The 55571-nt window shown below is 68.8% G+C and carries 57 protein-coding genes, 1 tRNA gene and 3 pseudogenes (2 of these 61 only partly in view); 32 read left to right on the top strand and 29 right to left on the bottom strand.

All coding sequences use genetic code 11. From position 1 onward, the window contains the following. Positions 1 to 191, bottom strand: the beginning of a protein-coding gene (locus tag GA0074696_RS30000) for an ATP-binding protein (protein ID WP_088964187.1). The gene continues 238 nt to the left of window position 1, outside the view; only the first 191 of its 429 coding nucleotides appear in the window; its start codon is at positions 189 to 191; the stop codon falls past the left edge of the window. A 172-nt stretch (positions 192 to 363) separates the two neighbouring features. Here GA0074696_RS30000 and GA0074696_RS29995 point away from each other — a divergent pair, with 172 nt between their 5' ends. Then, a complete protein-coding gene (locus GA0074696_RS29995) occupies positions 364 to 1032 on the top strand; it encodes a DUF1707 SHOCT-like domain-containing protein (RefSeq protein ID WP_231925200.1) in 669 nt (222 codons plus the stop codon). A 148-nt stretch (positions 1033 to 1180) separates the two neighbouring features. Beyond that, positions 1181 to 1399, top strand: coding sequence for a hypothetical protein (locus GA0074696_RS29990; protein ID WP_088964186.1), 219 nt, complete (start codon positions 1181 to 1183; stop codon positions 1397 to 1399). Positions 1400 to 1507: 108 nt separating this feature from the next. Here GA0074696_RS29990 and GA0074696_RS29985 read toward each other — a convergent pair whose 3' ends face one another. Next, the gene (locus tag GA0074696_RS29985; protein WP_088964185.1) at positions 1508 to 2605 is read right to left on the bottom strand and encodes an FUSC family protein; all 1098 of its coding nucleotides are present in this window, start codon (positions 2603 to 2605) and stop codon (positions 1508 to 1510) included. Between the two features lie 284 nt (positions 2606 to 2889). Between GA0074696_RS29985 and GA0074696_RS29980 the strand changes: the two genes are divergently transcribed. Continuing rightward, positions 2890 to 3213, top strand: coding sequence for a nuclear transport factor 2 family protein (locus tag GA0074696_RS29980; RefSeq protein WP_088964184.1), 324 nt, complete (start codon positions 2890 to 2892; stop codon positions 3211 to 3213). 449 nt (positions 3214 to 3662) lie between these two features. Continuing rightward, on the top strand, positions 3663 to 3836 hold the full coding sequence (locus tag GA0074696_RS31295; RefSeq protein WP_172894511.1) for a hypothetical protein: 174 nt from the start codon (positions 3663 to 3665) through the stop codon (positions 3834 to 3836). A 283-nt stretch (positions 3837 to 4119) separates the two neighbouring features. Here the strand turns inward: GA0074696_RS31295 and GA0074696_RS29975 are convergent, their stop codons facing one another. Then, a complete protein-coding gene (locus GA0074696_RS29975) occupies positions 4120 to 4839 on the bottom strand; it encodes a SigB/SigF/SigG family RNA polymerase sigma factor (protein WP_231925510.1) in 720 nt (239 codons plus the stop codon). Positions 4840 to 5268: 429 nt separating this feature from the next. Between GA0074696_RS29975 and GA0074696_RS31060 the strand changes: the two genes are divergently transcribed. Further along, complete coding sequence (locus GA0074696_RS31060; RefSeq protein WP_157746150.1) at positions 5269 to 5433, top strand: hypothetical protein; 165 nt, start codon at positions 5269 to 5271, stop codon at positions 5431 to 5433. Positions 5434 to 5465: 32 nt separating this feature from the next. Then, positions 5466 to 6512, top strand: a complete 1047-nt coding sequence (locus GA0074696_RS29970) for a fatty acid desaturase family protein (protein WP_088964182.1) — start codon at positions 5466 to 5468, stop codon at positions 6510 to 6512. Positions 6513 to 6628: 116 nt separating this feature from the next. On the opposite strand, the gene GA0074696_RS31055 is transcribed toward GA0074696_RS29970, so the two are convergent. From GA0074696_RS31055 to GA0074696_RS29945, 6 genes are all read right to left on the bottom strand, one after another. Beyond that, on the bottom strand, positions 6629 to 6826 hold the full coding sequence (locus GA0074696_RS31055) for a hypothetical protein (protein ID WP_157746149.1): 198 nt from the start codon (positions 6824 to 6826) through the stop codon (positions 6629 to 6631). Positions 6827 to 7108: 282 nt separating this feature from the next. After that, positions 7109 to 8272, bottom strand: coding sequence for a CapA family protein (locus GA0074696_RS29965; protein ID WP_231925199.1), 1164 nt, complete (start codon positions 8270 to 8272; stop codon positions 7109 to 7111). 9 nt (positions 8273 to 8281) lie between these two features. Beyond that, entirely contained in the window at positions 8282 to 9334 is a 1053-nt protein-coding gene (locus GA0074696_RS29960) for an NlpC/P60 family protein (RefSeq protein ID WP_088964181.1), read from the bottom strand. Further along, positions 9334 to 9798, bottom strand: a complete 465-nt coding sequence (locus tag GA0074696_RS29955) for a poly-gamma-glutamate biosynthesis protein PgsC/CapC (RefSeq protein WP_088964180.1) — start codon at positions 9796 to 9798, stop codon at positions 9334 to 9336. Before GA0074696_RS29955 ends, GA0074696_RS29960 begins: the two co-directional genes overlap by 1 nt. Then, positions 9798 to 11225, bottom strand: coding sequence for a poly-gamma-glutamate synthase PgsB (gene pgsB / locus GA0074696_RS29950; protein WP_088964179.1), 1428 nt, complete (start codon positions 11223 to 11225; stop codon positions 9798 to 9800). Before pgsB ends, GA0074696_RS29955 begins: the two co-directional genes overlap by 1 nt. A 760-nt stretch (positions 11226 to 11985) precedes the next feature. After that, positions 11986 to 14673: a choice-of-anchor D domain-containing protein gene (locus tag GA0074696_RS29945; RefSeq protein ID WP_157746148.1), complete on the bottom strand. Its 2688-nt coding sequence runs from the start codon at positions 14671 to 14673 to the stop codon at positions 11986 to 11988. Between the two features lie 77 nt (positions 14674 to 14750). Here GA0074696_RS29945 and GA0074696_RS29940 point away from each other — a divergent pair, with 77 nt between their 5' ends. From GA0074696_RS29940 to GA0074696_RS32175, 3 genes are all read left to right on the top strand, one after another. Continuing rightward, positions 14751 to 15140: a hypothetical protein gene (locus GA0074696_RS29940; RefSeq protein ID WP_088964177.1), complete on the top strand. Its 390-nt coding sequence runs from the start codon at positions 14751 to 14753 to the stop codon at positions 15138 to 15140. 131 nt (positions 15141 to 15271) lie between these two features. After that, positions 15272 to 15931 carry a polysaccharide deacetylase family protein gene (locus GA0074696_RS32180; RefSeq protein ID WP_231925198.1) on the top strand — a complete coding sequence of 220 codons (660 nt, stop codon included), beginning with the start codon at positions 15272 to 15274 and terminating at the stop codon, positions 15929 to 15931. Next, positions 15931 to 17352, top strand: a complete 1422-nt coding sequence (locus GA0074696_RS32175) for a glycosyltransferase (RefSeq protein ID WP_231925197.1) — start codon at positions 15931 to 15933, stop codon at positions 17350 to 17352. Before GA0074696_RS32180 ends, GA0074696_RS32175 begins: the two co-directional genes overlap by 1 nt. Here GA0074696_RS32175 and GA0074696_RS29930 read toward each other — a convergent pair. The 3 genes from GA0074696_RS29930 to GA0074696_RS29920 form a co-directional block, all read right to left on the bottom strand. After that, positions 17345 to 18325 carry a glycoside hydrolase family 6 protein gene (locus tag GA0074696_RS29930; RefSeq protein ID WP_088964176.1) on the bottom strand — a complete coding sequence of 327 codons (981 nt, stop codon included), beginning with the start codon at positions 18323 to 18325 and terminating at the stop codon, positions 17345 to 17347. The genes GA0074696_RS32175 and GA0074696_RS29930 overlap by 8 nt on opposite strands. A 156-nt stretch (positions 18326 to 18481) precedes the next feature. Further along, positions 18482 to 19261, bottom strand: a complete 780-nt coding sequence (locus tag GA0074696_RS29925) for a TIGR03943 family putative permease subunit (protein WP_088964175.1) — start codon at positions 19259 to 19261, stop codon at positions 18482 to 18484. Continuing rightward, positions 19258 to 20331 carry a permease gene (locus tag GA0074696_RS29920; RefSeq protein ID WP_407940520.1) on the bottom strand — a complete coding sequence of 358 codons (1074 nt, stop codon included), beginning with the start codon at positions 20329 to 20331 and terminating at the stop codon, positions 19258 to 19260. The genes GA0074696_RS29925 and GA0074696_RS29920 overlap by 4 nt, the downstream gene beginning before the upstream one ends. 675 nt (positions 20332 to 21006) lie before the next feature. Between GA0074696_RS29920 and GA0074696_RS29915 the strand changes: the two genes are divergently transcribed. After that, entirely contained in the window at positions 21007 to 21561 is a 555-nt protein-coding gene (locus GA0074696_RS29915) for an SMI1/KNR4 family protein (RefSeq protein ID WP_088964174.1), read from the top strand. Between the two features lie 225 nt (positions 21562 to 21786). Here GA0074696_RS29915 and GA0074696_RS29910 read toward each other — a convergent pair whose 3' ends face one another. Further along, positions 21787 to 22158, bottom strand: a complete 372-nt coding sequence (locus GA0074696_RS29910; RefSeq protein WP_088964173.1) for an ankyrin repeat domain-containing protein — start codon at positions 22156 to 22158, stop codon at positions 21787 to 21789. Positions 22159 to 22794: 636 nt separating this feature from the next. On the opposite strand from GA0074696_RS29910, the gene GA0074696_RS29905 reads away from it, so the two are divergent. The 3 genes from GA0074696_RS29905 to GA0074696_RS29890 all read left to right on the top strand — a co-directional run bounded on the left by GA0074696_RS29905 (position 22795) and on the right by GA0074696_RS29890 (position 25582). Continuing rightward, the gene (locus tag GA0074696_RS29905) at positions 22795 to 23943 is read left to right on the top strand and encodes an ankyrin repeat domain-containing protein (RefSeq protein WP_088964172.1); all 1149 of its coding nucleotides are present in this window, start codon (positions 22795 to 22797) and stop codon (positions 23941 to 23943) included. Positions 23944 to 24110: 167 nt separating this feature from the next. Continuing rightward, complete coding sequence (locus tag GA0074696_RS29895; RefSeq protein ID WP_088961400.1) at positions 24111 to 24893, top strand: transposase family protein; 783 nt, start codon at positions 24111 to 24113, stop codon at positions 24891 to 24893. Positions 24894 to 25243: 350 nt separating this feature from the next. Next, entirely contained in the window at positions 25244 to 25582 is a 339-nt protein-coding gene (locus tag GA0074696_RS29890; RefSeq protein ID WP_157746147.1) for a DUF7668 domain-containing protein, read from the top strand. 49 nt (positions 25583 to 25631) lie between these two features. Here GA0074696_RS29890 and GA0074696_RS29885 read toward each other — a convergent pair whose 3' ends face one another. After that, on the bottom strand, positions 25632 to 26411 hold the full coding sequence (locus GA0074696_RS29885; protein WP_088964169.1) for a transposase family protein: 780 nt from the start codon (positions 26409 to 26411) through the stop codon (positions 25632 to 25634). A gap of 299 nt (positions 26412 to 26710) precedes the next feature. On the opposite strand from GA0074696_RS29885, the gene GA0074696_RS29880 reads away from it, so the two are divergent. From GA0074696_RS29880 to GA0074696_RS29855, 6 genes and pseudogenes are all read left to right on the top strand, one after another. Then, the gene (locus tag GA0074696_RS29880) at positions 26711 to 27013 is read left to right on the top strand and encodes a transposase (RefSeq protein ID WP_088964168.1); all 303 of its coding nucleotides are present in this window, start codon (positions 26711 to 26713) and stop codon (positions 27011 to 27013) included. Next, positions 26961 to 27308, top strand: a pseudogene (locus GA0074696_RS32700) (IS3 family transposase); the annotation flags it as partial. The gene GA0074696_RS29880 and the pseudogene GA0074696_RS32700, both read left to right, overlap by 53 nt. A gap of 98 nt (positions 27309 to 27406) precedes the next feature. Then, complete coding sequence (locus tag GA0074696_RS29870) at positions 27407 to 27796, top strand: DDE-type integrase/transposase/recombinase (RefSeq protein ID WP_157746145.1); 390 nt, start codon at positions 27407 to 27409, stop codon at positions 27794 to 27796. Between the two features lie 407 nt (positions 27797 to 28203). Further along, positions 28204 to 28365: a hypothetical protein gene (locus GA0074696_RS29865; protein ID WP_157746144.1), complete on the top strand. Its 162-nt coding sequence runs from the start codon at positions 28204 to 28206 to the stop codon at positions 28363 to 28365. A 70-nt stretch (positions 28366 to 28435) separates the two neighbouring features. Further along, positions 28436 to 28813, top strand: a complete 378-nt coding sequence (locus GA0074696_RS29860; protein ID WP_088964164.1) for an SCP2 sterol-binding domain-containing protein — start codon at positions 28436 to 28438, stop codon at positions 28811 to 28813. Further along, positions 28810 to 30843, top strand: coding sequence for an amylo-alpha-1,6-glucosidase (locus GA0074696_RS29855; RefSeq protein WP_088964163.1), 2034 nt, complete (start codon positions 28810 to 28812; stop codon positions 30841 to 30843). The genes GA0074696_RS29860 and GA0074696_RS29855 overlap by 4 nt, the downstream gene beginning before the upstream one ends. Positions 30844 to 31109: 266 nt before the next feature. On the opposite strand, the gene GA0074696_RS29850 is transcribed toward GA0074696_RS29855, so the two are convergent. The 3 genes from GA0074696_RS29850 to GA0074696_RS29840 form a co-directional block, all read right to left on the bottom strand. After that, positions 31110 to 31457, bottom strand: a complete 348-nt coding sequence (locus GA0074696_RS29850; RefSeq protein WP_088964162.1) for a nuclear transport factor 2 family protein — start codon at positions 31455 to 31457, stop codon at positions 31110 to 31112. A gap of 263 nt (positions 31458 to 31720) precedes the next feature. After that, positions 31721 to 32197 carry an IS3 family transposase gene (locus GA0074696_RS29845; RefSeq protein WP_269458699.1) on the bottom strand — a complete coding sequence of 159 codons (477 nt, stop codon included), beginning with the start codon at positions 32195 to 32197 and terminating at the stop codon, positions 31721 to 31723. Positions 32198 to 33288: 1091 nt separating this feature from the next. Beyond that, a complete protein-coding gene (locus GA0074696_RS29840) occupies positions 33289 to 34680 on the bottom strand; it encodes a hypothetical protein (RefSeq protein WP_088964895.1) in 1392 nt (463 codons plus the stop codon). 195 nt (positions 34681 to 34875) lie between these two features. On the opposite strand from GA0074696_RS29840, the gene GA0074696_RS29835 reads away from it, so the two are divergent. Together GA0074696_RS29835 and GA0074696_RS29825 are read left to right on the top strand one after the other, a co-directional pair. Continuing rightward, a complete protein-coding gene (locus GA0074696_RS29835) occupies positions 34876 to 35541 on the top strand; it encodes an alpha/beta fold hydrolase (RefSeq protein ID WP_197700794.1) in 666 nt (221 codons plus the stop codon). 455 nt (positions 35542 to 35996) lie between these two features. Beyond that, positions 35997 to 36218 (top strand): hypothetical protein, encoded by a 222-nt coding sequence (locus GA0074696_RS29825; protein WP_088964158.1) that lies wholly within the window; start codon positions 35997 to 35999, stop codon positions 36216 to 36218. Between the two features lie 228 nt (positions 36219 to 36446). Here GA0074696_RS29825 and GA0074696_RS29820 read toward each other — a convergent pair. Further along, a pseudogene (locus GA0074696_RS29820) lies at positions 36447 to 36749 on the bottom strand (phosphotransferase); the annotation flags it as partial. A 490-nt stretch (positions 36750 to 37239) separates the two neighbouring features. Between GA0074696_RS29820 and GA0074696_RS29815 the strand changes: the two are divergent. Both GA0074696_RS29815 and GA0074696_RS29810 read left to right on the top strand, forming a co-directional pair. Next, positions 37240 to 38022 (top strand): transposase family protein, encoded by a 783-nt coding sequence (locus GA0074696_RS29815; RefSeq protein ID WP_088964157.1) that lies wholly within the window; start codon positions 37240 to 37242, stop codon positions 38020 to 38022. 873 nt (positions 38023 to 38895) lie between these two features. Next, positions 38896 to 39192: a helix-turn-helix domain-containing protein gene (locus GA0074696_RS29810; RefSeq protein WP_088964156.1), complete on the top strand. Its 297-nt coding sequence runs from the start codon at positions 38896 to 38898 to the stop codon at positions 39190 to 39192. A gap of 257 nt (positions 39193 to 39449) precedes the next feature. Here GA0074696_RS29810 and GA0074696_RS29805 read toward each other — a convergent pair whose 3' ends face one another. From GA0074696_RS29805 to GA0074696_RS29790, 5 genes are all read right to left on the bottom strand, one after another. Next, a complete protein-coding gene (locus GA0074696_RS29805) occupies positions 39450 to 40031 on the bottom strand; it encodes a hypothetical protein (RefSeq protein WP_088964155.1) in 582 nt (193 codons plus the stop codon). A 12-nt stretch (positions 40032 to 40043) separates the two neighbouring features. Then, positions 40044 to 40826, bottom strand: a complete 783-nt coding sequence (locus tag GA0074696_RS29800; protein WP_088961400.1) for a transposase family protein — start codon at positions 40824 to 40826, stop codon at positions 40044 to 40046. 107 nt (positions 40827 to 40933) lie between these two features. Continuing rightward, positions 40934 to 41128, bottom strand: coding sequence for a hypothetical protein (locus GA0074696_RS31045; RefSeq protein ID WP_157746142.1), 195 nt, complete (start codon positions 41126 to 41128; stop codon positions 40934 to 40936). Between the two features lie 504 nt (positions 41129 to 41632). Beyond that, positions 41633 to 42295, bottom strand: a complete 663-nt coding sequence (locus tag GA0074696_RS29795) for a hypothetical protein (protein WP_088964154.1) — start codon at positions 42293 to 42295, stop codon at positions 41633 to 41635. Positions 42296 to 42417: 122 nt separating this feature from the next. Then, on the bottom strand, positions 42418 to 43260 hold the full coding sequence (locus tag GA0074696_RS29790) for an IS5 family transposase (RefSeq protein ID WP_157745753.1): 843 nt from the start codon (positions 43258 to 43260) through the stop codon (positions 42418 to 42420). 517 nt (positions 43261 to 43777) lie between these two features. Here GA0074696_RS29790 and GA0074696_RS29785 point away from each other — a divergent pair. Continuing rightward, on the top strand, positions 43778 to 44206 hold the full coding sequence (locus GA0074696_RS29785; protein WP_088964153.1) for a carboxymuconolactone decarboxylase family protein: 429 nt from the start codon (positions 43778 to 43780) through the stop codon (positions 44204 to 44206). A 650-nt stretch (positions 44207 to 44856) separates the two neighbouring features. Then, positions 44857 to 46000, top strand: a pseudogene (locus GA0074696_RS29770) (IS3 family transposase). Positions 46001 to 46093: 93 nt separating this feature from the next. Here the strand turns inward: GA0074696_RS29770 and GA0074696_RS32170 are convergent. Beyond that, positions 46094 to 46573, bottom strand: a complete 480-nt coding sequence (locus GA0074696_RS32170) for a hypothetical protein (protein WP_231925195.1) — start codon at positions 46571 to 46573, stop codon at positions 46094 to 46096. Between the two features lie 174 nt (positions 46574 to 46747). Between GA0074696_RS32170 and GA0074696_RS29760 the strand changes: the two genes are divergently transcribed. From GA0074696_RS29760 to GA0074696_RS29750, 3 genes are all read left to right on the top strand, one after another. Further along, the gene (locus GA0074696_RS29760; protein WP_088964151.1) at positions 46748 to 47275 is read left to right on the top strand and encodes a DUF6244 family protein; all 528 of its coding nucleotides are present in this window, start codon (positions 46748 to 46750) and stop codon (positions 47273 to 47275) included. Positions 47276 to 47484: 209 nt separating this feature from the next. After that, positions 47485 to 47871: a CdiA C-terminal domain-containing protein gene (locus GA0074696_RS29755; protein WP_231925508.1), complete on the top strand. Its 387-nt coding sequence runs from the start codon at positions 47485 to 47487 to the stop codon at positions 47869 to 47871. A 13-nt stretch (positions 47872 to 47884) separates the two neighbouring features. After that, positions 47885 to 48334, top strand: a complete 450-nt coding sequence (locus GA0074696_RS29750; protein WP_088964894.1) for a SitI3 family protein — start codon at positions 47885 to 47887, stop codon at positions 48332 to 48334. A 13-nt stretch (positions 48335 to 48347) separates the two neighbouring features. Here GA0074696_RS29750 and GA0074696_RS29745 read toward each other — a convergent pair whose 3' ends face one another. Continuing rightward, complete coding sequence (locus GA0074696_RS29745) at positions 48348 to 48938, bottom strand: hypothetical protein (RefSeq protein WP_157746141.1); 591 nt, start codon at positions 48936 to 48938, stop codon at positions 48348 to 48350. A 387-nt stretch (positions 48939 to 49325) separates the two neighbouring features. Here GA0074696_RS29745 and GA0074696_RS29740 point away from each other — a divergent pair, with 387 nt between their 5' ends. Then, complete coding sequence (locus tag GA0074696_RS29740) at positions 49326 to 50060, top strand: serine/threonine-protein kinase (protein WP_088964148.1); 735 nt, start codon at positions 49326 to 49328, stop codon at positions 50058 to 50060. A gap of 485 nt (positions 50061 to 50545) precedes the next feature. Continuing rightward, positions 50546 to 50621: transfer RNA gene (locus GA0074696_RS29735), tRNA-Arg, on the top strand. 14 nt (positions 50622 to 50635) lie between these two features. Here the strand turns inward: GA0074696_RS29735 and GA0074696_RS29730 are convergent. From GA0074696_RS29730 to GA0074696_RS29715, 4 genes are all read right to left on the bottom strand, one after another. Beyond that, a complete protein-coding gene (locus GA0074696_RS29730; RefSeq protein WP_157746140.1) occupies positions 50636 to 51337 on the bottom strand; it encodes a hypothetical protein in 702 nt (233 codons plus the stop codon). A 124-nt stretch (positions 51338 to 51461) separates the two neighbouring features. Then, positions 51462 to 51788, bottom strand: a complete 327-nt coding sequence (locus tag GA0074696_RS32165) for a GNAT family N-acetyltransferase (protein ID WP_231925194.1) — start codon at positions 51786 to 51788, stop codon at positions 51462 to 51464. Positions 51789 to 52064: 276 nt separating this feature from the next. Then, on the bottom strand, positions 52065 to 52532 hold the full coding sequence (locus GA0074696_RS29720; protein WP_088964146.1) for an SRPBCC family protein: 468 nt from the start codon (positions 52530 to 52532) through the stop codon (positions 52065 to 52067). Continuing rightward, positions 52529 to 52849, bottom strand: coding sequence for an ArsR/SmtB family transcription factor (locus tag GA0074696_RS29715; RefSeq protein ID WP_088964145.1), 321 nt, complete (start codon positions 52847 to 52849; stop codon positions 52529 to 52531). The genes GA0074696_RS29720 and GA0074696_RS29715 overlap by 4 nt, the downstream gene beginning before the upstream one ends. A 176-nt stretch (positions 52850 to 53025) precedes the next feature. Between GA0074696_RS29715 and GA0074696_RS29710 the strand changes: the two genes are divergently transcribed. Further along, positions 53026 to 54804 (top strand): adenylyl cyclase, encoded by a 1779-nt coding sequence (locus GA0074696_RS29710; protein ID WP_088964144.1) that lies wholly within the window; start codon positions 53026 to 53028, stop codon positions 54802 to 54804. A 250-nt stretch (positions 54805 to 55054) separates the two neighbouring features. Next, positions 55055 to 55571, top strand: partial view of a trypsin-like serine protease gene (locus GA0074696_RS29705; RefSeq protein ID WP_197700793.1) — the 5' portion only. Its footprint extends 365 nt past the window's final position; only the first 517 of its 882 coding nucleotides appear in the window; the start codon lies at positions 55055 to 55057; its stop codon lies beyond the right edge, outside the window.

The following is a 55571-nucleotide window of genomic DNA, read 5'->3' as shown; positions in this document are numbered from 1 at the left end:
GCCAGCTCCGTGGCGACCAGGACCATCAGCTCGGGGACCTCGTCCAGATCCTCCCCGGCGGCCAGTTCCTCGCCGGTCAGCGCCTGGTGCAGGGACGCCCGCAGGCCGCGCAGGTCGGCGGCACTGGACAGCTGCCAGCGCCGCAGCTCGGTAGCCGGCGGCGACGGGGGTGAGGTGCGCAGCTGTGCCATGATCCCGGTTTACCCTCCGTAGCCGCGTCCTAAGCGATTTCCGCCGGTGTCGTGACCCGGACAGTGCCCCGCCGCAGGCTGCGGTCCCGTGCCTGCGGAGACCGGCCGCGGACCGCCGTCGGGCGGGTGGCGCGGGCCCGGCCGGGTGCGTGGTTGTTCTACGCTCCTCTATGTGAGTGAGCTCATTCCGGAACCGGTGCACCCGGGACAGATCCGTACCTCCGACGCCGACCGGGAGCGGGTCGCGGCCGTGCTGCGGGAGGCGGCCGCCGAGGGCCGGCTCGACCTGGGCGAGTTGGACGACCGGCTGGGCCGCGTCTACGCCGCCCGCACCTACGCCGAACTCGAACCCCTGACCCACGACCTCCCCGCCGTGGGGTCGTCGCTGTTCCCGCACCCGCCACCGGCGTACGTCGCCGGGGCGCCGGTGTCGCGCAGCGGCTTCGCCCTGGCCGGCAAGTTCGAACGGTCCGGCCCGTGGAGCGTCGGCCCCGAGTTCACCTGCCTGGCGTTCTGGGGCGGCGGGCTGGTCGACCTGCGCGACGCGATCTTCACCGTGGGGGCGGTGCGGATCAATGCCTACGCCCTGATGGGGGGCCTGGAGATCTGGGTGCCCGAGCAGGCCACCGTGCACGTCACCGGGATCGGGGTGATGGGCGGCTTCGACCACCGGGCCACCGGGCCGGGCGCGCCCGGTGCCCCGACGGTCACCGTCGGCGGGTTCGCCCTCTGGGGCGGGGTGGCGATCAAGCGCAAGCCCTCCGAGCGGGAGCTGCGGATGCGCAAGCAGGAGAAGAAGCGCAGGAAGCTGGAGAACTGGTCGCCCGACTCCGACGACTGACGACCGGCCGGTCCGGTCGCCCGACTGCGACGGTGGGACCGAAAGCGGTCCGTTTCGCCGAGTTCCGGCCGCCCGGCCAGCCGATCGAGCTGCGGTAGTGGGCCACCGGGCGGTGCCGATCTGACCCCGGTTGAGATACCGTCGCGAGGTGATCGTCGAGGAGCATTGGTGGAACGGGGACGCGACGGCACGCGGCCGTCGCGACGTGTACATCCGCAGCGACGGGCTGCGCTGGGAGGTACAGGCACAGATCGGCGGCGCCTACGGCCGGTCGAAGGTGCAGGAGTGTCCGAGTCGTACCTCGGCGAGCATTCTCGCCGGGGCCTGGCGCGGGGGTAATCCCGCGTGGCGCGAGCTGCCCCGCTGAGCGCGGGCGCGTTCGCGCGAAACTGACGCCGACCCCCGCCGGCGCGGTGATCCGCGCCGCCGGGCTTTGATCCTGCCGGTGGCCGTAGCGGCCCGGGACCGGGTGCGTTCAGATGCCCGCCGTGATGCCGGCCTGCCGGTTCGCCTCCGCCATGTCGAGGCCGGACGCCTGAAGTGTCTCACTCACCACGATGCCCAGCTGCGATACGACGATCGTGCCCGAGAAGCCCAGGCCCTCCGCGTACGCCCGGCGTGCCTCGCCCGCGGCCTGCACGGCGCGGGCCCGGGCGATGTCGGGGACGCGGCCGGCGAGGAAGTCCCGGTGCAGCAGCCGCAGCGCCTGCCCGAAGTGCTCGACAGAGCGGGGCAGGTCGGGTGGGACCGGTTCACCGGCGTCGAGCAGGGACACGCTCCGCCGGACCATGCCGCGGGCATTGACGAAGGCCAGCTCCAAATGGTCGGCGGCGTGCTCGTACCGGCTCAGCAGCTCGCGCCGTCGCCGCCACCAGGGGGACAGGACGGCCACCTCTTGTGCGGCGGCGACGATCTCGGTGGTCTGTCGGCGCTCGGCCTCGGCCGCGACGAGCCGGTCCAGTGCCTCCTGTGCCCCCGCCGCGTTCCCCTCCCGTAGCGCGTCGGCGGTGACCGTCAACTGGTGTGCGAACAGGTCCAGCGTCGGGCCGGCCGCGCGGTGCACCACCCGCACCGGGTTGATCGGCAGGATCAGCAGCGCCACGGCGACCGCGGTCAATCCACCGACCAGGGCGTTCGCGGTCCGGGGTACGGCGAGGTCCGGCCCCTCCGGTGACACCGTCCCCAACAGCACGGCGGTGCTGCCGGCCTGCACCATCACCGCGCCGCTGCCGCGGAACAGCACCGCCACCGAGATCGCGAGCGCCACCACGAAGCCGGTCTGCACCGGCCCCGCGCCGATCACCTCGATGATCAGGTCCCCGGCCAGCACCCCGAGGATCACCCCGGCGAGCAGCTCGGCGGTCCGGCGTACCCGGTTGCCGATCGCGGCGGCGATCGTGCCCACCGCCGCCGCGGGCGCGAACAGCGGTTGCGGGTTGTGCAGCAGGTTGCTGGCGATGGACCAGGACAGTCCCGCCGCCAGCCCCGCCTGGAGGGCGACGATGAAGTAGGTGCGCAGCCGTTCGTACGCCTCCCGCACGGCGCGCCGCGCGTTGTCGACGACGGCGTTCATCGGGCGTTCCGGGACGGTCCGTCCGCCGGCGGGCCGGCCGGGGGCGCTCCGCCGCAGCCGGGGCGACAGTCCGCAGGGGCGCTCACGTCCCTTCCTACCCGGCAGGCGAGGGCGTACTCGCTTCCACCTGGGCTGCGGTGCGCGCAGTGCGCTGGCCGGCCGGTGCGGTGGCGATCACGTCCGCGGGCACCTTCAGCGGTGCGACGATCCTCGGGTAGGTCGTGACGTTGCGTGACGTAGATGGGGTCGCCGTCTGACCGACGCACGTCCAGTGGAGGGCTCCGATGACCGACCCGCCTGAGATCATCCGTCGCTACTTCGCGCTGGCCGGCAAGCCGGACCGGGACGCCTACTTCGCGCTCTTCGCCGACGACGCGGTCGTCGAGGACGAGGGCAGGGAGCACCGGGGGATCGAGGCGATCCGCGCCTGGCGCCGGGACAAGCCCCTGGTGTCGTACGAGATCACCGACGTCGAGGACACCTCGGAGGGGACGGTGGTGACGGCCACCATCAGCGGGGACTTTCCCGGCAGCCCCGTCGCCGGCCTGCGCTTCCGGTTTGCCGACTACGACGACCGGCAGATCCGCCGGCTGCGCATCGCGCCCTGACCAGGAGGGCGGGCCGATCGCACCCGGATACCGCACGGGCCGACCCGCCCCGGAGGCCGCGACGGCCGACGGACCGTCAGTCAGCGGAGGCTCGGCGACACCACCGGCCCACGCCTCGGCCACCGAGGGGGTTCACAGGAGGCCCTGCCTCCGGTGATTGTGCCGATCCAGGCCGTGAGGCGTACGGTTGGCATGTCGCCCGGGCCCCCGGTGGCCGTCAGGTGCCGTCGCCGCCAGTTCATGGCGGCCTTGACCAATCGTCATCCCCCATCGGGACAGCTCCTCGCCGTGCTGGCTGATCGCCTACCACGTCCCGACCGCACGATCCGCCGGTCACGCCCGGTCCAGGGCCGCCCCGCCCCGACAGTCGGCGGTGGGATCGACCGGCGCAATCACACCGCCGTCCGTACGCGTGACCGCTCCGGACGGCTTCACAAGGGAGCACCCGAATGAGGATCGCCAGAGACCGGATCGCCACCGTCCTTCGCGAACGCGGCCAGCAGATGAGGGCCGACTGGATCGAACGCGAACTGCCGGAACTGGTGGACCCGGCGCAGCACGTGGGGCTGCTCGCCACCCTGCATCTCGATCCGGCCGACCTCGTGGACGCGCCGTCCCGGTGAGGATGGCGCCCATCGAGGGCGACCAGGTCGACGCCGGTCACCGGTCGCCGGTCGCCGGGGCCGGGGCCGGGGCCGGGAGTGCGGTGCCGGAGCGTCCGCCCGCACCAGGCCGCACCACAGCATGACTGCCGCCACCCCCACGTCCCCGCTGCGGACGTACGTCGCCGCCCGATCGCAGGTGCGGCGAACGGGCGGCAAGGTCGTGCGGAGGATCAGGCCCGTACCCCGGCGTCGATCTTCACCACCGCTACGTGGCGCTGCGCGGGCCTGATGGACCGGCGGCTCAGGGGCGCTCGTCGGCGAAATGGCCGCGCAGGGCAGCCAGCGCTCGGGTGATGAGCCGGGAGACGTGCATCTGCGAGATGCCGATCTGCTCGGCGATCTGGCCCTGGGTGAGATTGCCGTGGAAGCGCATGGTCAGGATCCGGCGTTCGCGTTCCGGCAGGGTGGCGAGGGCCGGGCCGAGGGCGACGCGGAGCTCGACGATGTCGAGGCCGTGGTCGTCCGCCCCGAGGGTGTCGCCGAGTTCCATGCCGCCGTCGGCGCCGGTCGGAGTGGACAGCGAGGTGGCGCGGTAGGCGCGGGCCCCTTCCAGTCCTTCGAGGACCGTCTCCTCCGGCAGGTCGAGGTACGTCGCGATATCGGCCACGGTCGGTGAACGCCCCAGGGTGTGGGTGAGCGTGCTGTTGGCATCGGTGATCGACAGACGCAGCTCCTGCAGGCGGCGGGGCACCCGCACGGCCCAGGTGCGGTCGCGGAAGTACCGCTTGATCTCGCCGATGACGGTCGGGATGGCGTACCCGGTGAAGTCGACGCCCCGGGTGGGATCGAAGTTGTCGACGGCCTTGATCAGCCCGACCACCGCGGTCTGGGCCAGGTCCTCGTCGTGTACGCCGCGTCCCGAGTAGCGGCGCGCCAGATGGCGGGCGAGCGGCAACCACGCCTCGATGGCGCGTTCCCGCAGCGCCGGGCGACGGGGGTCGCCGGCCGGAGTCGCGGCCATCGCCGCCAGGAGGGCATCCGCGCTGTCGGCGCTCTGCGCGCTGCTGCGCTCGCCGAAGCGGGTGCTCGTCGTCGGTTCGAAGGTGGTGACCATGAGTGTGGCCTTCCCGCACGGGCCCGCTGATCGAAACGACCGGAAGGTCTCCGAACCGGCTGTCGCCGGGGCGCACGTACGGGCTGGTGCGCTGTCGCAAGGCCACGATCACGGGCCTCGCCGCCGCGTCATGTCGTTCACTTGATGCCGCGAACGTTACCCGAAAGGCGGATCAATTGCTAGCCGAAAGTATGAGGCGTCCCAGCGTGGCGGCCGGTGATGCGGCGACGGCTGGCGGATCACCCAATCCGCCCCGACACGGCTCGGCGATGGCTGACACTGAAGGTGAAAGGGCGCCGGGTCAGCCGGTAGCCGGCCGTCAGGAGGGAGCGCATCGTGACGTCGGGATCGATGACTGAACGGATCAAGGGTCTGCTCAACAGCCCGAAGGGTCGTGACATGATGCGGTTCGGTCGCACCCAGGCGGCCAAACCCAGCACCCAGCAGAAGCTTCGACAGCTGATGGAGCGGGTGACCGGAGGAGCGGGCCGACGCCGCTGACCGACTGGCGGACTGCGCCGAGTGGACATGCGATCGTGAGTGACACCAGCCTTGACGCCGACCGCCAGCGGGGCAGTGCCTACGCCGACCTGTCCCGGCAGGTCCGGGCCGCGGGTCTACTCGAGCGGCGGCGGGGGCACTACACCGTGCGGATCGGCCTCGTCGTCGCTTCCTTCGTCGGACTGTGGGGCCTGTTCGCCCGGTTGGGTGAATCGTGGTGGCAGCTGGGCGTCGCCGCGGCCCTCGCGGTGGTCTTCGCGCAGGCCGGATTCATCGGCCACGACGCCGGGCACCGGCAGATAGCCCGCACGCGCCGCGGAAACGACCTGATCGGCATGGTGCACGGCAACCTGCTGACCGGGCTCAGCTACGGCTGGTGGGTGGACAAGCACAACCGGCACCACGCCCACCCGAACACCGAGGGCAAGGACCCCGACGTCACCGTGGCGCCCCTGTCCTTCACCACCGGCCAGGCCCGGCGACGGCGCGGCCTCGGTGCGCTGGTCGTCCGCTTCCAGGCGTACCTGTTCTTCCCGCTGCTCCTGCTGGAAGGCCTGCACCTGCACGCCAACAGCGTGAAGGCCCTCCTCGGCCCACGCCGCATCGCGCGTCGGCCCGCCGAAGTCGGACTGCTCGCCCTGCACCTGGGTGGCTACCTCGCCGCCGTTCTCCTGGTGTTGAGCCCCGCGCAGGCCGTCGCGTTCATCGCGGTCAACCAGGGGGTGCTGGGCCTCTACCTCGGCTGCTCGTTCGCGCCCAACCACAAGGGCATGCCGATCCTCGACGCCGAGGACAACCTCGACTATCTGCGGAGACAGGTGCTCACCTCGCGCAACGTGCGCGGTGGGCGGTTCGTGGACGTCCTGCTCGGTGGGCTCAATTATCAGATCGAACACCATCTGTTCCCGAGCATGCCGTGCCCCAATCTGCGCCACGCCGGACCATTGATCCGTCGGTTCTGCGCCGAGCACGACATCGACTACCACGAGACCAGCCTCGCCCGGTCCTGGGCCGAGGCCCTGCGCCACCTGGACAGCATCGGATCCGGCGAGCCGCGGACGGACCGCGCACTGCGCTGAGGCCTGCTTTCCGCGTACCTCGTGAATCTTGGTCGGCGGTGGTGGCGCGGCCTGGGCGGCCGCTCCTCGACCTCGGCCTGCTCGTGGTCGGCCGGCCGGTGCCTGACGGCCTCGGGTCAGTCGCGCTGCTCCGGGTCGTCACCCCTGGAGGCCGTCGGCCGCTTCGAGGGGCGGGTCGGGGCCACCGTGAAGGGATGGCGCAGCTGCCGCATCGCCTCCTCGCTGCCGTCGAAGGTCACGCCCGAGTCGTCGCGCTCGTCGTTGTTCGGCGTAGCGAGGAACAACGCGGAGCGATCATTGTCGTTCGATGTCATGCAACAGTCCCATTTCGGCAGTTGAGGAGCCACTGGTTCGCGGGCAGTTCTCGCCGCGACATTCGTGGTAACCGGCCGGCGCTCGCACTGGCGCTCGGTGGCGGTGTCTCGATCACGGGCGACCGCCCGGGCGACACACACCGCACTTTACCCGGCATTGCCCTCCGCCGTGCACCGCCGCCGCAGCGGGCCGCCCGCCGGCCGCGACGGCTGTCGGAGTCCTTGCCGTCGGAGCCGCCATCTGCCGGAGGCCGCAGTCAGTCGTCGCCTACCCGGCTTCCGTCATCGGACGATGTGCAGCCCGGCTGCTTCGGCGCCGCGGGAGTTGAGGTAGCCGGTGATGCGGTCCATGGCTGCGGTGTAGAGGGCCCGGCGGCGGTCGACAGAGGGCATGTGCTCGACGATTGCGGGGAGGTTGACGACGCGGATGGTGGGTTTGAGGGACAGCCAGATGGGGGTGGCTTGCGCTCGGGTGATCTTCCAGCGGTGGTTGGGCTGTTCGGTGAAGGTGAATGCGGCGATGACGCCTTCCCGGTTGGCGTCGACCGGGAAGTCGTGGCGGGCGAGGGTGTTGCCGACGCCGTAGGCGATCCACTTGTCGCCGACCTTCTCGAAGGGCTGCACGACGTGGGCGTGGTGGCCGATGATCAGGTCGATGTTCGGATCGGCGATGAGTTTGCGGGCCCAGAACAGCTGGTCTCCGCTGGGCTCGTGGACGAGCTCGGTGCCCCAGTGGGCGGAGAGCACGATGATCTGCGCGCCGGCCTTGCGGGTGGCGGCGGCGGCCTTCTTGATGGCGGGCACGTCGATGCGGTTGGCCAGCCATGCCTTGCCGGTAGGGGGCTTGAGCCCGTTGAAGTGCATGGCGTAGGACAGGTGTCCGATCTTGACGCCGTTGACCTGGTAGATCGTCGGCCGGACTTGTTCGGCGGCGCTGCGGAAGGTGCCGGTGTGGCGCAGGCCGGCGGCGTCAAGGGCGTCGAGGTTGTCGTAGACGCCCTTTTCGCCCTGGTCCAGTGCGTGGTTGCTGGAGGTGGAGCAGGTGTCGTAGCCGGCGGTCTTGACGGCAGGGGCGAGGTCGGTGGGGGCGCGGAAGCGGGGGAAGTCCTGCGGGCTGCCGGGGCCCATGGGGGCTTCCATGTGGCAGATGGCGAGGTCGGCGGCCGAGACGACGGGGCGGATGTCGTCGAAGATCGGGTCGAATTCGTACCCGTCCTGGCCGGCCTTGGCGGCGTCGGAGCGGGCCTGCTGCCAGGTGGGTGGGTGAACGAGAATGTCCCCGGACCCGGCGATGGTGATCTGCCGAGGGCCTGCGGGTGCGGCGGTCTGGCCGGCGGCGCGCGGCTGGGCCGACAGGCGCTCACGGATGATGTCGCCGCGTAGCGCCCACACGGCGACGGGGGAGAGGACGAGCGCGACGATGAGGATGATGCGAAATGCACGCATGAGCGTTCCTTAGAGGCGGATGACCCGGCGCAGCCGCTGGCCGAAGTAGCCGGAGTCGATGACCCCGTCTCCCCGTACGTCGCCGAAGGTGGGGCCGTCGATGGTGCCGCGGGACGACACGAACCGCATGCCGCCGTTCTGGTCCTTGCCCAGGTAGATGCCGGAGTGGGTGATGAGGGTGGGATCGTCGTGCAGCGCGAAGAACACGAGGTCGCCGGGCTGCACGGCGGACAGCCTGGCCGGCGGCTCGCTGGCGTTGCGGCCGGCGGCGACGAGCACCGATCGGGCGTAGGCGGCCATGCTCGACGCGGTGCGGGGCAGCGCGTCGACGGTGGTGGTCACGGGTTCGTTGAGCAGCGGGATCCCGAACCGGTAGCCGTAGATCAGCCTGATGTAGCCGGAGCAGTCCAGGTCACGGTCCCACCGCTTGGATGGCTTGACCCGGCCGCTGTCGGTGAACTTCCACGGGATTTCCAGGTAGTCGTAGAAGTCGGCGCCGTCACGCTCGTCGGCGCTGTGCACGTAGCCGAACCCGGCATCGCCGATGTAGCGCACGCGGTCCTCGTTGTAGCCGTCCGGGGCGTCGGTCAGGTACTGGGTCGAGGCGGCCAGGATGTCGATCGGCGGGTCACGGTCCTCGAGCTGGTCGAGCAGCCAGCCGGCAACCTCCTCGTCGAGGTGTCTCCGGGGCTGCCAGGGTCGGGGCGCCAGCCGCACCCAGGACGTCGAGTCGATCACCGCGGACGTGCTCGACGGCTCGGTGAACCGGCGCTGCGGACCGGCGAGGACGACCGTGCGGGCACCGACGGTCAGGGTGGCGACGACCGCCCCGTCGGCGCGGCGGTGTACCTCGGTACGGTCCGGACGGGTCAGGTCGACCAACTCGTAACGCTGCGTCAACCGCTCGACGTCGTTGCGCGCCACGGTGGTGGCCCGGGCCGTTCCGCTGGGGTTGGCGCCGGATGTCGTCGGCTCGTCGTGAGTGAGCCGAACGACGACAAGGCCGACCACGGCGAGGATCACGGCGGTGACCCCGGCGAGGATGATCTGCGGGCGGCGCATCAGAGCGAAATCATCAGTAGGGCGACACCGCCGGTGCCGGCGCTGACCACGCCGGTGGCGGCGAGGGTCTGCAGTGCCCGCGGCCGCACCAACTGGTAGGTCATCAGCCCCGGGATGATGAACGACAGCGTGTCCCCGCCGAACAGGAACGGGTAGCGCAGGTGCAGCAGCACGAACGAGGTGACCGACATGAAGGACGAGACCAGCACCGCCACGGCGAACAGTCGCTTGCCGTACAGGATGGTGATCCGCTGCAGCAGCTTCATGAGGGCGACCGTGACGGCGGTGACCGCCACGACGGTGAGCAGGCTGCGGGCGTCCTGCAGCGCGGTCAGCACCAGGCAGCCCGGCACCATCAGCCCGGCCGGCGCGACGTTGGTGACCAGGTAGCCGACAAGCCCGAACAGCAGCCCCGAGGCGATGATCACGGCGCTGAGTTCAGAGGACAGGTCGAACGTAGGCATCAGAGTTCCTTCGCTGCGGTGCGGGCGGCGCGCCGGCGGTCGGCGTGCAGGACGGCGATGTGAGCACTGTTGAGCACGGCGGTGGCCATCAGGTCTGCCCGCGACAGCACCACCGTCGCGTCCATGTCGACCGGGGCCTTGCTGTCCGCGCCCCGCTTCGAGGCGGTGTCCAGCTTGTAGATGCGCTCCAACGTGTGGGACAGCTCGTCGAACGGCGCCGCCGCCGTCGCCGCAACCGTGACCTGGTGCAGCGCCTCGAGCAGTTCCTCACCACGGCCGTGGATGTTGCCGATCATGAGCAGGGCGAGGCCGGTCGATCCCGCGCCCATCGCCGCCACGATCGCGTCGCGCAACTCGACCCCGGTACGGTGCTCGCCGTCGAGGTCGACCACCCGGTCCCGCCACTTCTCGTCGATCAGGTGCGACGCGCTTCGGGTGGGCGAGCCGATGAGGAAGACCCGCTCCGGGTCGATGTCGGCAATGATGGAGCCCATCTGACCGTTGCGCTCGATCCGGTCCGGCCGGCAGTTGATCACGACCGCGACCCGCTGGCCGATGAGGCGGCGCTCCCGCAGCAGCCGAATGTTCATCAGCGTCGAGGCCGGGTCGTTCGCGGCGAACAGGTTCACCGCCGCGAACCGCCGCCCGTTGTGCGAACACGCGTCCACCCGCAGCACACCCGGGTCCGGCGCCGCCTTCCACATCCCCTTCAGCGCGGTGGCGCGGTCCACGCCGCACAGCTGCGCGACCGCCAGGGCCAGTGCCACGTTCTCCTTGAAGGTGATCCACCGGAACCGGCGCATCTCCGCATCCGTCACGGTGTCGGGATCGACGGCGACCAGCTTGGACTGGCGGCTGTCGGCCTCTTCCTGCAGGATGTGCAGCCGCTCCCGCTCCGCGGTGACCACCGTGCCGAAGTGCGGCATCGACCGGCTCAGCGATCGGGCGACGTCGTCGAGCGTCGGCCCCATCTCCTCCAGATGGTCCTCCCGCACGTTCGTGATCACCACGATGTCGCTCTCGATGAGCAGTTCCTGGTTGACCTGCTGCAGCTCGGGCAGCACGGCCATGCACTCGATGACCAGCGTGTCGGCATCCGCGTGCACGGCCCGCCGGACCACCCCGATCTGCTCGATGACGTTGACCCCGCCCAGGCCGCGGCGGATCGGTACCTCACGACCGTTCGGATAGATCAGTCGGGCCGCGGTGCCGGTGGTCTTGGCGAACACGGTCCGCCGGGTATTGGCGCGCAACGCGCCGGCGATCAGCCGAGTCACGGAAGACTTACCCCGGATGCCGTTCACGACGATCCGGGTGGGAAGTTGCGACAATTGCCGGCGGTGGCGTGCCCGCTCCACCACCAGGTAGATGAGCAGGGCGGCGATACAGATCCCGAGCAGCCACAGCGGCGTTTGCACCGCCGTCATCGGGCTGGCTCAACGAGTGCACGCTGCCGCCGGACGACGACCCGGCTCACCCGCCACATCCGAGTTCCGGACCGTCCGCGAAACCGACAGGGCGCGATTCCGCCAACCTCACCTGCGTGGACACGCCCGACCCCCGTAAACCAATGACCTGACCGACCGCCTCGCAAGCAGGCGAGACAGAGCGCTGCCGCCAGAGCGACGGCGGGCCAGGCCGGTAGGACCGGTACGCCTGTCCCGACCGTTGGACGCAGCCCTGCCGGCGCGACATGACATACAGCGCCAACGTGAAGCACCTTGTCACATGGCACCAGCGGCCAGACTTCCGGCTGGCGCCGAGGCGACATCACCCGAAGCGCGACTTGCGTAGATTTGCGGCCCGGAACCACCCTGTGGGGGTGATTTACGGCAGTTGTTCCGACACCAAGGTACGAGGTCGATCCTGACCGAGCGACGGGCCGGTACCAGCGCACCCTCCCTAAAGATCCACCAGTGCGGCCGCCAAAAGTGAACCGGACGGCCGGTTGACGGCAGTAGGGCCAGCGCTCCTGCACACCATCACGGACGCGGGTCGCTGCCGATCGCCCAAGCCTGCTCGCCTACGTGCGAGTCCGCCCGATGTTGGCGAGGTGATCCACTGCCCCGAATGTGGCCGGCCTCGCCGGCTCCGGCCACCGATGCCACTCCCGCCGCCCCGGCGGCATTAAAGAGAATGGCCTGCGGCGATGCAGCCGCAGGCCATTCTCCACCGCCGTCGCGTTTCCTAGATTCGCTTCACCAGGTGGACCGTCGACACCTCCGGTGTCGCACTTCCGCGGCTGTCGGCCTGGAGTCCGGGTTGCGGCACAGCGGACGTGAGATTGCTATTCCACCCGGCGGGCGGGGTCGGCGGATACAGGTTGAAGGTGCCGACGACGTCCACCACGAAGTTGGTGTATCCCGAGGCGTTGTATACGTTGAATTTGTCGTCCTGGCTGATCATCGTCTGCACTGCGTTGGATACGAGTGAGCCTGCCCTGGGGTTGAGGCTGGACGTGTTCGGTCGGGTCACCCCCGACGGCCACACCGTCATGACGGTCGTCGAGGTGGGCTGCACCGCGGTGACGTTCGTAGCCAGGCCCCACGTGTCGACGTTCGCGATTGTCTTCGGCGTCGGGACCGTCGCTGTGGCGCCCGGGCCGAGACGCGACGGCCAGCCCTGACCGGTACGCGTGTCGACGATCCGGGTCGGCGCGATCGACTGGAAGCGCAACCCGTCGGGCAGCGACCCGTCGTCGTAGAAGCCGACGATGTCGACGACGATGTGCGTCGGCGCGTGGGTGTAGACGCCGATTGACGGCCAACCCGTCGCGCTGCCGCAGTTGACGCACGGCGTCGTGGGTACGACAGCGAAGTTCGGAACCGTGGCCCCGGTCGTGTAGTTCAACGTGGATGTGTTCGGCAGGTTGTCGGGCGATCCCTCCCAGGCGGTGAGAAAGCCCGACGAACTCGGCTGCGTCGCCGTGATGCTGACCGCGAACGCCCTGACCCTCGGGTTGATCGTCGATCCCCAGGAGGCCGCGGAGTTGATGTAGTGCTCGCGGGGCACCCGACCGGTGCCCCAGGTCCGGGTGTCGGTGATGCGGACCGGCTTGGACAGCGGGTGGTACTGGCCGCCCATGTATCCCGAGCAGCACTCGTGACCCTTGGAGTAGTAGCCGTCGACATCGACGATGATGTGCGTCGAGCCGGTGTGGTTGTAGAACTTCACCTTGCCGTCGGCACCCACCTTGACCGTGACCGAGTTCGCGCCGGTCCATCCCTTCGTGAAGTTCAGGGAGGAGGCGGTCGGGCGCGAGAGGCCGGAGGGGTAGACGGTGACGAAGCCGTTCATCGTTGGACCGGTGACGGTCACGTTCAGCACCACCGTTGAGGCCTCGGTGGTGACGCCGCCGGATCCGGTGACCTGCAGGCTGACCACCTCGCCGGGCCCGACCATGCGTTTCGGAGCGCCCTTGCCGGAGCGGGTGTCCATGATGCGGAAGGGCGCCACCGGGTAGTAGGTGCCGCGGTCGTCGCGGTAACCGTTGACGCCCATCGAGAGCTGCGTCTTGCCGGCGAAGCTGTTGTCCGGAAGGGTCAGCAGCGCCCCCACCTGCATCGGTGACGACGGGCGTGCGACCGCCGTCATCGAGCAGCTCTGCCCCTTGTTCAGGGTCTTCTGAGAGCAGCCGTCGCCGGTGATCCGGAAAGAGGCGCGGTTGTCGCCCTCGAGCGTCGCCTGCCCGAAGGTGATCGGGAGGTCGCTGGCGCCGGTGAGTGTCACGGTCTGCGGCACAGACGTCTCGTACGCCGGCACGTCGCCGAAGCTGAAGTACGCCGGAGCTGCGGTGGCGTCGCGGGGGTCGTAGCCGGTGAGCGAGAGCAGGCGGGTGACCTTGCCGGCGACCGAGTCCTCGACCAAGGTGAGAACGGCACTCTGCTCGCCGATGGCCGACGCCTTCGGCGTGATGCTCAACTGGCAGGTCTGCCCGTAGGTCAGGGTGTTGCCGGAGCAGGTGTTGGCCGATATCTCGAAGGCTCCAGGGTCCGCCCCCGAGAGGGATGCCGCGCCGAAGGTGGTGGGCTCGGTGCCGTTCGCCTCGACGGTGATGGCCTGCGTCCTACCGCGCATGCCGGCCGGCTGCGCTCCCATCTGAAGCCGGTAGCCCCAGGTGTCGGTGGCCTTGTAGCCGATGCTCGACTGGAAGCGGATCTCGCCCTTGGCACTGCCGCGCCAGCCGCAGGGGACGGAGAAAGTGGCGGCGAAGGCGGTGAACCTGCCCGCGTCGTCGTATTCCGCCTCCTTGACGGCGATGGTCCCCGGCGTGCTGCTCCAGTCACAGTTCTGCCCGTCGCCACTGATATTGAGGACGGTGATCGAGTCCTGCGGCGAGAAGTTCGTCGTCGTCTGGTACGTCTGTCCGGCGAGGAACCGGGTGCCCTTGGGTGGGGTCACATCCAGGTAGTGCCAGTGCTCTGCCGCGAAGCCGCGCATGACGAGCGCGTAGCCGTTGGCGTTCTGCTGGTAGATCTCGAGTGTGTTTCGGGACGGCTCGTAGGAGAAGCTTCCGTCGATGTAGCCCCAGCCGTCGAAGTTCATGGTGAAGGCCGTGTGCGGGGCGGAAGGAACGACGCTTTCCGCCGCCTGTGCCGCCCCGGCCGATGCTGTGGAGGTGATGAGAAGTGCGATGGCGCCGGCGATGGCGCCGCGAAGGGTGCGCACGAATGCCCCATGATTGTCAGAGACTTGACGCCGGGCATCCGCCCGGGCTTTGGCAGCGTAGAGAGCCGAGTGATCTTCGGCAACCGCCAAACCGTTCGTCTGCACCGCGATCGACGACGGCCCGCCCGTTGGCGAGCGCCGCACAAAAGGTGCTGCGTTGAACGTTGGCGTTCGCCCGGAATTGTCGTTCTGGCCGGCACCCGACACTGGCCCGATCCGGCCGAATCAACTGATCTTCGCAGGTCAACGGTAGTCGATCACGCGGTTGGGGGTATGTCTCCACCGTGGAGAACATGAGGAAGCGTTATGTCGGGCGGGTGGGCCTGACCAAACCGTCTGCCGCCGACCGGGGGGTGGCCAGGGTCCGGGCGGGTCGGCGGCCGCAGGGGTCCGCCGGGCACGCAGGGGTGCGTGGCGTGGCGTCCTCTGCGGCGCCGACCGTGGGCCCGGATGTGGCCACCCCTGCCGCGCCGGCCGACGTCGACGAGCCGGTCGACGCCGCCACCGCGCTGCTTCAGCCTTCGGACGTGACAGCGGCGATCTTCGTTGACGGCTCGGGCCGGCGGGGCCGTCGACTGCGCCGCGGGATGTATGTCCTGATCGGGCTGGCCCTCCTGCTGATCCTCGCATTCTGGGTGGTGCAGGGCGTCGACCTGTTCGCGTCGTCGTCCTGATGGGCGTCTGGCGTGGCCGTCGGCGGGTTGGCGGCACGGACGAGATCCTGCGGTCATCCCGGCCGCTCGCGCCTGCCCCGCGGCAGCGGCGGCAGCGTAGTCGTAACCGCCAGCGCTGGGCGCTGGCGGCGGTGGCCACGTTCATCCTGCTGAACGTGCTCGTCATCGGCGCGTACGCGAATGCCCGCTTCACCCCCGACCATCGCAGCACGGGTACGGCCGGCACCGGCGCGGTGCCGGCGGTGGTGCGCGACGGCGGGACCGTGGTCGACCCGCGCGGCGGGCACCTGGACGCCCGGCGGATGCCGGCGCGGACCATTGCCCTGACCTTCGACGACGGCCCGGATCCGGTGTGGACGCCGAAGGTGCTCGACGTCCTGAGCCGTCACCACGCGCCGGCCACCTTCTTCGTGGTCGGCTCGCAGGTCAGCCGGCACCCGCAATTGGCGGAGCGGATGACCCGTGAGGGCCACGAGTTGGGCATCCACACCTTCACCCACCCAGAAATGGCGGATCTGCCGTCCTGGCGGCGGAAGCTGGAGTACTCGCAGACCCAGGCCGCCATCGGGTACGCGACGGGCGTCACCACCTCGCTGGCCCGCCTGCCGTACTCCAGCGGGGTGGACTCCCTGGACGACGGGAGCTGGCGGGTGGTGCGCGAGTCCGGCCGGTGGGGGTACGTGTCGGTGTTCAACGACACCGACAGCCGGGACTGGGCCCGGCCCGGCCCGGCCCGGACGCGATCATCCGTAACGCGACCCCGGAGGGTGACCGGGGTGCGGTCGTCCTGATGCACGACAGCGGTGGCGACCGGTCGCAGACACTCGCCGCGCTGGACCGTTTCATCCCGGAGATGCAGGCCCGCGGCTACCGGTTCACCACCGTCTCCCAGGGGCTCGGCTGGTCGAGCGCGGGCACCGCCGGCCTGGACACCGCCGACAAGGTACGCGGGGCGCTGCTCGTCTGGGGCGTCCGGCTCGCCGACGCCACGGTGTACGTGCTGTGGCTGCTGCTCATCGTCGTCGGGCTGCTCACCCTGGCTCGCACCCTGCTCCTCTTCGGTTACGCGGTCGGCCACGCCCGCCGCCGCCGAGCCTCGACCTGGTCCTGGGGTGGGCAGGTGAGCGATCCGGTCACGATCGTCGTCCCCGCCTACAACGAGCGCACCACCATCGCCGCCGCCGTGCACTCGCTGGCGACCGGGACGCACCCGGGCATCGAGGTGCTGGTCGTGGACGACGAGTCCGAGGACGGCACCGCCGAGGAGGTGGAGCGCCTCGGGTCACCCAACGTGCGGGTGGCCCGGGTTCCGGGTGGCGGCAAGGCCGCCGCCCTCAACGCCGGGGTGGCGCTCGCCCGCAACGACCTGCTGGTCATGGTCGACGCCGACACCGTCGTCGAGCCTGACGCCGTGCACCGCCTGGTGCAGCCCTTCGCCGACCCGCGGGTCGGCGCCGTGGCCGGCAACGTCAAGGTGGGCAACCGGCGGCGGCTGCTCGGCCGCTGGCAGCACATCGAGTACGTCATCGGCTTCAGCCTGGACCGAAGGCTCTACGACACCCTGCACTGCATGCCCACCGTCCCGGGTGCCCTCGGCGCGTTCCGTCGTGAGGCGGTCCGGGGCGCCGGCGGGCTCAGCCGCGCCACCCTCGCCGAGGACACCGACCTGACCATGGGCATCCACCGCGCCGGCTGGCGGGTGGTCTACGAGGAGACCGCGGTTGCTCGTACTGAGGCACCGAGCACCCTGCCGGAGCTGTGGCGGCAGCGTTACCGGTGGAGCTACGGCACCATGCAGGCGTTGTGGCGACACCGTCGCGCCCTGGTCGACCGGGGGCCGTCGGGCCGGTTCGGCCGGCGGGGACTGCCGTTCATCGCCCTGTTCTCGGTACTGCTGCCGCTGCTCGCCCCAGCCGTCGACATCTTCGCTGTCTACGGGCTGTTCTTCCTCGACCGGATCGAAACGGTCATCGCCTGGCTGGCCGTCATGGTGGTGCAGATCGTCACCGCGATCCTGGCGTTCCGTCTCGACCGCGAACCGTTGCGTCCGCTCTGGGCGCTGCCGTTGCAGCAGTTCCTCTACCGGCAGGTCATGTACCTGGTGCTGGTGCACTCGGTGATCACCGCGCTCAGCGGCGGACGCCTGAAGTGGCAGAAACTCCGCCGTACCGGTGAGGTCGCCGCCGGCGCGGGACGGCAGCCGGTCAGCTGAGCGGCGCCCTGGCCTCGACTGCCGCCTGCCGGGCGGCGGGCGGCAGCCACGGCGCCGCCACGATCAGATCGCGGGCCTGGGCGGGGGAGAACACCCCGGCGGCCGGCTCGCCGCGGTCACACGGTCCGTCCGACTCGCCCGGGCTCTTGATCCACAACAGGGCGGCCACCCGCTCCAGGCCGGGATCGGTGGTGGGCGGCCGGCCCAGGCCCTGCGGTGTCGAGTTGCACCACTGGTCGTCCGGGGCGGCGGGCAGCCCGTTGCGTGAGGTGTCGATGACCATCTCTCGGTCGCCGACCAGCTTCGACAGCGCCAGCCCCCACCGCTGGCTGTCGGCCGTGGACTGCCGGTTGGACACGTTGACCGAGAACCCCTCGGCCCGTGTGATCCCGGCTCGGCGCAGTCGCTCGGCGGTCTCCTCGGGGCCGCGCCAGCGGGGATGGCCGGCGTCGAGGTAGACGTGGTGTCCGGCGTCGGTCAGCACCCGGGTGGCGTCGGCCAGCATGTCGGCGCGAGCGTCGTCGAAGCACTCGGCGGCCACCGCGTCCGGTTCCAGGATCACCGCCGCCGCGCGCTCGCCGAGCGCCGCCACGGTCCGCCCGACGAAGCCGGCGTACGCGTCCGCGTCGGCGGCCCCGCCGCCCGTTGGGCCGGCGCAGTCGAGGTTCGGGATGTGGTAGATCACCACCACCGGCAGGGCCTTCCGCTGACGTGCCGCAGCGAGCAACGGGCCGAGGTCGGCCAGGCTGCCCGGGCCGGTCAGCCAGCGCGCTTGCGGCCTGTCGGCGATCGGGTCCAGCCAGGGCGCGTTGTGCTCCTCCCGCCAGTGCGCCACCTGAGTGTCCGTGTCCACCAGGAGGGCCGCGCCGCGGAACGGATGCCGCAGTGGCGCGTACTCCTCATCGCCCGCGCAGCCACCGAGGCCGGTCAGCAGCGCGGCGGCCAGGGTGCCAGCCAGGAGAGCCGGTCGCATCTGGCTACGGTAGGCCCGGACGGGAACGGCCGCAGGGTGGCTGACGAGTGGGCCGTGCCGGTGTCGAGCGGGTTGAGGGTGGGCGGGTGCAGCTGGTCGGGGCGAAGACCACCCTGTCCGACCCGGGGGCGAGAATGAGGACACCGGGTGGCAAGGCTATTCGTAGGGGTCGGTCGGGGCTGTGACCTGTTGCCATGACTCAACGTCGATGTATGGAATGTCCTCGTCGTTGACGGGGTCCCGTCCGAGGCGGTCGCTGTAACGCCCGGTGACCTGGATCCAGGTGTCGCTGGCCAAGCCGGTGGGCACGTCGCCGGCCATGCCGAGTTTGACGGGTCGGCCGTCGGCGGCGCAGCAGGAGAGGATCATGCGGGCGAGGATCGGTTGTCCGTCGGGTCCGGGGGTGATGAAGCCGGTGAGTTGGACCCTGCGGTCGCCGATCGACTGGCCCTTGTCGAACAGTGCCCGGGCCGCGTAGTCGAAGACGGTGGTCTTCGCCGGGTCGCCGGCGGGCAGGGGCGGGTAGTCGTAGTCCTGTTGAGCCGTCAGCGCGGTGCCGGCCTGGCCGGCGGCGTAGGAGCCGAGTGCCGGTGGGGCGACCAGCAAGAGTCCGAGGACCGGGAGGATCAGCAGCCAGGCGACGCGCGGTTCGTGGTGAGCGTGGTGGTCGCCGGAGTCCCCCATGCTGTCGGCATCGTCGCGCCCGTCGGCGGCGGGCTGGTCCCGTTGGGCTGAGGTGTTGGCGGCCGTGGCGGGGGCGGGCCGTAGTTCGTACCAGAGGGTCATCACCGCGGCGGCGATGAGCAGGAGGCTGGCGGCGATGAGAAAGGGCCGTAGCCCCTCCTTGACGTAGCGCAGGTAGAGGTCGGTGACGCTGGCGCGCAGGACCGCACCACCGAAGAGGATCATGAGGCATGCCTGGGCCTGTCGGTTCACAGCAGCACCGCCCCGGTGAGCACGGCGACCGCGACGGCGACCGCAAAGGTGGCGGGCGCGAATCGGGCGGCGAAGCGTCGGCCGAAGATCCCGGCCTGCATGGAGATGAGTTTGAGATCGACCATGGGACCAACCACCAGGAAGGCGAGCCGGGAGGTGAGGGAGAACTGCGACAGTGAGGCGGCGACGAATGCATCGGCCTCGGAGCAGATGGACAGCAGTACGGCGAGTCCGGCCAGCGCGAGCACGGAGAGCACCGGGTGGTCGGCGAGGGTCTGCAACCACCGTTCGGGGACCAGGACGTTGATGCTGGCAGCGGCCATCGCGCCGACGACGAGGAAGCCGCCGGCGTGGACGACGTCGTGGCGGACCGCAGACCAGAACGCCTCGCCGCGTCCGAGTCCGTCCAGGTCGGGTCGGCGTGGTAGCCGGATCCAGTCGGCGCGCCCCAGGCGCAGCCAGAGCCAGCCCATGACCATGGCGACGACGAGGCTGGCGACGGCGCGCCCGAGGACCATCTCCGGGTTGTTGGGGAACGCGACCGCGGTGGCGGTGAGCACGATCGGGTTGATGGCCGGCGCGGCGAGCAGGAACGCGAGGGCGGCGGCGGGGGTGACGCCGCGGCGGATCAAGGAGCCGGCGATCGGCACGGCACCGCACTCGCAGCCGGGCAGGATGACGCCCGCGGCGCTGGCCACCGGCACGGCGAGGGCGGGGTGTCGGGGTAGGGCACGGGCCCAGAACGAGCGGGGTACGAACACAGCGATCACGGCGGAGAGCAGCACGCCGAATACCAGGAACGGAACCGCCTGCACCATGACGGAGACGAAGACCGTCGTCCAGGTCGCCAGGGACGGCGCGGAGAGCAGCGTGGCCAGTGGCTCGCGGAGGACGAGAAGCAGGACGAGCATCGCGGCGAGTACCTCGACCGAGCCGACCCGCTCGGCGATCAGCGCCCGGGTCGCGGCGCGGCGACCGGGTGGCGGCGACGGCGCGTGATCCTGGTCGACGCTCGTCGGACTGGGCGTCGCCTGATCTCCGGGTGGGGCGATGCGCTCGGGTGCGGTCACACCGGCTCCGTTTCTGTCTCTCGACGCCCTGGCTGGTCGAGCCGGCGGTGTCCGGCAGCGGCACAGGGCCGCGGGTGCAGCCTGATCGTATCGAGCAACGCTGCTCTGTTGGGACAGCTCGCGCCGGTGGACCGGCGCGCCGTGTGTGGTCCACGTGTGGTCGTCGCCGGCCCTGCCGGCCGGGACAACGCAGGTCAGCGCAGGCCGCTCCCTGCCACCCCGTACCAACCCGCAGGTCGCTAGACTAGGCCCTCGCGCCCTCGTAGCTCAGGGGATAGAGCATCGGTTTCCTAAGACGGTGCTCGATCCGCGTGCGCAGGCTGACAACCTGCATCGCCTCTGATTCTGCCGCACGTGTGCCGCTCGCAACGGGTAGGCGCTGTGCTCGTGGGCCGGTAGATCAGCAGGCTGGCTGTAGGACCTGCTTGAACGCCTTTCGCGGTTGCCCTGCTCACATGGCGGCCGCTCTTAACCTTCTGATCCGTAGCCTGGGTCGCTCTGTCCAACTCCGTGTGGGAGGGTTGGCAGCTACTGGTCGCGTCGCTCTGTCCGTCCGCTGCTGCGTGGGTCCGTTCAGGTCCGTTGCTGTCATTCGTTGCTGTCACCGCGACCGCGGTTGCTGCCCGTTCAGCAAGCAGCTCGACTGCGATACCAGCACGTCAGTAAGCTGCGGCAGTGGCCGGGCCAGCAGAAGAACACGGCGACCAAGCCCGGGTGCGTCACTTGCTGCCACGTCTGCCTCGCGACCCGGCAAGGCCGCTCCCCGGCGGTGCCAGCGATCGAGAGCTGGCTGATCTCGCCATCCGGCTCGGCACAGATCTTCCGGAGGAGCTGGCCGCCTGGCTGCGGACGTGCGAGGGTGCCGCAATCGGACCCGGTGGGCTCTTTGGACACCGCCCGGATACCGACTTCCTCGACATGGCCGCTCGCGCCGCCGAATATCCCGGATGGCGGCAGCTCGGCTGGCTCCCGGTCGCCGGCGACGGCTTCGGGAACTTCTACATGCTGCTGATTCAGGGATCGCTCGCCGGGCACGTCGCTTTCGTCGAAGCCATCTCCGAACCGAACGAGATCACCTACGTGGCGGCCTCGAACCTCTGGAGCTTCCTGCGCTTCCTGTTCGAGAAAGAGCTCGGCGCGAAGGGCTGGCCGGTCGACCCGACAGTCGTCCTGGCGGCCGACCCCGGCCTCGCCCATGTCCCCGCCAACCCATTGCCATGGACCCGTTGACTCCTTCGCGCGGAAGGATCCGACCGAGCCGGCTGCGGCCGGCGAGCGGTGCATTGCGAGATTGAATCGGCCGCCACGACGGCCGGGGCGGATGTGGGTCTAGCAGCGGAGACGCCTCTCGATATCTCACACGGCTCCCCCCGCCGTCCGTCATCCTCCTGCCGACTGGATGCGGACTGCTCGCCAGGGATCGGACTCGGACGACGCTGACCGAGGCATGGCGGTTTACGAAGTCGCGATCATGAGCCCCATGCGCCCCGATGGTACGCCGAAGACTCGTCCTTGCGACGCCGCCCATCGTGGCCGCGGCGGCATGTGGTTGGTGGCGTCGGTGTTGGCAATGCGTCCGGCGAGGGCGCGCGGACTGACCCCGTGGACGTTGCCGCGGTCAGGGTCGGCACCTGCGGCCAGGAGCGTTCGCAGAGTCGCGGGCTCGGTGCGGTGACTGAATACGGCACGCCAGAGCGGGGTGCTGCCGTGCTCGTCGAGGCTGTCGACGATCGCACCGGCGGCCAGCATCTCGGCGGCGACAGGAGTGGATTGGGCCTGGGCGGCGAAGTGCAGAGCTGTCCACCCATTCGCGTCCGAGGCGTTCACCTCGGCTCACTGCCCGATCAGGGCGCGCACCTTCGCGAGGTCGCCGGACGCGGCGGCGTAATGCAGCGTCGTGCGAGCCATCCGATCGCGGTCGTCATGTATGGCCACCGGGTTATCCTGCCTGCCCGGCCTCCAGTTCGCCGCAGGGTGCCCGGACGAGCGGACTCAGCCACCGTCTTGCAAAGATCAAGACTGCTGTCGGTCGGCGTCGGCCATTGCGGCTCGCCTGCTCGTCTCGTCGCCTCGCGTCCGCCTCTATCGGTTGGAGTCGCCCGACTTGGCTGTACCGGTGGCTGTACAGCCACACGGTTTAGGAAGTGTGGACACGGCCGGAAGTCGCACGGCAGCGACCTGCCTTGACCTGCTTCGCCACGCTGACCGCCACGTATAGGAGCTGATCGCCGCTGACCATCGTCACCCATCCGAACGGGCACGCAAGGGGCACGCGACTGTCAGCTTGGCAATCGTACGAAAGCTGCTGCTGCGTGGGCTCCGCCCCAGCTCGAAGCGGTCCCTAGCGGCCTGGAGTGAACCCCCAGTTGACCTCGGCTTCTGGCCCGTGAATGGCCCGCTGCAGGGACCGCGTGCAGCTTCTGGAGCGCGTCCCGCCGACACAAACCACATAGGGTCGTTGTCATGGATCGTGATGCAGAGCTCGTTGCGGCCGTCCGTGCGGCCAATCCGGCGGCCGTGGCGAAAGCGCTCGCAGACAACGCCGACCCCGACTCCGCCGCCAGCCGCTTCACGGTGACCGTGCTGTCCGAGGCGGCGAGTGCGGGGCGGCTAGAGATCGCCCACTTGCTGGTGGACGCGGGGGCGTCGCTGCGGGCGAGGAGGCCGCAGTACCAGTCGCCGCTGCGGTCGGCGGTGAGCAATGGTCACCTCGACGTCATCCGGCTACTCGTCGATCGTGGCGCCCTCGAGGTCGAGGGCACCGACCGTGGCAGCCTTCCCGCCACCGCGATCGCCGCCACCCGGCACCGGCCCCAGGCCGCGGCGTTGGAGGTTCTGCGCTACCTGCTGGAACTCGGTGCCGACGCCGCAGCTGGCGAGGAGACCCCGATCGTCCAGGCGGTGCTGGGATCGGCCGCACCTGCCACGATCCGCATGCTGCTCAGCCATGGCGCTGATCCGAACTCGCGGCGCTCCGACGGCACCCCAGCGCTCATCCTCGCCGCTCGGCGCGGTGACCACGCCGCCGTTGACGTGCTGCTCACCGCAGGCGCTGATCCGAACGCGGTCGATGGCTACGGGCACACCGCGCTGATGCACGCCATCGAACGGAACGAGCGGGCCGTGAGCACCGCGCTGCTGCTGGCCGGTGCCGACCATGCGGGCGCGCTCGATATCGCGCGGGGCTGGCAGCGGCAGAACGTTCAGTTCGAACTCGGCGAGATGAGCGTTGGCCTGGACGACGTACCGATCGCCCGTACGGCCGTGCGGCTGCATCCCACTGGGTACGAGCTGCGCGGCGATCCGGCGGAGTTCCGCCGCTGGGGACAGATCGTCGCGTGCGCGGCGGAGGAATTGGGCGATGACGAGTGGGACACGCGGACCGCCACCCCGTACGCGCTGGCCCAGACCGTCGCCCACAGGCTCGTCGACGATCCGGCCAAGTCGCCCACGGCGTCGTGGCACCGCATCGAGCTGACCAGGGCAGAGCTGGCCACGATACGGCAGGCATTCGTGGAGCTCGCCTACGCGGTCCGTGTCACACTGCCGGACGGCCTCGGGCAGGAGTATGTCCACGACGCGCTCGACGAACTCAAAGCCCAGTTGCCCTGACTTGCGTCCGGCAGTGTGCTCGCAAGCCGTATATTGATTATTGAGCCTTTTCCAAGCTGATCTTGCAGCTCAGGGCAGGTGCGGCGAGCCCGGGGATCGATGAGGGCGAGGCTCCAGGTAAGACAGCAGTCGACCAAGATCCGATGCCCCGACCGGGAGCCTCGCCCGTGCTGTCTTACCCTTCCACGATCTCGCTGTCCAGCCGCACCCTGAACCACCTCGCTGACCTCATCCGCCAGCACCGCAACCAGCATCGATCCCGGTGGCGGCGCCTCGATCCGGGCCGGCAGGCGCTGCTCGCCCTGGCCCACCTGCGCAACGGCGACACCTACACGCGGCTCGCCGCCGGGTTCGCCGTCGGCGTCGCCACCGCCTGGCGCTACGTACAGGAAGCGATCGTGCTGCTCGCAGCGGTCGCCGAGGATCTGGCCACGGCGATGCGGCGTATCCGGCAACTGGCGTACGCGATCCTGGACGGCACGTTGATTCCGATCGACCGCGTGGCAGACCAAAAGCCGTACTACTCCGGCAAGCACAAGCGCCATGGCGTGAACGTGCAGGTCATCGCCGATGCCGCCGGCCGGCTCGTCTGGGCCTCACCGGCACTGCCGGGCTCGGCGCACGACCTCACCGCCGCCCGCATCCACGGCATCATCGACGCGCTGACCAGCGCGGACGTGATGACCTTCGCCGACAAGGGCTACCAGGGCGCGCGGGGCAGCGTGCGCACGCCGTTCAAGCGGCGCCGCTTCCGGCCGAAGCTGTCGCGCCGGCAGAAGACGGTCAACCGGGCGCACGCGAGGATCCGAGCCCGCGGCGAACGGGCCATTGCCACGCTCAAGACCTGGAAGATCCTGGCCAAGCTGCGCTGCTGCCCGCGCCGCGCCACCGCAATCGTGCAGGCCATCCTCGTCTTGCACCACGTCGAAGCAAACCGCTACGCAGGATGAAAATGGCTCATTGAGCGGGTGACGGGAATCGAACCCGCATTGTCAGCTTGGGAAATTGTCGATCTCCGGCAGGCCAGCGGCTTGGCGGCCTGGTCTCGGCAGTCTCTCATGGCCCTGGCCGGCCCCTGTTGTCCTCGCCCAATGGCACGCTAATGGCACGTCGGATGCTCGCCGCGACCGCCAGCCGGAAGCCATCGCCCATTCCCGCATTGCAAAGATCATGCGGTCTGTCGGCGGGCGCCGGCTGCTGCGGCTGACCTGCTCGGTCTGACCAGTGCTGCCGTTTCTCGCTCCCGTCTTTCCGCCGGCTTGGCTGTACAGCTGTCGTCCCCGCTTCTCATACTCGACCGGTGACTGCTGCGGATCTTCCAGCCCGGTTCAGACCCACCATCGAGCAGGTGGTCGAACGGATTGCCGCCGGCGATTTCGGCGGCCTAGCGCGGGACTACTCGCGATCGGACCACGACTTGGGCGTCTGGGTCCGCGAATACCCGGCGACGTTCATTCCGCTGCCGCCCGAGGCCTGGCACCACGCCGACGCCTACTTCCTTGCTGACCAAGACGCCTGGAAGGTCGACGTCGACCTCTGGTCTCGGGAGGAAGGCAGAAGCGACATGACCTTGCAGGTAACGGTCTGGGAAGAGGCCGGCGCAATCAAGCTGACCATCGATGACCTGCACGCTCTCTAAGGGACGTCTCGTAACTGGGTGAAGGCGTTGCCCGGGGCCAGGCCGGCGGTCAGCCGGCGAGGATGATGTTGTGGAGGTTGGCGATGCCGGAAGCGGCGTCGGCCAATGTGTGGGCGGCGCGGCGGTAGTCGCGCAGGATTTTGAAGCACTTCATCCTGGCTAGAACATGTTCGACTCCGGCGCGGACGGTGCGGTGCTCGACATTGAGGGCTTCCTTCCACGCCGGCAGGTCGCTGCCGTCGGCGGGCTTGCGGTACGGGATGATCACCTCGGGGTTGCCGCGGTAGCCGCCGTCGGCCATCACCGGGCGCCCGTCCAGCTTTTGGTCGATGCCGCTGGTGCGGTAGACGATCGTGTCGTTGCGGTTGCCGGGCTGGGGGTCGCCGACGGCGATGACCAGGCGGGTGCTGGCGTCGATGGCGATCTGCAGGTTGGTCGAGTACCGGTAGTTCTTGCTCCTGGCGGCCAGGCGGTGATCGCGGGTGGGGATCAGGGTGCCGTCGACGATGGCGATCTGGTCGACCGGCCGCCGGCGCACCGGGGCCAGGGCAAGCAGCGGGCCGAGGGTGTCGATGACCCGGTGCGCTGCGGAGTGCGACACCCCGAACAGCGGGCCGATCTGGCGCATGGTCAGGTTCGTGCGCCAGTAAGTGGCCACCAGCAGCACCCGGTCGGGCAGGTCGAGGGCCCACTGCCGGCCTGGCCGGCCGTCTGCGATGGCGTCACCGCCACGCCCGGCGACCAAGCGGACCAGCTTGCGGAACTGGGCGGGCCGCAGCCCCGTGAACGGAAAAATCCACTCAGAGCGGGCTGCGCTGATCACCTGCACCCCGGCATCTTGGCCGATCGTCCTCAGCAGACAGACACCGGGGTTACGAGACGTCCCTTAGTAACGCTGCCACCCCCACCGCACCGTCAGTTTGGAAGGACGAAGATCATCGCCGGCAAGGACCCGGTGGGCCAGGTCAACGCAAGAGACGTGTGACCGTTCGTGCCCCCTGGCGACCGTGCGGGGTACCAGCTATTGCACGTGGATGGCACCGCGATCTACGGACAGCCACTCGTGGTCAGAGCCCCTGTGCGGTTCCCCTCGTAGCGTGGAGGCCAGGACTTGAGGGATAAAGGTTCATGGCTGAGACGAGACGCCAGTTCGATGCGGATTTCCGAGCCGGTGCGGTGCGGATCGTGCGGGAGACCGGCAAGTCGATCGCGCAGGTCGCTCGTGACCTGGGGATCAACGACGGCACCCTCGCCAACTGGGTGAAGAAGGACCGGCAGGCCCGAGGGGAAGCCGCGGCCGCTGGTGGGCTGGCTGAGGACGAGCGGGCCGAGTTGGCGCGGTTGCGGCGGGGAAACGCCGAGCTGGCGATGGAGCGTGATGTCCTCAAGCGATCCGTGGTCCTGTGGGTCAAGGAAGCGACGGGCCGGTGAGCGTGGCGGCCTTCATCGCTTCCCAGAGGGACCGAGCACGACGTGCCTCACGCGGTGGCCTGCCGAGCGCTCGGTGTGTCCGAGTCCTGGTTTCTACAAGTGGCGTGACCGACCACCCACACCCCGGCAGGACCGTCGGGTCCGGCTGGCCGACGCGGTGCGGAAGGTGTTCGACGACTCCGGCGGCACCTACGGCAGCCCACGTATCGGCGACGAGCTGCGTGAGTCCGGCTGGCAGGTCTCCGACAACACCATCGCCGGGCTCATGGCCGAGCTGGGGCTGGTCGCACGGGCCAAGCGGCGCCGGCGCGGGCTGACCCGGCCGGGTAAGCGCCCGGCCGCTGCGGACCTGATCCGGCGCGAGTTCACCGCACCGGCACCGAACGTCGCCTGTTGCGGCGACATGACCGAGATCGCCACCGCGAGGGCAAGCTCTACCTCGCCACCGTCATCGACCTGTACTCCCGGCGCATCCTCGGCTACGCCATGGGCGCCCACCACGACGCCGCCCTCGTCGTCGCGGCGTTGAACATGGCCGCGGTCACCCGAGGCGGCGACGTCGCCGGAGTGATCTTCCACAGCGACCGCGGCGCCGAGTACACCTCCGCCGAGTTCGCCAAGGCTTGCGCCCGCTGGCAGGTACGCCAGTCAATGGGCCGAGTCGGGTCGTGCTTCGACAACGCCGTCGCCGAGCCGCTCACCCATCGACTACGAACGATCAACGTCTCGAGCACCGGAGGTTCAAGCCGCATAACGGAGTCCTCCACGATCTCAGGGGATTGACAGTCGGTCGACTCCACAATCACGTGGGCGCACCAGCGTGCCGGTGGCGCAACAAGGGCCAGCTGGATGGGCTACACCATAGACACTCTTATGTAAGTCGATCATCAGCTGTGCCGGTCGGGTGTCCGCGAGGTGCTGGCGGCGGTGGGCCTGGTCGGAGCCGCTGAGAACCCCGGCGGCGAGTGCGAGCACATGAAGATCTATCGAAGCCGAGCGATGCCTTCGCGCTGCCCGCTCCCAAAAAGTTGGTGGACTCCCAAGGTCACCTGGCGGGCAGTCGCCGGCCCGGAGCGGCCTCTGCGGGCAGACTGTCAGCCGCTGGGCAGGGTCGCTACGGCTCGTAGTAGGCGCGGCTGACGGTGTCGGCGAGGGCGGCGAACGACACCGAACGCGCCCACGTCCTGGCGGTGCTCGACAGCGACCGGTTCGTCGACACCACCGTGACCGAGGTATTCGCGACGCTGCTCGATGAAGCCGCCTGCCTGGCCTCGATCTCCACCCTCTACCGCATCCTGCGTGCCGACAATCATCGGCGCTGGTCCTGCCCGAATCTCACCCGCTGCGAGTGATCCACGCTACCGTTGGTGAGGTGATTTTGACTAACGGTTATCGGATCGAGGCGGGCGGAGGGGATGGCGGATGGCAGACCCGATTGCGGAGTTCTTCACCGCGCTCACCCTGCGGCATGACACGGCGGTTAGGAAGATCACGGGCACTATCCGCTGCGATCTGGTTGCGGACGGGCGGATTGAATATTGGTTCGTCGACATCAAAGATGGCGACATGGACGTATCGCGGGAGAAGCGTGACGCGGACTGTCTCATCCGGGCTGACAAGACATTGTTCCGCCGCTTTGTCACGGGCGAGGGGAATGCGATGGTGGCGTGGTTGGGATATCGGATTTACATCGCGGGAAGGACGGACCTGTTCCGCGCCTTCGAACGGCTCTTTCCAGGGCCTGTTGGGGCACGTGACCCACGAAATCTGGCCGGCGGGCCCGGGAGCCTGGCACGATGAGTGACTTGATCAGTATCCTGGATGGCAATACTTTCGTGATCAGCGACGGCAATGGCGACATTGATGCGTCGCCGTCGCTGCCCACCGGGTTGTTCTCGTTTGACACCAGATTCTTGTCGAGATGGCATCTAAGTATCAATGGCGAGCGACTGACGGCACTCGCTGTCAATGATCTTCAGTATTACGAGACGCGGTTCTATCTCGTTCCGGGCGCCCCGACCCACTACATCGACGCGAAGGTGACAGTGATCCGTCAGCGTTCGGTTGGCGCAGGTTTTGACGAGGAGCTGACGGTTCTCAATCACGAAAACAAGTTGGTCGATCTCACTGTCCGCTTGGAGGTGGGCAGCGATTTCGCCGATCTGTTCGAGATCAAGGACATGCGACAAAAGAAAGGCAGGTATTTCGCGCGTATCGACGACGGGTGCCTGCGGCTGGGCTACGACCGGGAGGCGTTCCGCCGAGAGACGGTGATCTCGTCCAGTGCGTCAGCAGAGATCGATGAGAATGGGCTGACCTTTGCCATCCGACTCGAACCGCATGGGAAGTGGGTCACCCAACTGCGTGTGGCGACGCTAGGCCCGGATGGGCAGGAGGTTCGCCTGAGCTTGCGTGGCCAACCCATCAGCCGGGCAAAGCGGAAGCTGCGGGAGGATCTGCAGCACTGGCGGGACCAGGCACCAACTCTGGTGTGCGACTTCGAGCCATTGATGAGGACGTACCGAAGGAGCATCATCGATCTCGCCGCGCTGCGCTATACACCGCTGGTCTCCGGCGGGCGGATCCGGACACTGATGGCGGCCGGCCTGCCGTGGTTCATGACGGTCCTCGGTCGGGACAGCATCCTCACCAGCCTGCAGGCGCTGCCGTTCCTGCCGGAGCTCGCCGAGGCGACGCTGTTCGCGTTGGCAGTTCCACAGGGCAGCCGGCTGGACGATTTCCGCGAGGAGGAGCCGGGGAAAATCCTGCACGAGTTCCGCTACGGGGAGTCGGCCGTGTTCGAGGAGCAGCCGCACACGGCATACTTCGGCAGCGCCGACTCGACCCCGCTCTACGTGATATTGCTCGACGAGTACGAGCGCTGGACCGGTGACGACGCCGTGGTGCACGAGCTCGAATACGAGGCACGTGCCGCGCTCGCCTGGCTCGACACGTACGCCGACATGATGGGCAATGGTTACGTCTGGTATCAGCGCCGCAACGAGCAGAGCGGCCTGGTGAATCAGGGCTGGAAGGACTCCTGGGATTCGATCTCCTACAACGATGGCCAGCTGCCCGGATTCCCGCGAGCGACCTGCGAGTTGCAGGGTTACGCGTACGACGCCAAGCTCCGAGGTGCCCGGCTGGCCCGACGGTTCTGGGGTGACCCAGCGTATGCCGACCGGCTGGAGCGAGAGGCCGCCGACCTCAAGGAGCGGTTCAACCGGGACTTCTGGATTGAGGATCGGCAGTACTATGCCCTCGCCCTCGACGCCGAGGGCAGACCGGTCGACGCACTCGCGTCGAACATGGGCCATCTGCTCTGGAGCGGAATCGTCGATGAGTCCCGGGTCGGTAAGGTCGCCGAGCATTTGCTCGGCCCGAAGTTGTTCTCTGGTTGGGGCGTGCGGACCCTGGCCGTGGATGCGGGGCGGTACAATCCGGTCGGCCGTCACGTGGGTACGGTGTGGCCCTTCGACAACTCGTTCATCGCCTGGGGACTGCGCCGTTGCGGCCTTTCAGAAGAGGCGGGGCGGATCGCTGAGGCGATGATCGAGGCGGCCGAGTTTTTCGACGGGCGGCTACCGGAGGCGTTCGCCGGTTATGACCGAGCGCTGACGGAGTACCCGGTCCAGTATCCGGCCGCCTGCAGTCCTCGGGCGTTGTCATCAGGCGCCCCGCTGCTGCTGCTGCGCGTCATTCTCGGCCTTGAACCGCACGCTGATCATCTGATTATCCGGCCCGCGTTGCCGAAGCTGATTGGCCGGCTCGAACTGCTCGACATTCCTGGACGGTGGGGGCGGATAGATGCCCTCGGCCGCCAACGGTAGCAGCTACTCATCCTCAAACCGCCGCTGACCTGGCTGGGCGGACTGCTTCAATCGGCCCGCTACGAACGCAGACCTGACGTCTACCAAGCCCTGCTCAGCCTGGCGAGGTGCTCCGGGTTCTCAGGACAGGGATCCAAAGTAGACGTGACCTGAGCACCGGTGAGGCGTGCGGTCATCACAGCAGGCGTGCCCTGGCGGAGAAGCCCAGTCAAGACATCTCGCTGCCTTGCTGGCCTCTGAAGGGCGCCCGACGGACGCGGTGCCGGTCAGTCTTTCGGTAGGAGGGTGTAGCGCACGGTCTGCAGGCGGATCAGCCCATCCTGGAAGATGAACGTGTCGGTGCCGTCGACCGCCCGGTTCCTCCGTGAATCCGCGGCCCACTCGAGGAACAGTGTGTCATTCTCAAATATCTGGGTCGGCAGCTCCCAGCGTGCCCCGGGCAAATCGGTCAGAAGTTCCTCGAACCCCTTTCGCACGCCCGCCTTGCCGCGCCGGACACCCGCCGGCGTGATGTAGACGGCGTCGTCGGTGTAGTCGGCGACGATCTCGTCCAGATCCTCGGCCGCGAGGGCCTGCGCATGGTGGGCAAATACGTCCTTCGGATTACGAACCATAGCTACCCCGATTTGCGGATGTCGAGACTTGTCCTAACTGACGCTATCAGCTCCACCCATCTTGGCCGGCGGAACCCGGAGCGGGAGACGGCCAGGACCCGACAGGGCCGCTTGACGCCGTAGGCGGCACGGTGGGTGGAGATGAAACGGAAGCGGCTGGTCGCCGATCCATCTCCTTTGCGAAATAGGCGGCTGCCTTCCGCAGGATCTCCTTCTCCTGCCGCAGCTCAGTGTCAATTCCCTGGGAAGCGTGGAGGACTCCGTTATGCGGTTTGAGCCTTCAGCGCCCGGGCCGTTGATCGTTCGTAGTTGATCGGTGAGAGCCCGTCGCAGACCGAGTGGCGTCGGCGCCGGTCGTAGAAGTCTGTGATCCAGGTGGCGATGTTGATGCGTGCCTCAGCCCTGGTGCGGAACTGGCGGCGGTGCACGTACTCGACCTTGATGGTGGAGAAGGTGGCCTCGGCGACGGCGTTATCGAAGCACGAACCGACCCGGCCCATCGACTGCCGGACCCTCCACCGGGCGCAGGCGCGGGCGAAGTCAGCCGAGGCGTACTCACTGCCGCAGTCCGAATGGAAAATCACCGCGGCCACGTGGCCGCCGCGGGTGACCGCGGCCATGTCCAACGCCGCGACGACCAATCCGGCGTCATGACGCTCACCCATCGCATACCCGAGGATCCGCCGGGAGTACAGATCGATCACGGTGGCCAGGTAGAGCTTGCCGTCATGTCCCCACACCAATCCGGCGCCGGCGCGGTGAACACCCGCTTGACCAGGTCCGGCGCTGCCGGGCGCTTGTCCGGCCGAGTCAGCCCCCGGCGGCGACGCTTCACCCGGGCGACCAGTCCCAAGCCGGCCATGATCTGCCCGATTGTTGTCCGAGACCCAGATGGTCCAGGCTGCCGGAGGGGGCTCGGCGCTGATAGGTCCAGTCGCCAGCGAGGCGGCCGACGAGTGGACGAGGGCGGGAGTTCACTCTGCCCATCGGGAGCCTGGCGGTCCGCACCCTGGTGGCGAACCTTGGGCCTGTTGATCGCTGTTGCTCTTCTCGGAATCTGCTCGGTGAGTCGTAGGGCCTGCCGGGCAGCCTTGATCAGCGCTCGGCAGCGACGGGCACGTAGCCCGGCCGGTCGACGATTGCGTGCTCCATGTGTGCTCCGCCGGTCGGCGCAACGGCAGCCCACACCGGTGGGCATGGGAGCGCACTCCTAGGTACTCGCTGGTATCCGCTGGCAGGTAAGCTATGCCCTCGCGCCCTCGTAGCTCAGGGGATAGAGCATCGGTTTCCTAAAACGAAGCTGGTCGATCGATTGTAGCGGCATGACCTGCGGATCTGCTTCGCCTGCTCCCAGAACGCGGTCGCAGTCGCGACGACTCTGCTCGGTCGGTCGTGGGTGGCTGTGCATACATGGGTCCGCCGGCTCCCGACCTTGGTCCAGGTTCCATTGCAGGACGCTCAGCCGCGCGGTTTGCGGTGGCAGTGATCAGGTGCGCTCACGTGAGGCGGGTGAGCAGCCGAGACGCAACAGCCCCGGCGCGGCAGATCGGCGCTGAGGCAACGCCTAGCGCGGTTCATCGGCATCGGGGAGCTACGCTGGGCGGGCTCCCGCTACCGCAGGATTCTTGGACACCACCCCGAAGTGCGCTGGATAGGTGCGTCCTGCGTGGGTCTGCCGACGCACGGGTGGTGACCCGGGAACGGTGCCGGCCGTCAACAGTGCCGCTCAGCAGGCCTTCTTCGTCGCCCGCTTGCCGGGCGGTGTCAACAGGTCGGCGATCGCCGCGATCGCGGACGGCAGCTGAGCCGTCACCCGTGTGAGTGTGAGAGCTCAGTTCTCTATTCTGACGGCCGGGTAGCGATGGCGATGCTCTGCGAAGAATCTGCCGAACTCAGTCAGCGAAAGTGGCTCGGGGATCGGGTACCGATTGGGTAGGGCGCGCAAGGCTGACTGGTAGCGGAAGAAAGTTGCAAGGTCGCGCGGGTAACGGCCGGGATCTACTCCGGCGAACGATCCCGCCACCCGTGCATGGTCAAGGACCGCCTTCCACTGGTCGACGGTTGCCAGTCCCACGGATTCCACCCCATGGCAGAACAGCATGAGGTGTAAATAGTCGTAGGCGTCCGACTGCTCGAGATAGCGCGTAAGGGCATCTGCCGAATGCTCGACGGGGAAGGTGCTCCAGTAGGGCACACAACCGGTTCGCAGAGCCCACCAAGGGTCGAGGAGCATGAACGACTCCGCCAGCAGATGGTCGGCCGGCAGGCCGCGTCGCCGGTACCACCAGCGGTACAGATCTGCGACGAGTGGGCTGAGGTCGTCGGGGTCGTCGAAGACCAGTCGCCGTACCTGATAGCCGTGCCGGCGCGCGAACGCGATCACGTCGTCCCGTAGCGCCGGTTCGAACCCCCACTCCGCCTCAGGGCTTTCGCCGTCGGGCGCTGGCGCCTCCCATCGTGTCTGCTCGACTCCGTAGCGGCGTAGGTATGCGGCTATTCGGGGATCGCCCTCGTGGTACTGCTGCGGCTCCAGCCCGCCGACGGCACCGAACTGGAAGACGTGTCGCTCGCCGACCCGGGTGGTGGGCCATCGCCGGGTGCACTCGGCGAGCAGGAGCACGCCGCCGGCATCGAGCGTCTGGGTCAGGAACCGCTCGTACGCGGGGCCGAGTCGGGTGCGTTTGACCCGGAAGTAGGCCATCCGCTGCGACGTCAATCGATCCTGGTTCGGATCATGCATATGGTGCAGGACGAAGTCGGGGTTGCGGGCCAACAGCGCCTGGGCGGTGGCGTCGAAGGCGTGTAGGGCGCGCATGGGATCGTCCGGGGGGACGTGCCGCTGACGTAGCGGGAGCAGGAGCGTCTGGGGCAACCACGCCATGCCGAGGGCCGCACACAGATGCACGAGTGCCCCACTGGACGAGCCGACGGCGACCGCCGGATACCGGCGCCGCGGGTAAAGCCCGGCGATCGCGGCGGCGACGTCCTCGATGTCCAGAGCCGTCATGTGCGCGGCCGGCCGCGCCTCGGCTCCGCTGGCCAGGCTGTAGATCGTCTCTCTGAGCCGGATCGGAAGCCGGTTCGCGGCGACTGCGAGCGGACCCAGCAGACGCCCGGCCGGCCTGCCCATTGGTGGGGTGTCGCGGTTATGCAGGAAGCGGGCGGTTGCCACCACCATCGCGGAAGCGGAGTCGAATGCCGCCACCTCGCGGGGTAGTTTCATCACACCTCCCGCCAGCGTCTACCCCGAAAGTCGTCCGCTACGCCCGGTTCCGTCCGCGGCTGGCGGGTAACCCCGACCATGCGGAAGAAGGGCCAGCCGTGTGCGCCACCATTCCCGGCGGACGTGACGACCTCGTACCACGACGGTCCGCTCGGTCGGATGCGCAGCCGGGCGGTCGGGGAGCCGCGATCCGACGTGCCCGAGCTGGTGCTCGTCCAGGGCATGGGAGTTGCCGACTACCTCATGCCGGGCCTTGGCGCTCTCGGCGGTTGGACCCGGGCACACCTCGTCGAACTACCCGGCTTTGCCGGCAGCGGTGAACCGCCGCACGAGCTCACCGTGGCGGAGTTCGGCGAGACGGTCGCGGACTGGCTCGCCGCCCAGCGACTCGGTCCGGTGCTGCTCGCCGGCCATTCCAGCGGCACTCAGGTTGCCGTGCAGGCCGCGGTGGGCCACCCCGATGTGCATGGTGTCGTCCTGGCCAGTCCCACGGTTGATCCGGTCGCTCGGGGGCCGCTGCGTCTGTTCATCCGCTGGCGTCTGGACGGGCGCCGGGAGCCACCGGGGTTGACCGAGTCACATCGGCCCGAGTGGAAGCGGGCAGGGCTTGCCCGCATGCTGCACCTCGCACGCGCACATCTCGACCACACGATCGAGGAACCGGTGACCCGTCTCGAGGTGCCGCTGTTGGTCATCCGCGGGCGCGACGACGTGATCAGTACTTCGCGGTGGGGCCGGCAGCTGGCTGCGTTAGCGCCTACGGGTGAGTACGTCGAAGTCGCCGGCGCCCACACCTTCCCATGGCTGGACCCCAAGGCGTGGACGGAACCGACGCGCCGCATCGCGACCAGGCTCGACTGATTGGCATCGGCCCGCTGAACCGTGAGCGGCGCCTGCCGTCCTTCGGGCTCATCGGGGGGGCGCCCCATTGACAACAACGACGAGATCCCTTGTCCGCATGGGCCGCGGATACCCCATGCCCACCAGGTCAACCTCTGCTTCCAGGGCGTCCAGCGGCATCGGTCGGGCGACCGCCCGTGCCTTCGCCGACTAGGGCAACGCCCTCGCCTTGGCGGCGCGAGGAGACGCCGTTCCGGCACCGTCTCACTGGCCCAGCACATCGTTCTGGCCGCGGAAATCCTCGCCGGCCGCCGCGTCGGCATCCGCATCGAGCCCGCCACCCTGATGTTCGACGACCTGGACACCCGGGAACTGCTGCGCACCCGTAAGACCCGCTACGACCCGAGCAGACGAAACGGCTACGCGAAGCCCGCCCCGCCGGGCCACCACCCCGACCCTCGATCGAACCCGTCCGGGTGCAGCGACGGGCCTCCAACACCGGGATCATCATGGTCGCCGGCCAGAAGGTCGCGCTCGGCCGACCGCACCGGCACGAGACAGTCACCGTGCTCGTCTCCGAGGCGACCCTGGCCATCGAACTCACCGGCGGCGACACCAAGGTCGTCCGGCGCACCACCACCCAGCCGGTCCGTAGCATCAAAGGTCAGCGGCCGCGAATCGCTACCTCAGTTCCCTAGACCACCCGTCGCACATCACCTGGCAGAGCTGCATCAGTTGTCGGATCACAGCGACCGAACGCAATTGTCACCTCGGGACTTCGGGCACGAGATCTACCGGCTCGCCCGACCAGGCCGGCGCATCCGAGCTCACGGAACGGCTCTGGGCGCACCTGGTGGGCACCAAGGGCTGGAGCGCCTGCGTGACGATGCCGGGTGCCAGCGACCCGGGTGGTTCATCCGGGACGAGTCGTAGGCCGGGTCTAACCGCTGCCAAACGGTCACGGCATGCTCGCCAACAAGCAGGGGTTGGGGTAGCCACGGAATCAGGCCGACGGTCGGGAACCCACGAGCAGCCAGCCACTGCACGACGGTCACCACAGCGTGGGTGCGCTCCAGGCCGAACTCTACCGGCGCGATCTTGACGACCATGTCGCCGACGGCGTACACGGCGTTGGTGTGATGCCGCAACAGGCTGGCGCCGGCGTCGGACATGTCCAGGCGACGACACACCTCGGCGAGCACCGGACGTGTTCGCGCTTCGACGAACATGGGGCTCCTACGAATCGAGCGCTGCGGTTCCGCCAGCGAGCGTAGGGCCGCGCTCGCGGCAGGCCCGTACATAGTCCGCCATCGCGGCTGCTGTCACCGATCTGGCTTCGTTACGACAAGTCGTACAAGCGGCTCATCCACAATGTCGCATCACCACAGCCCCAAGTGGACGGGAGCCTGGACCGGAATCTGCTCGTGCGGCTGCTCGCAATGCGACAGCGGTCTGCTATGCCGGCCCCCACCGGTATCTGGTGGCCCCGCAGAGAGCCCGGTAGGTTCAGCTGTCGAGTACTTCTACTGTCATCGATTGGGGATGCCGGCTACGTGTCGCACATCGAGAGAATCACCGGTGAACTCCGCGCACTGAGCCTTTTCCAAGCTGATCTTGCAGATCAGGGCGGGTGAGGCGAGTCCGGAGATCGATGAGGGCGAGGCTCCAGGTAAGACAGCAGCCGACCAAGATCCGATGCCCCGACCGGGAGCCTCGCCTGTGCTGTCTTACCCCTCCACGATCTCACTGTCCAGCCCAACTCTGAACCACCTCGCCGCCCTCATCCGAGCGCACCGTAACCAGCATCGATCCCGGTGGCGGCGTCTTCGCCCGGGCCGACAGGCACTGCTCGCCCTGGCCCACCTGCGCAACGGTGACACCTACACCCGGCTCGCCGCCGGGTTCGAGGTCGGTGTCGCCACCGCCTGGCGCTACGTGCAGGAAGCGATCATGCTGCTCGCAGCGGGCGCCGAGGACCTGGACACGGCGATGCGGCGCATCCGGCACCTGGCGTACGCGATCCTGGACGGCACGCTAATTTCCATCGACCGCGTGGCAGACCAGAGGCCGTACTACTCCGGCAAACACAAGAGGCATGGCGTGAACGTGCAGGTCATCGCCGACGCCGCCGGCCGGCTCGTGTGGGCCTCACCGGCACTGCCGGGCTCGGCGCACGACCTCACCGCCGCCCGCATCCACGGCATCATCGACGCGTTGACCAGCGCGGACGTGATGACCTTCGCCGACAAGGGCTACCAGGGCGCTCGGGGCAGCGTGCGCACGCCGTTCAAGCGGCGCCGCTTCCGGCCGAGGCTGTCGCGCCGGCAGAAGGCGGTCAACCGGGCGCACCCGAGAATCCGTGCTCGTGGCGAACGCGCCATCGCCACACTCAAGACCTGGAAAGTCCTGGCCAAGCTGCGCTGCTGCCCGCGCCGCGCCACCGCGATCGTGCAGGCCATCCTCGTCCCGCACCACGTCGAAGCCAACCGCCACCCGGGATGAAAATGGCTCACTCCAGATACCTGATCAGCGCCGAGCGGTCTGCGCATGATGTTAGCGGAATGGCAACGACCGTAGATTCCGCGTGTCCCCTGACTCGTTCTGGCGAAGCCGCGAGCTCGCTGCCCTCGCGGACGCAGTCCGCGGCGCAGGGCTGGGTCTCGCTGTCGCGGGACAACGGGCGTGCCGGCCGGAGTTCGTCGTGACCGTGCGGCGGTGTTCATCGGTCGGTAGGCGGTACCGGTGTGGGTCGATGTCGGCGCGGCCCTCGCCGTGCCTGCTGGGGCACGCCGGTGACCCTGACGACGGCCGACCAGAGAATCTAGGCTGGAACGACTAGACATCCTCGGCGGCGTGGAATACTCTTCTTCGAGTCGAGAGAGAAGATCCGTCAAGACGCAGACGGGCCGCCCGGCCGTGAGGTCACGACGGACGGCAAGAAGCGGGATTCGTTCCGCCAGAACGGCAGTAGGAGCACGTCAGCCCCAACGTGTGAGGCGCGATGGGGCACGCAGGTGGGGCCAAGGCTTGCTCAGGGCTCCAGCTGATGTTCGCCGCACGTGTCGGGGCCATGAAGTCGCGTGGGCTCCGGCGCCGGCGGACCGTACGACCGCAAGGGTAAGAAAACGCAGAGGTAAGGGAGGGCCGTACACCGTTGGATCGCCCGCCAGCAGCCGTCATTCCAGGCTCGGCGGACACCGCAGTTTCCATCGAACGAGAGGTGGTCTCCGGTCACGCATATGCGATCCTCGCACCCGAAGCCTTCAGCGGCTGGTGCGGATACGACAAGCCGACGTTCCTGTCGGTAGATGGTGTTCTGACCCGTAACCCTGGGCCCCGGCGCTTACGCGCCGGGGCCCTCGACGTGGAGGTGACATGGGGCAAAACCCCGATGACATGTTCGGCGACGAGAACACTCCGGCCTACACCATCGGTCAGGCCGCGGAGATGCTCGGCACCACGCAGGACTTCCTGCGCCGCCTGGACGAGGCCAAACTGATCAACCCGCACCGCTCTGCCGGCGGGCACCGCCGCTACTCCCGCTACCAGTTGCGTCTGGCCGCCCGGGCTCGGGAGATGGTGGATCAGGGCACCGCCCTGGAAGCCGCCTGCCGGATCATCATCTTGGAAGACCAGCTCGAGGAGGCCCTGCGGCAGAACGAGAAGCAGTAGCGTGGGCCGTGGCGGCAGACTGGCCGGCCCGCTGTCGGGTGAGGTCGTCGGGCGATGAGCTGGCCGCCCGCGTCACGATCACCCACGTCGACCTGATCGAGATGCACCGAGACCGGCGCATGTATGAGTGGCAAGTCGTTGCCCGAATGCCGCTCGGGTAGCTACTGGCGGTGTTCGTCGCCCTTCCAGGGCAGCGCGAGTGTCTAGTCCCACCACATGCTTGACGAATCCGTCCCAGGACATGCTTGACGTTTGGCCTAGGAATCGTCGCCCGCGTCCTTCCAACCGTCCCGGTCAGGCAACTCGGCGAGAAGCCGTTGGTACTCGGCCTGGCTGCCGATCGCGACCCGGTGTTCCGGGTGACAGACGTAGTGCCGGATTGCAGCGGCGAGAAACCCAGCGTCGATGTTGTCGGTGCGCAGGGCCTTCCGGCTCCACGGAATACCGCGTCGCCGCACCAGCTGGGGTTCCGCGATCGCCATCCGGAGCCGCGAGGGGCGGTCGACACCTGAGGGGATCTGAGCGGCCGGTAGGGCCTCCCACGGCACAGCGAGTGAGCCGAGAGCCCAACGCTGCCGTATCCCGTAAGGATGGAGCTGTACCCCGTAACCCCGCCACGCCTCAACCAGCAACAGCCCGATCAGCACAAACCAGGGGATATTGGCAACCACGTCGAACGTCGACACAATGCCTGCCCTGGTCGAACGCACCACTGCGCCGATGCTGGCCGATGCAGGCGCGAGGAAGCCCAGGGCAATGAACACCTTCCACGCTGGCGCGGGTGTGGCGAAGGCCGGAATCTGCGGCTGCACGACCAAGTAGGCCGGACGGATCCCCATAGTGAGCCATTTTCATCCTGCGTAGCGGTTTGCTTCGACGTGGTGCAAGACGAGGATGGCCTGCACGATTGCGGTGGCGCGGCGCGGGCAGCAGCGCAGCTTGGCCAGGATCTTCCAGGTCTTGAGCGTGGCAATGGCCCGTTCGCCGCGGGCTCGGATCCTCGCGTGCGCCCGGTTGACCGTCTTCTGCCGGCGCGACAGCTTCGGCCGGAAGCGGCGCCGCTTGAACGGCGTGCGCACGCTGCCCCGCGCGCCCTGGTAGCCCTTGTCGGCGAAGGTCATCACGTCCGCGCTGGTCAGCGCGTCGATGATGCCGTGGATGCGGGCGGCGGTGAGGTCGTGCGCCGAGCCCGGCAGTGCCGGTGAGGCCCAGACGAGCCGGCCGGCGGCATCGGCGATGACCTGCACGTTCACGCCATGGCGCTTGTGCTTGCCGGAGTAGTACGGCTTCTGGTCTGCCACGCGGTCGATCGGAATCAACGTGCCGTCCAGGATCGCGTACGCCAGTTGCCGGATACGCCGCATCGCCGTGGCCAGATCCTCGGCGACCGCTGCGAGCAGCACGATCGCTTCCTGTACGTAGCGCCAGGCGGTGGCGACGCCGACGGCGAACCCGGCGGCGAGCCGCGTGTAGGTGTCGCCGTTGCGCAGGTGGGCCAGGGCGAGCAGCGCCTGCCGGCCCGGATCGAGGCGCCGCCACCGGGATCGATGCTGGTTGCGGTGCTGGCGGATGAGGTCAGCGAGGTGGTTCAGGGTGCGGCTGGACAGCGAGATCGTGGAAGGGTAAGACAGCACGGGCGAGGCTCCCGGTCGGGGCATCGGATCTTGGTCGACTGCTGTCTTACCTGGAGCCTCGCCCTCATCGATCCCCGGGCTCGCCGCACCTGCCCTGAGCTGCAAGATCAGCTTGGAAAAGGCTCAGTGATGAGCGCCAGGACCAAGACCGCCAAGGTGAGGAAGAGCAGCGGGAAGAACAGGCGCTGACCCAAGGTAGGCACGAACCCGACGGCCGCGACGTTCACGCCCGCCACCAGTAGACCAATCATCAAGACGACGTGCCGGTGCTGCACCATGGCATCCGAAACCTTGCCGATCATGCCCGTGACCATACGAGCCGGCGGTTGCAGGACTGGTTAGCCGATCGGTCGACGCTGAACAACGAAGCGTCGATCATGTCAAGCGTCTGGTGGGAGGCAGGTGTAAAGCATCAGCCGGGACACGACATCCGGCGACGGTCACAGACTGCCGAATTGCGCTCTATCAGATCAAGGCGGCCCGCAAAGCGGGCCGCGCCGGCCCGGCCCCGGCCTGCTGGCGACCGCCGGCCGGCATCGGCCGGGCCGGCCGGCCACACTGAGGGACGATGGACCTTGAAGGCCTCGGGGCTCCGCCCCGAACCCCGGCCCTCCTCAGAGATCAGCCGCGGATCCCCTCGCCGGGCACCACAAGGGCTACCAGCCTCCCCGGACGGGGCCAAGGTCGTTCGTCCGGTAGGGCGCTCCACCTTGTCCCCGTCCGGGGAGGCTGGACGGTCTACGACTGCCCGACGAGGAGATCCGCTCGTACAGTTGGTCCACCCATAGCAACTCAAGCGCGAAGGGTCATTTCTCTGCCTTGACGCAGCTTGGCGGTGGTTTCTGATTGGCGGCCGTAAAGTCCTCACACGTGAGGAACCGGTAGTTCCACCGGCCGACGGAGTAGGCCAACAGGGAAATTATCGCCACGATGACGACGACGCCAATCTTCGTCCGGCGGCCGGGCAGAACGAAGAATTTTGGGGCGAGCAATCGCAAGGCCACCCACACGACGAGCGGCGCTACGACTACGGTGGCGACGATGAGGACGCCCTCGATCACACCGAACACACCTTCGGTAATCACACGTGGCCGTGCAGCGCCCGGCGTGCCGGCGGGAGCAAGCAGCCGCAGAAGTACCAAGAGAATAGCCGGGGCAAACGCAAAAAGCGTCCACGTGCGTATACGTATCTCGCGGTGCAGTATCAGCGCTCCAAGCAAGGCCACCAACGAGATGACCACAACCCGCTGGGTATTCTTGAAATTTGCCGCAGTGCTAAGGTTGCCGAAGAGGCCATAGTTGAAAAAGACATTCCAGGCCCAGAGGGAACCGGCCATTGACGAAGCAAAGAAGCCTTTGTACTGCCCCTGGGTTGGCCCCGTCTCATCGAATCCCTTTAGCAGGTCGTCGCTCTCGGCAACCTGCCTCGATTTCTGAGCAATCCGCTTCGCCGGCCCCTCCTTGTCCATGCCGCCACCTTCCCACCAGGAACCCGCGCAAACCGCGAAAGACCCCGTGAGGGGACAGACATCGAGATGCGAGACATCCCTTAGAGGGCGTCTGATTCACGTAATTTGTGAGTGATGCGCTTTTAGGTGTCTCGCCAGGTTGGGGTGGTTTCATTGGTGAGTCGTCTGGCGAGGTTGTCGATCATGGCGATGCGGATCATGTTGGCGGAGTTCCCGGGCAGGGCTTCGTAGTCGCGGGCCAAGCGCCGGTGGAGCATGATCCAGCCCAGGGTTCGTTCGACGACCCAACGGCGTTTGACCACGGAGAACCCTTTGACGTGTGGGTCTTTGGCGACGACCTCGACGTCGATGCCGAGGGTGGCGCCGTGTTCGATGACCTTGTTCTTGAAGCCGGCGTCGACCCAGGTTTTGGTGAGGGCTGGGTGGGTGGCTTTGGCCTGTTCCAGCAGGTCGATACCGATGGTGTTGTCGCTGGCGCTGGCGCTGGCGGCGGTGACGATGACGGCGAGGAGCAGGCCGAGGGTGTCGGTGACGATGCCGCGTTTGCGTCCGACGATCTTCTTGCCGGCGTCGATGCCCTGCGTGGCGGCAGATGCGTTGGTGGAGGTCTTCACGCTCTGGGTGTCGATGACGCAGGCCGACGGTTGCGTGGTGCGTCCGGCCCTGGCGCGGGCCAGTGCGGTGAGGTCGTAGTTGAGCTGGGTGAAGATGCCGTCGCCGGTCCAGGCGGTGAAGTAGCCGTAGACGGTCTGCCAGGGCGGGAAGTCATGCGGCAGGTAGCGCCAGGCGATGCCGGTGCGGTTGACGTAGAGGATGGCGTTGAAGATTTCCCGCAGGTCGTGGGTGGCGATACGTCCGCCGACGCCGGCGTCGGTGCGGGCCTGGCGCCAGGCGGTCAGCCGTGGCGCGATCAGCGCCCAGCGGGCGTCGGACAGGTCAGAGGGGTAGGCGGGTCGCTCGGCCATGCCGTAGGTCTACTGTGGACGAGGCGCGGTGGATCGCACCTGGAGTCCGACGATACGAGAGCTTTCCTGAACCAGACACGTTCTGCGGAACGAAGCTGGCATATCGATGCGGCATCAGCCGGGGCAAATGGTGTCCATAGCCATGAGTCGACCGCGCTGCTAACCTCGGCATCGGCGGGCCGAATGCCGTCAATCACATGCAGACAAGATTAAAACGCCCACTTAGAGCGTGTTTGAGATGGGGTTGATCAGGTCCAGGTGAAGGTGCGGCGGGCTTGACGGCGTGCCGGTTTGCCGCGGGTGATACGGCGGGTCCGGCGAATCGCCACGCTTGCGCACCTGAAAGGCGCGGTAAACGACCTACGCCGCCTATCAGGGCTGCTGGGAATCCCGATACGGCTGTCCGCCGACGTGGACGTCCCCACCACTGGTGTTGTCGTTGTGACCTACGGGAGGTCATCTCTTGGATACCAGGATCCAGAACGTCCGACTGAACGCCACGTCAAACGAGCGACTCATGGCTCTGGCAAACGCCGGGGCCGCAGCTTTCGGCCATACCGCCACACTCCAGGTGGACCAGGCCCTGGCCCAGCTTCTGCGGTTACGCGTCGCGCAGATCAACAATTGCAGCTACTGCCTCCTGGTGCACCACGCCGCTGCCCGCACCGCCGACATCCCGCCGTCCAAGGTCGAGACCCTCACCGCGTGGTGGGAGACGCACCTGTTCACCGAGGAGGAGCGAGCCGCGCTGGCCTACGCCGAGGCGCTGACCCGAGCCGCCGACGCCACCGTCACCAACCGCTTCCAGGAGGCACACGACAGGATGGCTACGCACTTCACGGAGGACGAGATCCTGGAGATCGTGGCCGTTGTGATCAACATGAACATCTGGACGCGACTCAAGCTCGCCGAGGGTGCCATGCCCACGACGGCGCCTCCCGTGTGAGTTGATACCCGGCCCGGTCATCGGAGCAGGCTGGCAGCCGTCCGGTCTGCCTGCTGGCGACCTCGAACCGGCACTCCAGGTGCGCCTGCCTGCGGTCTACCCGATGGCGGTGATCCCGTTCCTGCACGCCCGCTACCGCTTTCACGATTCGGCCGGTAGGCAGTCGCTGGTCGGCTTGCCGTAGACGCAGTTCACCAGCCTGCGGCTTAGCGGGATTCAGGATCGGGAGACTACCTGTGGTGAGTGGCGAGCAAGTTCGGTACGCAGGACGCCAGTCGCGGGCCGAAGCAGGCCGACGCTGACCGTGTAGACCGGCTGACCGGCACGGAGCCGTGGACGAAGCGTCGTGGCGGACGGCACGACCGCTGCGGGGAGCAGGGTGACCTGGAGGACGGCGAACGGGCCGGGACGGCGGACCGTCGCCGACTGGATCACCCGCCACGGGAGGACGGCCATCCGCCCCCGCTCGACGATCCTCAGCGCCGGACCGGTGACGTCGACCGATGACCAGTTCCTTCGCTGCAGGACAAGCGAGAAAGCACTGAAAAGGACGGCGTAGAGGACGCCTGACGCGGCGATGTTGGGACTGCCCCCGGTTCGGTTGACTCCTGACCTGTGAGGATGCGTTCCTCGCTGGAAGGATGTCTGTCATGCCGAAAGCGTTCCCCCTGGAGTCCCGCCGCGATGTGGTCGCGGTCGCCCTATGGGTGAGGCCCCGATCGCGCAGATAGCGAAGGACTTCGGGATCTCCGAGGCGTGTCTGCACCGCTGGCTCAAGCTCACCGACGTCGAAGACGGTGTCCGTCCTGGGGCCACCGGTTCCGAGTCGGCGGAGCTGCGGGAGCTGCGCAGGCGCAACAAGGTGTTGGAGCAGGAGAACGAGATCCTGCGTCGGGCCGCGGCGTACTTCGCCAAGGAAATCTCCCCAAAATGACGTACCCGCTGGTCGGTGACCTGGCCGCGGACGGGATCCCCGTCGCGGTGACCTGCCGGGTGTTGGGGTTCAGCAAGCAGGCCTACTACGCGTGGCGCGCCAACCCGGTCCGTCAGCGGGACCTCGACGACGCCCATCTGATCAACACCGCCCTGGACATCCACGCCGACGATCCGGCGTTCGGCTGCCGGTTCATCGCCGACGAACTACCCGCCCACGGCATCACTGCCGGCCCGAACCGGGTCGGGCGGCTGTGCTCACAGCAGCGCATCTGGTCGGTGTTCGCCAAACGCAGAGGGCTGACCAGGCGGGCCGGACCGCCGGTGCACGACGACCTGGTGCAACGCCGCTTCGTCGCCGACGCCCCGAACCGGCTGTGGCTGACCGACATCACCGAACACCCCACCGCCGAGGGCAAGCTCTACCTGTGCGCGATCAAGGACGTGTACTCCGGCCGGATCGTCGGCTACTCCATCGACACCCGGATGAAGGCTTCCCTCGCCGTCGCGGCACTGTCGAACGCGGCCCGGCTCCGGGACCCGGCCGGCACGATTGTCCACTCCGACAGGGGCAGTCAATTTCGGTCCAGAAAGTACGTGAAAGCCCTGGGGCGTAACGGATTGGTCGGTTCAATGGGCCGGGTCGGCGCCTGCGGTGACAACGCCGCGATGGAATCGTTCTTCGCCCTGCTGCAACGCAACGTCCTGGACCGGCAACGCTGGCACACCCGCCACGAACTGCGCCTGGCGATCGTGACCTGGATCGAACGGACCTGCCACCGCCGCCGACGGCAACGACGCCTCGGCAAGCTCACCCCGATCGAGTTTGAGACAATCAACCAGCCCGCATACGCGGCCTGAACCACTCAACCCCGCGAGTCAACCAAGCCCGGGGCAGTCCCCGGTCAAGTAATAGCTCCGTGTAGCAGCGGCGACCGATCATGCGGGAAGCCGTCACGCGTCAAGTGGAGCCGATGTGTCACGCATCAAGTGAAGCCCGACATCGCCGGCAGCCGGTTCTTCCTGCGCCGGTTGAAGGTTGACACCGCGGCCTCGGTTGACGTTCGACACCTGGTCAGCCCGGGTGCCCCAACTGACCTGATGACTCGTCGGAACACAGGTGCCCACTGGCATGCCGCTCTGCGCCTGGTGCAGGACGGCTAGGACCGCGAGCAGCGGCACCATCTCCACCGGCGCGTCGACAAGCCGCCCAAACATGGGGCTGTATTCGTAGACCGGCATCAGCGCCGTCTCATCGGGGTGGTGAGGGCGCCGGCTGCCGGGCACGCGTGTGGGCGGGATCATCTGGCGGATCGGCTTTCGCCGCTGCCGGCGGCCACTGCGCTTGCGATTACCCACCGATCCTCCCGACGGGAACACCCGCACCGCCGTCCCGTCGATGCTGACACGTCGACAGCCGGACAGGACAGCCACAGACTCCACCCCACGAGCTGGAATCTGGACCGGAAGCCGCTCGTGCGACTACTCGCATCGCGGTGGCTGTCTGCGGTGCCGACCGCCTCGCCGCTGTCTGGTGGCCTCCCAGGGACGCCGGGTAGGTTCAGCTGTCCAGCACTTTCACTTTCATCGATTGGGGATGCCGGCTACGTGTCGCAGGTCGAAAAGATCATCGGAGAGCTCCGCGCGTTGATGACCGGGGTCGAACGTGCGCAGGGGTTGGCAGCCGCTGCTGACAGTCAGGCGCAGGAGGTGGCGTTGCGGGCGGCGGGTGCGGGCTTCGTCGCCGTGGCGGCGGGTGTGGCGCGGGTGCGCAACGCGATCGCGGGCATCCAGGGCGGCCTGGGAAGTCTCGCCGGGTCGATCGGGGAGGCGACGAAGGCCACTGCGGCGGTGCCGAACGGGGCCACTGCGCAGGAGACGATCGCCGGGCTGGCGCCGGTGCAGAGCGCCGTGGACGCCGCTCGTGACGCGGCGGCCGGGGCCATCACCGGAGTCGGCGAGGCGCAGCAACTCGTTGCCATTGTCCTACAGGGCGGGCAACCCGGGCCGCTGTTGCAGGCATTGGAGGCCATCAAGCAGGTCTTGGTGCTGGTCGTTCAGCGCACCGGCGGGGCCCGGCAGGCCGTCGAAGGGGCGATCGCGCAGGCCCGGCAGTTGGGCTCGTCGGGAAACTGACGGGGGCTGGCGGTCATCCACCGGCCAGCCCCGCCCCTGCTACCACCGGCGGCCCATCCCCGACGACCCCCACCCTGGGCGGAACTGTCTCCACGGACACTGACGCGGCAATCCCGTGGACCAGGCGTCCCACCGGCGTCGCCGGCGGGTCGCCTACCGGACGTCGAACCCGGATCTCCGCGAACGAGAAGCCACGGGAGCGGCGTGCCCTGGAGTTGGAGAACGAGTGTGCCGACAGGGTCGCCGGCAAGGGGTACTGGGTTCACCAGAACCCCACGAGGCAGGAGGTCGCGGACGCTCGACTCGAAACCGGGGATTCTGGGAGACCGGAAAAGGCACCCGATTTCCTCATCGAGGGGCATGTCTTCGACTGCTACGCGCCCACTGCTCCTGTGCCGGCCCGCGCCGTCTGGAGCGCGGTGTCCAGGAAGGTTGACACGGGGCAGACCCAACGCGTGATGTTGAACCTCCACGATTGGCGGGGAGACCGCGCCGCCCTGCACAAGCAGTTCCACGACTGGCCCATCACAGGGCTGAAGGAACTGGCGGCGGTAACGCGCGACGGTGCGATCATTCAGATCATCGGGCGAGACTGATGAAGGGGTGCAGATGGCTGTCGAGTACCGGCTGACGCTGGCGGGCGACATCCCGCTGGAGCAGGTGGCGGAGCTGGCTGCTCCCGGAGCGGTCGAGACGTCGACGGCGTCCGGCGGCAGGATGCTCAGCGCCGAACTGAACGACGAGCACGGGTACGTCGTGGACATCACCGGCGGCCGGCACGGCTACTACAGCGCCGAGGACGACGGTGGCGCTCTGTGGCAGTGGGAGCCGGAGGCCTACGTCGACGTCAGCTTCTACATGCGCAAGGACAACCTGGTCGACAAGGGCAAGCCCCACATGCTGGCGACCGTGGCCAGAATCCTCACCGGCAGGGCCGAGGACGCGGCCCTGACCCTCAACGGCGACGTGCTGATGCTGACGCGCGTCGCGGGCACCATCGAGAAGCACAACACCGACGGGTGGTACGACGAAGATTACGACAGGATCCTTCGCCTCTGAGACCAGCAGCGGCCTAGCGGTCTGACGAGGTTGGTCCCCAGTCTTCGGCACGGGTGAGGCCGAGGGCTGACAGCGCGTCGGCCACCGCCGTCCGGTGTTCGGCCTCCACGCCGGTGGGCAGTGTCGGCGCACTGTCGGTGATGGTGACTGGGTATGACGTCAGTGGGGCGGTGCCGGAGTGGGCGACGGTCAGCTCACCTTCGCCTCGCCCCGTGGTGAGGTCGAGGTGGGTCAGGTGCAGGGCGTAGGACGGCAGCTGGGTGGTGGCGTAGCCGTCGAACGGCGAGCGGGCGGCGATCGTGCCGTCGAGGCACCACCATGGTGCCGGCGGTCGTCCCTGCCAGTGGTGGTCGGCGAACAGCTCGTGCCGCACCGACCGGTACTGCCAGGCCAGCACGACCGCGCGCCGCACGCGGGCGTCCAGACTGCCCAGCCCTTCCGCCCGGTCAGTGGCGGCCAGCAGCGCGGCGAGCCGCTGGCGTACCCAGGGGGCCAGGACCTGCTGCAGCCGGTGCGGCCAGGCCTGCTCGGCGGCCTCGGCGGGCGAAGCGCAGCGCCGAGGCCAGCCGGGCCAGGCGGTCATCGACGTCGGGCCAGTGTTCACGGGTGCGGCCGGTGTAGTCGGGCAGCGCTGTGGCGTGACGACGGGCGACGTACTCGACGGTGGCGCGCAGCGCCCCGCTGGCGGCCAGGTCGACATCCTGCCGGTTGTCGCACCACGACCAGTCGCTCTGATGTCTCAGCATTTCCCGCGCGTAGGGGTCGCGCAGAAGCTCTTCGCCGTGGTCGCCGTGTGGGGGACGGGTGGCCGCATCGACCACCCCGGCGGCGAACAGCAACGCTTCGGCGTACCTTGTCGGCGCCGACGACACATCCACCTGCCTCACCCCCCTTGCGGTGACACGATGCCACAACCATGCGACTCACCAGGTCCGCTCCAGACGGCGTTCGCGCTCAGCGGAGGAGATACGGCCCTACTCTCCTCTACGTGATGGAACTACCCCTGGACTCCGCGTTCGCGATCTTCGACGCCCAGGACTCGGGGTGCGTCTCCTACGGCGTTGAGGCGTCCGGACGTCGCTGGTTCGTCAAGACAGCCACCACCGCGTGGAGCCGCCGTTCCTTGCTGCGGGCCGCCCGGTTCCACGCCGCGGTCCGGCACCCGGCGATCGTGCGCCCCGAGCACGTCCTCGACGGGCCGACGCTGGTCTACCCGTGGCATGACGGCAGCGTGCTGAACCACGCCACCACCCACGGCTCGGACCGCAGCGCCCTGCACCGTTTCCAGCAACTACCCCTGCGCGACGTCGAAGCGGCCATCGACACCATCCTCGACGCGCACCTGGCCGTCACCGCGACCGGCTACGTCGCGGTCGACCTCTACGACGGCTGCTTCCTCTACGACTTCCACGCCCGTCGACTACGCCTGATCGACCTCGACGAGTACCGTCCCGGCCCGTTCACCCTGGACACCGACCGCCTCCCCGGATCCCGCCGTTACATGGCCCCCGAAGAATTCGTCCGCGGTGCCGTCATCGACCAGCGCACCACCGTTTACACCCTGGGCCGCACCATCCACCACCTCCTCGACTCCCCACACGGCTGGCGCGGCTCCCGCAACCAACAACAGGTAGCCGTACGCGCCACCACCACGACACCCGCCGACCGATACCCCGACGTGGTAGCACTCGCCGCAGCCTGGCGCACCACCCTGCCGAACCCGTAACGCGCCGGAACCCGTCGCAAACCCCGTGAGCTGACAGGTCCCTGACCCAGGGTGGCATCGCACGGGGGAACGGCTGTAGGACCTGATCCAGCGCAGTCCGTGGCTGATCCGGGCGCTGAGCGTCGTGCGGGACTCATGCCGAACGCTGGCCCTGCATCCGCGTCTTGGCCTGAGCCAGCCCTCGAAGCCCGGGAGGGATGCCGTTGACGCGCGCTCCTGCCGGCCGGTGGCTCCCGGGCCGGGGGAGCGGGCGGCACAACATGATCTTGGCTGATGTGCGCGGTGTGTGCTCTCCAGCGGATGCCAACCCCGGTCAACCGGTGCCAGCGCGGGTCACCGTGGCCGACCGCCGGTCGCAAACCGGGGTTCGTGTGCTCCGGGTGTGGTCCTGGGCTGGGAGAACGGGGGTGCGGGTGACGTGGGTGAACGTGGGCCACTCCCTGCCACCCCAGGTGAACCCCCAGGTCGCTAGACTAGGCCCTCGCGCCCTCGTAGCTCAGGGGATAGAGCATCGGTTTCCTAAACCGTGTGTCGCAGGTTCGAATCCTGCCGGGGGCACCAGGTCAGCGCCTTGATCACCGATCATGGCTCGCCCTTGTCGGGACTTCCGGGCCCGAGTTCGCCCGACCCTCCTCGTCCACGCGAGCGGCCAACTGCGCATCCCCGGAATCGATCGCCGGCGCCGAGAACTGCGTGAGGTAGGTACGAGCGCGCCACCCGTCCACGCCGTAGCGGACCGCAACCACCGCCGTGACGAGCCCGATGAGGAATTGGGGCAGCACGACGATCGACAGGGGCGATTCGGGTACTCGCCCCACCAGCACGACACCCACGACGGCGACCAGCGGCGCGAGGATGGCCGGGAGCACGATCGCCGGCAGTCCCTCGGCTCGGGCACGCGCCGCGGTGAGGATCGAGTCGCGTTCGTTCGGCCAGGGGGCTCGCAACCCGCGGATCGTGTTCTCCCATCGGCGCAGGTTGACGTCTTCCACACCGCGCACCGGAGGTCGTGTCCACAACGTAGGCACGCCGAACCTGGCGAAGTGCTGGGCCCTGGCCGCCACTGCTCGAGCCGTGATGCCCACCAGGCCGACCATGCCGAGCCCGTACACCAGAGGTCCGAGGATCCGGCCGATGTCGTCCGGTCGGCGAAGGAGAAACGCTCCGGCGGCCGAAACGGCCACCGCGGACAGGGCCATGGCTATCGGGCCGACGGGCGCCCAACGGGGTTCGCTGCCACGACCGGTCGGAACAGCGGGTTCCTGGGAACTCACCACCCACGCTCCTCGCGTCACCGACTCTGTCGTCTTGTGCCCGAGCGGCCGGTGTGGCAAACGGAGCCATGGTTCGGCGTGCGACGGCGGAACCCCCGCCGAGATTGTCGCCAGAGACCGATTGTCGCTAAAGCTTGATCCAGTACCGCCGTGCGGTGCCGGGCTCGGTGTCCCGGACGTCCTCGAGGACACCGCCGTGGTGCTCGATCGTCTTCGCCGAGCCGATGTTGTCCACCTCGCAGGTGATCAGCACCCGGTCCAGGCCGAGCGCCCGTGCGTCGCCGAGCATCCGGCCCGGCGCCCAGGTGGCCAGCCCACGCCGGCGCGCGGACGGCCGGATGCCGTACCCGACATGGCCGCCGACCCGCAGCAGGAAGTCGTTGAGTTCATGCCGCAGGGCGATCCCGCCCAGCACCCGCTCGCTGTCGACGATCCACCGGTACGTGCCCGGCATCCTGCGCCTTCGCCGGCTCCGACTCGGCAGCCAGTCGGGCCACCCGGGCCGCGAACCCGCTGGGCGAGTCCACCTCGTCGGACGGCAGCAGCCCGAAACCGTCCTCGTGGACGCCGGGACCCCACTCGTCGTGCGCCTCGAGCCAGGGGGGCGTGCAGGCGGACAGTGGGCGCGATCAGCTCGGGTATGCGGCGACGGTATCGGTTCACCCAGCGCACTGGCCCTCGGCGGCAGCGGGGCCGGCCCGCCGATCCGGACCGACCCCCGCAGCACCGGTCAGACGGTCGCCGCGTACAGCCGCAACCCGGCCGGCCAACCGCCCTCACCGGCCACCGCGTCCCGGACGCCCTCCCAGCCGGACCCGTGCGCGTCGAGCTGGTCGTGCACCAGGTCGACCCGGGTGCCGGTCTCGGTGGGGGTGAAGGTGACGGTGACCCGGCTGCCGGTCGCGTCCGGCGGCGGGACCTTCCAGTCGGGGCCGATCAGCCAGGCGAAGGCGAAGGTGCGCGGCGGATCCCAGGTGAGGACCGTGCCCCAGACGCAGACCTCGCCGGCGTCGTTCTCCTCCCAGAGTCGTCCGCCGACGTGCGGGTCGACGCCGACCTGCTTGAGTTCGCCGGACAGCAGGTGGTGCGAGCGTTCCCACCAGCGGTTCATGCCGGCGGTGAAGACGGTGAAGGCGTGCTCGGGCGGGGCGGCGACCTCGACGCTGGTGCGTACGACGGTGAGCTCGGTGGTTGTCACGGTGTCTCCTCGGGCGGTTGCTCCACGGCCTGCGCGAACGCGGCCAGGGCGTGGTTCCAGAACTGGTCGAAGTAGCCGCGTACGGCGGCCAGACCGTGCGGGTCGAGCGCGTAGACGCGGCGGGTGCCCACAGCGGTGGACGAGACGAGTCGGGCTTCCTTGAGGACCTTGAGGTGTTGCGAGACCGCGGGACGGCTGACCGGCAGCTCGGCCGCGATCTCGGCGACGGAACGAGGGCCGGCGGCGAGCAGTTCGAAGACGGACCGCCGGGTCGCGTCGCCCAGGGCGTCCAACATCCGCCCTTGGTAAGTGGCCACGAACGGTAAGTCTAGGCTTTCCGATACCCCTGTCAAGGGCCGTCCCCTCTGGCGCGATCGGGCACGGCGGGGTAGAAACAAGCTCATTCCCACCCACGTCAGCCCGGATGCCGGTCGCGTCGTCGAGAGAGCGCTCTCACAACCCCGGTCGGCAGCCCACACCGACAGGTAGGTCGATGACACCCCACCTCCAACCGTCCCGCCGGCAGCTCCTCACCCTCGCCGCCGCGACCGCCGCCGCGGCCGGACTCGCCCCCGCCGCCGCCTCCGCCGCTCCCGCACGCCACCACGAGGACGAGCCCGACTTCGGCCCGAACGTCTTCGTCTACGACCCGAGCACCCCGGCCGCCGAGATCCAGTCCACCGTGGACCGGCTCTTCACCCGGCAGGAGCACAACGAGATGGGCACCGACCGGTACGCGGTGCTCTTCAAGCCCGGCCGCTACGAGGTGAACGCCCGGCTGGGCTACTACACGACCGTGGCCGGCCTGGGCGAGCACCCGGACGACGTGGAGATCCACGGCGCGGTACGCGTCGTCGGCCAGCCCGACCCGAACTCCCCGGCCGGCATCTCCGCGCTGACCAACTTCTGGCGCTCGGCGGAGAACCTCGCCATCACCCCCACCGACTGGTCGAACCAGTGGGCCGTCTCCCAGGCGTCGCCGATGCGCCGGGTGCACGTCAAGGGCATCCTCTGGCTGGAACCCGGCAACGGCGGCTACTCCAGTGGCGGTTTCATCGCCGACTCCAAGGTGGACGGGATCACCATCAACGGCTCCCAGCAGCAGTGGCTGACCCGCGACAGCGAACTGGGCGGCGACTGGACCAACGGGGTCTGGAACCAGGTCTTCTCCGGCGTACTCGGGGCGCCCGCCCAGGGCTTTCCGAACCCGCCGTACACCACGCTGCCGACCAGTCCGGTGACCCGGGAGAAGCCGTACCTGTTCGTGGACGCCGCCGGCCGCTGGCGGGTCGCCGTGCCGGGGCTGCGCCGCGACACCGCCGGCACCAGTTGGGCGGCCGGCGGCGGGACGACCCGCTCGCTGCCGCTGGGCGATTTCTTCATCGCCCGCCCGAGCCACGACGCGCAGCGGATCAACCGGGAGCTGGCGCGCGGCCGGCACCTGCTGCTCACCCCGGGCGTCTACCGCCTGGACCGCGCGCTGCGGGTGATCCACCCGGGCACCGTGGTGCTCGGCCTCGGCATGCCGAGCCTCGCCCCGACCGGCGGCGACGCCGCGCTGCGGGTCGCCGACGTCGACGGCGTCCGCATCGCCGGCATCCTGGTCGACGCCGGCGAGGCGGAGTCGGACGTGCTGGTCCAGATCGGCCACCGGCACTCCCGCCGTGACCACGCCGACGACCCGATCTCGGTGCAGGACGTCTTCTTCCGCATCGGCGGGCCCTGGGTCGGGCGCGCGCGGACCAGCCTGGTGGTGGAGAGCCACCACACGCTGATCGACAACGTCTGGGCCTGGCGCGGCGACCACGGCAACGGCATCGGCTGGACGGCCAACACCGCCGACACCGGCGTGATCGTCAACGGCGACGACGTGACCGCGTACGGGCTCTTCGTGGAGCACTACCAGCGCTACCAGACCATCTGGAACGGCGAGCGCGGCCGGACGATCTTCTACCAGAGCGAGCTGCCCTACGACCCGCCGAGCCAGGCCGCCTGGACCAGCCCCACCGGCCGGGGCTGGGCGTCCTACAAGGTCGGTGACCGGGTACGCGAGCACGAGGCCTGGGGGCTGGGCGTCTACTCCTACTTCAATCAGGGCGTGGACATCCGCTGCGACCGGGCGATCGAGGCGCCGCGCCGGCCCGGGGTCCGCTTCCACGACATGGTGACCGTCTTCCTCGACGGCAGCGGCGGCATCGAGAAGACCGTCAACGAGGTCGGCACCCCGGTCGTCGGCAGCTACGGCACCAGCCCGGTGATCAGTTACCCGTGAGCACGGTGCGCGGGCGACCGCGCGGCGGTGACCGCCCGTCCCCGCGCCCGGGGGCGGGCGGTCGTGTAACACGATCCGTTCCGAAAGCGCTGCGCCGTCTCGCTGGGCGGCGTGGCGCGTGCCCGGCATAGGCTCCGAAGTGCACTGAGGATCGCAGGTCATGGCCGGGCGGACGCGATCGAGGGGGCGAGTCCGCCCGGGGCCGGGGTGCTCGGTGTTCCACGATCCGCGTCAGCAGTCGGAGGACCCTTTGCGTCGTACCGCTCTCTTCGCCACACTCGCCGCCGGCGCGCTCGCCGCGGCGCTGGCCGGCGCCCACCCGGCGTCGGCAATCAACACCTACAACGCCCAGCCCGCGCCCGAGCGCACCGAGGTGGGCGCGCTGGTCGTGCAGTGGGACCACGACGGCGACGCGGCCACCCCCGACGTCGTCGACTGGTACTGCACCGGCACCATGGTCGACCGGAACACGTTCCTCACCGCCGGCCACTGCACCACCGACTGGGCGCCCGGGGTGCGGTTCTACGTCTCGCTGGCCCAGAACGTGCAGGCCGAGCTGGACGCCGCCAAGGCCGCGGGGCTGAGCTCGGCCGCCGTCGCCGCGCGGGTCGGCGTCGAAGGCACCGAGCACACCAGCCCCGACTACCCGGGCAACTCGGCCGACTCGCACGACATCGCCGTGATCGAGTTCGACGCCACCGGGGCCGCCGCGCTGGCGAGCCGGTGGCCGTTCACGCCGGCAACGCTGCCCGGCGCCGGGCAGCTCG

Source organism: Micromonospora purpureochromogenes, assembly GCF_900091515.1.
In the GTDB taxonomy this organism is placed as follows: Bacteria; Actinomycetota; Actinomycetes; order Mycobacteriales; family Micromonosporaceae; genus Micromonospora; species Micromonospora purpureochromogenes.
Note: the sequence above shows the minus strand (reverse complement) of the source record. Positions and strands in the feature narration are given on the sequence as shown.

What these genes read in the sequence shown, in the direction of transcription:
- GA0074696_RS29860 (WP_088964164.1), top strand. Translation starts at nt 28,436, where the DNA reads ATGGCAGACCCGATTGCGGAGTTCTTCACCGCGCTCACCCTGCGGCAT.
- GA0074696_RS29965 (WP_231925199.1), bottom strand. Translation starts at nt 8,272, where the DNA reads ATGCGTGCATTTCGCATCATCCTCATCGTCGCGCTCGTCCTCTCCCCC.
- GA0074696_RS29985 (WP_088964185.1), bottom strand. Translation starts at nt 2,605, where the DNA reads ATGAACGCCGTCGTCGACAACGCGCGGCGCGCCGTGCGGGAGGCGTAC.
- GA0074696_RS31055 (WP_157746149.1), bottom strand. Translation starts at nt 6,826, where the DNA reads ATGACATCGAACGACAATGATCGCTCCGCGTTGTTCCTCGCTACGCCG.
- GA0074696_RS29750 (WP_088964894.1), top strand. Translation starts at nt 47,885, where the DNA reads ATGGCTGTCGAGTACCGGCTGACGCTGGCGGGCGACATCCCGCTGGAG.
- GA0074696_RS32175 (WP_231925197.1), top strand. Translation starts at nt 15,931, where the DNA reads ATGCACGACAGCGGTGGCGACCGGTCGCAGACACTCGCCGCGCTGGAC.
- GA0074696_RS29955 (WP_088964180.1), bottom strand. Translation starts at nt 9,798, where the DNA reads ATGCCTACGTTCGACCTGTCCTCTGAACTCAGCGCCGTGATCATCGCC.
- GA0074696_RS29930 (WP_088964176.1), bottom strand. Translation starts at nt 18,325, where the DNA reads ATGCGACCGGCTCTCCTGGCTGGCACCCTGGCCGCCGCGCTGCTGACC.
- GA0074696_RS29980 (WP_088964184.1), top strand. Translation starts at nt 2,890, where the DNA reads ATGACCGACCCGCCTGAGATCATCCGTCGCTACTTCGCGCTGGCCGGC.
- GA0074696_RS29790 (WP_157745753.1), bottom strand. Translation starts at nt 43,260, where the DNA reads ATGGCCGAGCGACCCGCCTACCCCTCTGACCTGTCCGACGCCCGCTGG.
- GA0074696_RS29960 (WP_088964181.1), bottom strand. Translation starts at nt 9,334, where the DNA reads ATGCGCCGCCCGCAGATCATCCTCGCCGGGGTCACCGCCGTGATCCTC.
- GA0074696_RS29850 (WP_088964162.1), bottom strand. Translation starts at nt 31,457, where the DNA reads ATGGTTCGTAATCCGAAGGACGTATTTGCCCACCATGCGCAGGCCCTC.
- GA0074696_RS32165 (WP_231925194.1), bottom strand. Translation starts at nt 51,788, where the DNA reads ATGCCGGGCACGTACCGGTGGATCGTCGACAGCGAGCGGGTGCTGGGC.
- GA0074696_RS29805 (WP_088964155.1), bottom strand. Translation starts at nt 40,031, where the DNA reads ATGGGGATCCGTCCGGCCTACTTGGTCGTGCAGCCGCAGATTCCGGCC.
- GA0074696_RS29795 (WP_088964154.1), bottom strand. Translation starts at nt 42,295, where the DNA reads ATGGACAAGGAGGGGCCGGCGAAGCGGATTGCTCAGAAATCGAGGCAG.
- GA0074696_RS29855 (WP_088964163.1), top strand. Translation starts at nt 28,810, where the DNA reads ATGAGTGACTTGATCAGTATCCTGGATGGCAATACTTTCGTGATCAGC.
- GA0074696_RS29880 (WP_088964168.1), top strand. Translation starts at nt 26,711, where the DNA reads ATGGCTGAGACGAGACGCCAGTTCGATGCGGATTTCCGAGCCGGTGCG.
- GA0074696_RS29905 (WP_088964172.1), top strand. Translation starts at nt 22,795, where the DNA reads ATGGATCGTGATGCAGAGCTCGTTGCGGCCGTCCGTGCGGCCAATCCG.
- GA0074696_RS29975 (WP_231925510.1), bottom strand. Translation starts at nt 4,839, where the DNA reads ATGGCCGCGACTCCGGCCGGCGACCCCCGTCGCCCGGCGCTGCGGGAA.
- GA0074696_RS29710 (WP_088964144.1), top strand. Translation starts at nt 53,026, where the DNA reads ATGACACCCCACCTCCAACCGTCCCGCCGGCAGCTCCTCACCCTCGCC.
- GA0074696_RS29840 (WP_088964895.1), bottom strand. Translation starts at nt 34,680, where the DNA reads ATGAAACTACCCCGCGAGGTGGCGGCATTCGACTCCGCTTCCGCGATG.
- GA0074696_RS29810 (WP_088964156.1), top strand. Translation starts at nt 38,896, where the DNA reads ATGGGGCAAAACCCCGATGACATGTTCGGCGACGAGAACACTCCGGCC.
- GA0074696_RS31045 (WP_157746142.1), bottom strand. Translation starts at nt 41,128, where the DNA reads ATGATCGGCAAGGTTTCGGATGCCATGGTGCAGCACCGGCACGTCGTC.
- GA0074696_RS29740 (WP_088964148.1), top strand. Translation starts at nt 49,326, where the DNA reads ATGGAACTACCCCTGGACTCCGCGTTCGCGATCTTCGACGCCCAGGAC.
- GA0074696_RS31295 (WP_172894511.1), top strand. Translation starts at nt 3,663, where the DNA reads ATGAGGATCGCCAGAGACCGGATCGCCACCGTCCTTCGCGAACGCGGC.
- pgsB (WP_088964179.1), bottom strand. Translation starts at nt 11,225, where the DNA reads ATGACGGCGGTGCAAACGCCGCTGTGGCTGCTCGGGATCTGTATCGCC.
- GA0074696_RS29785 (WP_088964153.1), top strand. Translation starts at nt 43,778, where the DNA reads ATGGCTCTGGCAAACGCCGGGGCCGCAGCTTTCGGCCATACCGCCACA.